Source organism: Sphingomonas sp. DMC6 (assembly GCF_056314225.1).
The window spans coordinates 1-57,106 of record NZ_JBQUYT010000008.1; the positions used below are offsets into that span (position 1 = coordinate 1).

General features: G+C 65.9%; 50 protein-coding genes, 4 tRNA genes and 1 pseudogene (1 of these 55 cut by a window edge). 18 read left to right on the forward strand and 37 right to left on the reverse strand.

The window, feature by feature from the left end:
* Positions 1-224: 224 nt before the first annotated feature.
* From ACT53M_RS16395 to ACT53M_RS16410, 4 genes are all read right to left on the reverse strand, one after another.
* The gene (locus ACT53M_RS16395) at positions 225-686 is read right to left on the reverse strand and encodes a GNAT family N-acetyltransferase (protein ID WP_476234726.1); all 462 of its coding nucleotides are present in this window, start codon (positions 684-686) and stop codon (positions 225-227) included.
* Between the two features lie 4 nt (positions 687-690).
* The gene (locus ACT53M_RS16400; RefSeq protein ID WP_476234728.1) at positions 691-1,197 is read right to left on the reverse strand and encodes a thioredoxin family protein; all 507 of its coding nucleotides are present in this window, start codon (positions 1,195-1,197) and stop codon (positions 691-693) included.
* On the reverse strand, positions 1,197-2,594 hold the full coding sequence (locus tag ACT53M_RS16405; protein WP_476234730.1) for a DEAD/DEAH box helicase: 1,398 nt from the start codon (positions 2,592-2,594) through the stop codon (positions 1,197-1,199). Before ACT53M_RS16405 ends, ACT53M_RS16400 begins: the two co-directional genes overlap by 1 nt.
* 80 nt (positions 2,595-2,674) lie before the next feature.
* Entirely contained in the window at positions 2,675-3,100 is a 426-nt protein-coding gene (locus ACT53M_RS16410; RefSeq protein ID WP_476234732.1) for a hypothetical protein, read from the reverse strand.
* 101 nt (positions 3,101-3,201) lie between these two features.
* Between ACT53M_RS16410 and ACT53M_RS16415 the strand changes: the two genes are divergently transcribed.
* Together ACT53M_RS16415 and ACT53M_RS16420 are read left to right on the forward strand one after the other, a co-directional pair.
* Positions 3,202-4,656 (forward strand): FAD-binding oxidoreductase, encoded by a 1,455-nt coding sequence (locus ACT53M_RS16415; protein ID WP_476234933.1) that lies wholly within the window; start codon positions 3,202-3,204, stop codon positions 4,654-4,656.
* A gap of 58 nt (positions 4,657-4,714) precedes the next feature.
* Positions 4,715-5,485, forward strand: coding sequence for a SapC family protein (locus ACT53M_RS16420; protein ID WP_476234734.1), 771 nt, complete (start codon positions 4,715-4,717; stop codon positions 5,483-5,485).
* A gap of 273 nt (positions 5,486-5,758) precedes the next feature.
* On the opposite strand, the gene ACT53M_RS16425 is transcribed toward ACT53M_RS16420, so the two are convergent.
* On the reverse strand, positions 5,759-6,604 hold the full coding sequence (locus tag ACT53M_RS16425; protein ID WP_476234736.1) for an N-formylglutamate amidohydrolase: 846 nt from the start codon (positions 6,602-6,604) through the stop codon (positions 5,759-5,761).
* Between the two features lie 113 nt (positions 6,605-6,717).
* Here ACT53M_RS16425 and cpdR point away from each other — a divergent pair, with 113 nt between their 5' ends.
* Together cpdR and ACT53M_RS16435 are read left to right on the forward strand one after the other, a co-directional pair.
* On the forward strand, positions 6,718-7,092 hold the full coding sequence (cpdR, locus tag ACT53M_RS16430; RefSeq protein ID WP_476226847.1) for a cell cycle two-component system response regulator CpdR: 375 nt from the start codon (positions 6,718-6,720) through the stop codon (positions 7,090-7,092).
* A 55-nt stretch (positions 7,093-7,147) separates the two neighbouring features.
* Positions 7,148-7,222, forward strand: a tRNA-Val gene (locus tag ACT53M_RS16435).
* Positions 7,223-7,284: 62 nt separating this feature from the next.
* On the opposite strand, the gene ACT53M_RS16440 is transcribed toward ACT53M_RS16435, so the two are convergent.
* From ACT53M_RS16440 to ACT53M_RS16465, 6 genes are all read right to left on the reverse strand, one after another.
* The gene (locus tag ACT53M_RS16440; protein WP_476234738.1) at positions 7,285-8,148 is read right to left on the reverse strand and encodes a PhzF family phenazine biosynthesis protein; all 864 of its coding nucleotides are present in this window, start codon (positions 8,146-8,148) and stop codon (positions 7,285-7,287) included.
* A gap of 63 nt (positions 8,149-8,211) precedes the next feature.
* Positions 8,212-9,690, reverse strand: coding sequence for a hypothetical protein (locus ACT53M_RS16445; RefSeq protein ID WP_476234740.1), 1,479 nt, complete (start codon positions 9,688-9,690; stop codon positions 8,212-8,214).
* 158 nt (positions 9,691-9,848) lie between these two features.
* Complete coding sequence (gene lpdA, locus ACT53M_RS16450; protein ID WP_476234741.1) at positions 9,849-11,246, reverse strand: dihydrolipoyl dehydrogenase; 1,398 nt, start codon at positions 11,244-11,246, stop codon at positions 9,849-9,851.
* 102 nt (positions 11,247-11,348) lie between these two features.
* On the reverse strand, positions 11,349-11,744 hold the full coding sequence (locus ACT53M_RS16455) for an acyl-CoA thioesterase (RefSeq protein ID WP_476234742.1): 396 nt from the start codon (positions 11,742-11,744) through the stop codon (positions 11,349-11,351).
* Positions 11,737-11,964 (reverse strand): hypothetical protein, encoded by a 228-nt coding sequence (locus tag ACT53M_RS16460; RefSeq protein WP_476234744.1) that lies wholly within the window; start codon positions 11,962-11,964, stop codon positions 11,737-11,739. The genes ACT53M_RS16455 and ACT53M_RS16460 overlap by 8 nt, the downstream gene beginning before the upstream one ends.
* Before the next feature lie 13 nt (positions 11,965-11,977).
* Complete coding sequence (locus ACT53M_RS16465; protein ID WP_476234745.1) at positions 11,978-13,267, reverse strand: pyruvate dehydrogenase complex dihydrolipoamide acetyltransferase; 1,290 nt, start codon at positions 13,265-13,267, stop codon at positions 11,978-11,980.
* 134 nt (positions 13,268-13,401) lie between these two features.
* On the opposite strand from ACT53M_RS16465, the gene ACT53M_RS16470 reads away from it, so the two are divergent.
* Positions 13,402-13,857, forward strand: a complete 456-nt coding sequence (locus tag ACT53M_RS16470) for a universal stress protein (RefSeq protein WP_476226855.1) — start codon at positions 13,402-13,404, stop codon at positions 13,855-13,857.
* A 35-nt stretch (positions 13,858-13,892) separates the two neighbouring features.
* Positions 13,893-15,185: a M28 family metallopeptidase gene (locus ACT53M_RS16475; RefSeq protein ID WP_476234747.1), complete on the forward strand. Its 1,293-nt coding sequence runs from the start codon at positions 13,893-13,895 to the stop codon at positions 15,183-15,185.
* 12 nt (positions 15,186-15,197) lie between these two features.
* On the opposite strand, the gene ACT53M_RS16480 is transcribed toward ACT53M_RS16475, so the two are convergent.
* From ACT53M_RS16480 to ACT53M_RS16505, 6 genes are all read right to left on the reverse strand, one after another.
* Positions 15,198-16,079: an RcnB family protein gene (locus ACT53M_RS16480; RefSeq protein WP_476234749.1), complete on the reverse strand. Its 882-nt coding sequence runs from the start codon at positions 16,077-16,079 to the stop codon at positions 15,198-15,200.
* A gap of 192 nt (positions 16,080-16,271) precedes the next feature.
* Positions 16,272-16,757: a GAF domain-containing protein gene (locus ACT53M_RS16485; protein WP_476234750.1), complete on the reverse strand. Its 486-nt coding sequence runs from the start codon at positions 16,755-16,757 to the stop codon at positions 16,272-16,274.
* 69 nt (positions 16,758-16,826) lie between these two features.
* Complete coding sequence (gene arfB, locus ACT53M_RS16490; protein ID WP_476234751.1) at positions 16,827-17,228, reverse strand: alternative ribosome rescue aminoacyl-tRNA hydrolase ArfB; 402 nt, start codon at positions 17,226-17,228, stop codon at positions 16,827-16,829.
* Positions 17,221-17,877, reverse strand: a complete 657-nt coding sequence (locus tag ACT53M_RS16495; RefSeq protein ID WP_476234753.1) for an RluA family pseudouridine synthase — start codon at positions 17,875-17,877, stop codon at positions 17,221-17,223. Before ACT53M_RS16495 ends, arfB begins: the two co-directional genes overlap by 8 nt.
* A gap of 124 nt (positions 17,878-18,001) precedes the next feature.
* A complete protein-coding gene (wrbA, locus tag ACT53M_RS16500; protein WP_476234755.1) occupies positions 18,002-18,604 on the reverse strand; it encodes an NAD(P)H:quinone oxidoreductase in 603 nt (200 codons plus the stop codon).
* A gap of 59 nt (positions 18,605-18,663) precedes the next feature.
* Positions 18,664-19,362 (reverse strand): pirin family protein, encoded by a 699-nt coding sequence (locus tag ACT53M_RS16505; protein WP_476234757.1) that lies wholly within the window; start codon positions 19,360-19,362, stop codon positions 18,664-18,666.
* 112 nt (positions 19,363-19,474) lie between these two features.
* Between ACT53M_RS16505 and ACT53M_RS16510 the strand changes: the two genes are divergently transcribed.
* Both ACT53M_RS16510 and ctrA read left to right on the forward strand, forming a co-directional pair.
* On the forward strand, positions 19,475-20,398 hold the full coding sequence (locus ACT53M_RS16510; protein ID WP_476234759.1) for a LysR family transcriptional regulator: 924 nt from the start codon (positions 19,475-19,477) through the stop codon (positions 20,396-20,398).
* 161 nt (positions 20,399-20,559) lie between these two features.
* Complete coding sequence (ctrA, locus tag ACT53M_RS16515) at positions 20,560-21,267, forward strand: response regulator transcription factor CtrA (RefSeq protein ID WP_476234762.1); 708 nt, start codon at positions 20,560-20,562, stop codon at positions 21,265-21,267.
* A gap of 550 nt (positions 21,268-21,817) precedes the next feature.
* Here ctrA and ACT53M_RS16520 read toward each other — a convergent pair.
* From ACT53M_RS16520 to ACT53M_RS16570, 11 genes and pseudogenes are all read right to left on the reverse strand, one after another.
* Positions 21,818-22,330: a hypothetical protein gene (locus ACT53M_RS16520; protein ID WP_476234764.1), complete on the reverse strand. Its 513-nt coding sequence runs from the start codon at positions 22,328-22,330 to the stop codon at positions 21,818-21,820.
* Positions 22,331-22,703: 373 nt separating this feature from the next.
* Positions 22,704-24,110, reverse strand: a complete 1,407-nt coding sequence (locus ACT53M_RS16525; protein WP_476234766.1) for an efflux transporter outer membrane subunit — start codon at positions 24,108-24,110, stop codon at positions 22,704-22,706.
* Complete coding sequence (locus ACT53M_RS16530) at positions 24,103-25,266, reverse strand: efflux RND transporter periplasmic adaptor subunit (RefSeq protein WP_476234768.1); 1,164 nt, start codon at positions 25,264-25,266, stop codon at positions 24,103-24,105. Before ACT53M_RS16530 ends, ACT53M_RS16525 begins: the two co-directional genes overlap by 8 nt.
* On the reverse strand, positions 25,256-28,474 hold the full coding sequence (locus tag ACT53M_RS16535) for an efflux RND transporter permease subunit (protein WP_476234770.1): 3,219 nt from the start codon (positions 28,472-28,474) through the stop codon (positions 25,256-25,258). Before ACT53M_RS16535 ends, ACT53M_RS16530 begins: the two co-directional genes overlap by 11 nt.
* Before the next feature lie 120 nt (positions 28,475-28,594).
* Positions 28,595-29,950 (reverse strand): sensor histidine kinase, encoded by a 1,356-nt coding sequence (locus ACT53M_RS16540; RefSeq protein WP_476234772.1) that lies wholly within the window; start codon positions 29,948-29,950, stop codon positions 28,595-28,597.
* Positions 29,940-30,614 carry a response regulator transcription factor gene (locus ACT53M_RS16545; RefSeq protein ID WP_476234773.1) on the reverse strand — a complete coding sequence of 225 codons (675 nt, stop codon included), beginning with the start codon at positions 30,612-30,614 and terminating at the stop codon, positions 29,940-29,942. The genes ACT53M_RS16540 and ACT53M_RS16545 overlap by 11 nt, the downstream gene beginning before the upstream one ends.
* Before the next feature lie 257 nt (positions 30,615-30,871).
* Positions 30,872-31,003 (reverse strand): annotated as a pseudogene (locus ACT53M_RS16550) (integrase core domain-containing protein); the annotation flags it as partial.
* 401 nt (positions 31,004-31,404) lie between these two features.
* Positions 31,405-31,481, reverse strand: a tRNA-Pro gene (locus ACT53M_RS16555).
* Between the two features lie 49 nt (positions 31,482-31,530).
* Positions 31,531-31,606 (reverse strand) — tRNA-Ile (locus tag ACT53M_RS16560).
* Positions 31,597-32,667 carry a polysaccharide deacetylase family protein gene (locus ACT53M_RS16565; protein ID WP_476234775.1) on the reverse strand — a complete coding sequence of 357 codons (1,071 nt, stop codon included), beginning with the start codon at positions 32,665-32,667 and terminating at the stop codon, positions 31,597-31,599. Before ACT53M_RS16565 ends, ACT53M_RS16560 begins: the two co-directional genes overlap by 10 nt.
* Position 32,668: 1 nt before the next feature.
* Positions 32,669-34,453 (reverse strand): sensor histidine kinase, encoded by a 1,785-nt coding sequence (locus ACT53M_RS16570; protein ID WP_476234777.1) that lies wholly within the window; start codon positions 34,451-34,453, stop codon positions 32,669-32,671.
* Between the two features lie 170 nt (positions 34,454-34,623).
* Between ACT53M_RS16570 and ACT53M_RS16575 the strand changes: the two genes are divergently transcribed.
* Positions 34,624-35,091 carry an Lrp/AsnC family transcriptional regulator gene (locus ACT53M_RS16575; protein WP_476226867.1) on the forward strand — a complete coding sequence of 156 codons (468 nt, stop codon included), beginning with the start codon at positions 34,624-34,626 and terminating at the stop codon, positions 35,089-35,091.
* Positions 35,092-35,144: 53 nt separating this feature from the next.
* Here the strand turns inward: ACT53M_RS16575 and ACT53M_RS16580 are convergent, their stop codons facing one another.
* Entirely contained in the window at positions 35,145-36,425 is a 1,281-nt protein-coding gene (locus tag ACT53M_RS16580; RefSeq protein ID WP_476234779.1) for a tetratricopeptide repeat protein, read from the reverse strand.
* A gap of 262 nt (positions 36,426-36,687) precedes the next feature.
* Here ACT53M_RS16580 and gyrA point away from each other — a divergent pair, with 262 nt between their 5' ends.
* The 4 genes from gyrA to ACT53M_RS16600 all read left to right on the forward strand — a co-directional run bounded on the left by gyrA (position 36,688) and on the right by ACT53M_RS16600 (position 40,285).
* Positions 36,688-39,432 carry a DNA gyrase subunit A gene (gene gyrA / locus ACT53M_RS16585; RefSeq protein ID WP_476234782.1) on the forward strand — a complete coding sequence of 915 codons (2,745 nt, stop codon included), beginning with the start codon at positions 36,688-36,690 and terminating at the stop codon, positions 39,430-39,432.
* 3 nt (positions 39,433-39,435) lie between these two features.
* Positions 39,436-39,792: a DUF952 domain-containing protein gene (locus ACT53M_RS16590; RefSeq protein WP_476234784.1), complete on the forward strand. Its 357-nt coding sequence runs from the start codon at positions 39,436-39,438 to the stop codon at positions 39,790-39,792.
* 75 nt (positions 39,793-39,867) lie between these two features.
* Positions 39,868-39,943, forward strand: a tRNA-Glu gene (locus ACT53M_RS16595).
* A 216-nt stretch (positions 39,944-40,159) separates the two neighbouring features.
* Positions 40,160-40,285: a hypothetical protein gene (locus ACT53M_RS16600; protein WP_476234786.1), complete on the forward strand. Its 126-nt coding sequence runs from the start codon at positions 40,160-40,162 to the stop codon at positions 40,283-40,285.
* A gap of 196 nt (positions 40,286-40,481) precedes the next feature.
* Here the strand turns inward: ACT53M_RS16600 and ACT53M_RS16605 are convergent, their stop codons facing one another.
* From ACT53M_RS16605 to ACT53M_RS16620, 4 genes are all read right to left on the reverse strand, one after another.
* The gene (locus ACT53M_RS16605; protein ID WP_476234788.1) at positions 40,482-42,557 is read right to left on the reverse strand and encodes a family 16 glycosylhydrolase; all 2,076 of its coding nucleotides are present in this window, start codon (positions 42,555-42,557) and stop codon (positions 40,482-40,484) included.
* Between the two features lie 60 nt (positions 42,558-42,617).
* Positions 42,618-43,457, reverse strand: coding sequence for a glycosyltransferase family 32 protein (locus ACT53M_RS16610; RefSeq protein WP_476234790.1), 840 nt, complete (start codon positions 43,455-43,457; stop codon positions 42,618-42,620).
* A 75-nt stretch (positions 43,458-43,532) separates the two neighbouring features.
* Entirely contained in the window at positions 43,533-44,177 is a 645-nt protein-coding gene (locus ACT53M_RS16615) for a hypothetical protein (RefSeq protein ID WP_476234791.1), read from the reverse strand.
* Positions 44,178-44,610: 433 nt separating this feature from the next.
* Entirely contained in the window at positions 44,611-44,877 is a 267-nt protein-coding gene (locus ACT53M_RS16620; RefSeq protein ID WP_476234793.1) for a DUF2332 family protein, read from the reverse strand.
* 186 nt (positions 44,878-45,063) lie between these two features.
* On the opposite strand from ACT53M_RS16620, the gene ACT53M_RS16625 reads away from it, so the two are divergent.
* Positions 45,064-47,511, forward strand: coding sequence for a TonB-dependent receptor domain-containing protein (locus tag ACT53M_RS16625; RefSeq protein ID WP_476234795.1), 2,448 nt, complete (start codon positions 45,064-45,066; stop codon positions 47,509-47,511).
* A gap of 194 nt (positions 47,512-47,705) precedes the next feature.
* Here ACT53M_RS16625 and ACT53M_RS16630 read toward each other — a convergent pair whose 3' ends face one another.
* Both ACT53M_RS16630 and ACT53M_RS16635 read right to left on the reverse strand, forming a co-directional pair.
* Positions 47,706-48,749 carry a DUF2332 domain-containing protein gene (locus tag ACT53M_RS16630; RefSeq protein WP_476234797.1) on the reverse strand — a complete coding sequence of 348 codons (1,044 nt, stop codon included), beginning with the start codon at positions 48,747-48,749 and terminating at the stop codon, positions 47,706-47,708.
* Positions 48,750-48,869: 120 nt separating this feature from the next.
* Complete coding sequence (locus ACT53M_RS16635; protein ID WP_476234800.1) at positions 48,870-50,723, reverse strand: HAMP domain-containing methyl-accepting chemotaxis protein; 1,854 nt, start codon at positions 50,721-50,723, stop codon at positions 48,870-48,872.
* Between ACT53M_RS16635 and ACT53M_RS16640 the strand changes: the two genes are divergently transcribed.
* Together ACT53M_RS16640 and ACT53M_RS16645 are read left to right on the forward strand one after the other, a co-directional pair.
* A complete protein-coding gene (locus ACT53M_RS16640) occupies positions 50,605-50,883 on the forward strand; it encodes a hypothetical protein (RefSeq protein ID WP_476234936.1) in 279 nt (92 codons plus the stop codon). The two genes, ACT53M_RS16635 and ACT53M_RS16640, sit on opposite strands and share 119 nt — an antisense overlap.
* Before the next feature lie 246 nt (positions 50,884-51,129).
* Complete coding sequence (locus ACT53M_RS16645; RefSeq protein ID WP_476234802.1) at positions 51,130-52,677, forward strand: GH39 family glycosyl hydrolase; 1,548 nt, start codon at positions 51,130-51,132, stop codon at positions 52,675-52,677.
* Between the two features lie 6 nt (positions 52,678-52,683).
* Here ACT53M_RS16645 and ACT53M_RS16650 read toward each other — a convergent pair whose 3' ends face one another.
* Entirely contained in the window at positions 52,684-54,342 is a 1,659-nt protein-coding gene (locus tag ACT53M_RS16650; protein WP_476234804.1) for an amidohydrolase, read from the reverse strand.
* A 58-nt stretch (positions 54,343-54,400) separates the two neighbouring features.
* Between ACT53M_RS16650 and ACT53M_RS16655 the strand changes: the two genes are divergently transcribed.
* Together ACT53M_RS16655 and ACT53M_RS16660 are read left to right on the forward strand one after the other, a co-directional pair.
* Positions 54,401-55,645, forward strand: coding sequence for a threonine ammonia-lyase (locus ACT53M_RS16655; RefSeq protein ID WP_476234806.1), 1,245 nt, complete (start codon positions 54,401-54,403; stop codon positions 55,643-55,645).
* Between the two features lie 250 nt (positions 55,646-55,895).
* A complete protein-coding gene (locus ACT53M_RS16660) occupies positions 55,896-56,681 on the forward strand; it encodes an arginyltransferase (RefSeq protein ID WP_476234808.1) in 786 nt (261 codons plus the stop codon).
* A gap of 10 nt (positions 56,682-56,691) precedes the next feature.
* Here ACT53M_RS16660 and ACT53M_RS16665 read toward each other — a convergent pair whose 3' ends face one another.
* Positions 56,692-57,106: the end of a D-cysteine desulfhydrase family protein gene (locus ACT53M_RS16665; protein ID WP_476234809.1), read on the reverse strand. Its footprint extends 626 nt past the window's final position; 415 of the gene's 1,041 nt are visible here — the last part of the coding sequence; its start codon lies beyond the right edge, outside the window; the stop codon is at positions 56,692-56,694.

Below are 57,106 nucleotides of genomic sequence, written 5' to 3' on the forward strand. Positions count from 1 at the left end.
TGAATAACCCCTCTTGCGCGATCATCAATAACGATCCGCCACGTTCGAGCGATGCGATTTATGGGTTCACGACCTAAACTTCGCCACCCGCATCCGACGCTATTGGGATGGTTCCACCGGCCTCAGCATGGTGCGGCGCTCGCCCGCTTTTCACCTTCGCCCGACGGCTCCCGAAAATTGCGTCCGGGCCTAAACTTCCTAAACTTCGCCATCCGCATCCGACGCTATTCGGATGGCTCCACCGGCCTCAGCATCGTACGACGCTCGGGCGTTTCGGCTTCCACGACAAAGCCCTCGCGGCGATAAAAGGCGATGGCCGGGTTGGTGGCCAGCACGCTCAGCCGGACCGGCAGGCCGTGGCTTGCGGCCTGCTCCACTTTCCGCGCCAGCACCGCCGCGCCGATCCCCTGTCGCTGGAACGGGGCATCGATATAGAGCCGGCCGATATAGAGATGGTCCGCCTGCCAGCGTTCGGCGACGCAACCCAGCGCCACGCCGTCCCGCTCGATCACCTCAATGCCCGCGGTGTCGAAGCGCTCGGCCGGTGCGCTGGGTCGCCAACTTCCCCACAGCGCTTCGGCATAGGCGCGCATGCACGTCTCTTCGAGGCGGAGGAGATAGGGGGTGTCGGCGTACCCGGCGGGGCGCAGGTCGAACGACAAAACGGGCGTGGGCGCCGCCGTCACGGTTTTACTGCCAGCGTGCCAGCCAATCGGCGGCAGCCTGCGGCCGGGTCGGAAGCTGGGCGAGTTCGGTTTCCTTGCCCACATTGCGCAGGCGGCCCGTGGCGGAATCGATCACCATCACCGTCGGCACCGCATGGACGATGCGGGCGCCGAAGCGTTTGCCGAGCGTGATATTATGGTCGAACTCGCCCACATCGACGTCGACCAGCTCGAAATGTTTCGGCACCCAGGCGCGCATCTCGGGAAGGGCGAATACCCCGGCCAGCAGGCGGCAATCGGCGCACCAGTTGGCGCCGAACACCAGCAGCAGCGGCTTATGGGCGGCCTTGGCGCGGGCCAGCGCTGCGGTGACGGCCGCCTCGGCGCCGTCCGGGTCGCGATAGGGGGCAGGCAGCGGGCGCGGCAGATCGAGCAGCGAGCGCGCTGCTACTTTCGGTGCCGGGTCGGGCGCAATCCCGCCCGCCAGCAACAGCGGGGCCAACAGGCCGACGAGCAGCGCTCGTCCGCCCATCAGCCGCCGATGACGTAGTTCAGGAAGTCCGGGATCGGGCCGTTCCAGCCTTCGTCCGGGCCGTCATCCTCGTTGCGGTTGCGGCGGCGGTCGTCGCGGGGGCGGTCGGCGGCGCGCGGCTCGTCGCGGCGGCTGCGTTCCTGCTTCGGGGTCTCACGCTTCGCTGCCTCGCGCTTGGCGCGTGGCGCGGGGGCCTCGGCGGCGGGCTCCGGCGCGGCGCTGCGCTTCCTGCTGCGCTCGCGCTTCGGCGGGGCGGCTTCGCCGGCCTCCGCCTCGACCGGGCTCGGCACCCGCTCGATCTTGTGGCCGGTCAGCTTTTCGATCTGCTGGATATTCTCCGCATCGTCGGGTGCGACCAGCGTATAGGCCGTGCCGGTGGCGCCGCCGCGGCCGGTGCGGCCGATGCGGTGGACATAATCGTCCGGGTGCCAGGGCGCATCGAAGTTGAAGACGTGGCTCACGCCCTTCACGTCGAGCCCGCGCGCGGCGACGTCGGAGGCGACAAGGATGTCGACATCGCCGGTCTTGAACCGGTCCAGCTCGGCAATGCGCGCCGGCTGGTCCATGTCGCCATGGATTTCGGCCGAACGGAAGCCGTGCTTCTTCAGGCTCTTGTTCAGGTCGCGGACGGTCGTCTTGCGGTTGCAGAAGATGATGGCCGTGGTCACGCCTTCCTGGCGCAACAGCCCGCGCAGCACGGCGCGCTTGGCAAAGCTGGCGGCGGGCACTTCAACGATGCGCTGGGTGATATTGGTGTTGGTGGTGGCCGGCCGCGCGACTTCGATGGTGCGGGGATCGGTCAGGAACCGGTCGGCCAGCTTCTTGATCGGGGGCGGCATGGTGGCCGAGAAGAGCAGGGTCTGACGGCTCTTCGGCAGCTTGGTGCAGATTTCCTCGATATCGGGGATGAACCCCATGTCGAGCATCCGGTCCGCCTCGTCGATCACCAGCAGGTCGCAGCCGGTGAGCAGGATCTTGCCGCGGCCGAACAGGTCCATCAGCCGGCCCGGCGTGGCGATCAGCACGTCCACGCCCTTTTCCAGCGCCTTGACCTGATCGCCCATCTGTACGCCGCCGATCAGCAGCGCCATCGAGAGCTTGTGGTTGAGGCCGTATTTCTCGAAATTCTCGGCGACCTGGGCGGCCAGCTCGCGGGTCGGCTCCAGGATCAGCGAGCGGGGCATCAGGGCGCGGGTGCGGCCCTCGCCCAGAATGTCGATCATCGGCAGCACGAAGGCGGCGGTCTTGCCGGTGCCCGTCTGGGCGATGCCGATCAGATCTTTGCCCATCAGTACCGACGGGATCGCCTGGCGCTGGATCGGCGTCGGCTCGGTATAGCCAGCGTCGGTTACCGCGCGGAGAAGGTCGTCAGAAAGGCCGAGATCGGCAAAGCTCATGCAATTTTCCGGAAAATGGGCGCGTTTGCCGCGCCTCAAGAGGCCCTTCCGCTTGCGTATTCGTCACCAAAAGTCAAGCGTCAGCGGGCGCGTTCCAGTGTCTTGAACTGCTGAATAGCGCAGGACCGGCCCGATCGAGACCGTAGCGAATCACGGCCGGCGCACAATTTGCGGTCCTTGGTCGGCCGGACATAGGCGCCATTATAGAAGCCGAGCGCCGGACATTCGGAGCCCAACTTGGCGCGGAGCAGCGATCCGTCTTCCAGCACCAGATCGACGCTGTCGGCGGCATTGACGGTAAAGCCCTGCAGGCGATCGACCGGAATGCAGTTCTTGGCCTTGCGCTCTACAATGGCAGGCGGCGGGGCGCTGCGAAGCACGAAAGTGGTGCTGGTCACGGTCATGCGCGGCACGTGAATGACGACATGCTGCTGCACCGCCGGCGGCTGGCCCTGCAACGGTTCCAGCATCGCCGGTGTTGCCGCAGGTGCGGCAAGCAACAGCATGAGTCCGGAAGCTGCGGGGAGAAGATGCGGCATGACAGGGTAGCAGTATATCACATCGGCTTGAACAGTGGATGAACTGCCCCAGTGCGTGCTATCGCGCAATGGTGATGACACCTGCACAATCCCGGATCGTCGCCTTTGCCCGCGACCATTTCGGCCCGAAGGCCGCGATCACCGATCCCCAGACGATTGAACCCTGGCTCACCGACTGGCGCGGCCGCTACACCGGCGCCGCCCCGGCGATCCTCGCGCCGGCCGAAACCCCGGAGGTGAGTGCGCTGGTGCGGCTGGCGAACGAACTGCGGGTGCCGCTGGTGCCGCAGGGGGGGAATAGCGGCATGGTCGGCGGCGCGGTGCCGCCGGTCGACGGATCGGCGCTGCTGCTGTCGACGCGGCGGATGAACCGGATCCGCTCGATGACGCCGGAGGCCAATCTGGCCGTGGCCGAGGCTGGCGTGATCCTGGCAACCTTCCGCGACGCCGCCGAGGCGGCGGGCCGCCGCTTCCCGCTGGACCTGGGCGCGCGGGGCAGCGCGACGATCGGCGGGCTGGTTTCCACCAATGCGGGCGGCGTGCAGGTGCTGCGCTTCGGCACGATGCGCGCGCTGGTGGCGGGCGTCGAGGCGGTGCTGCCCGACGGATCGGTGCATGAAGGGCTGGCAGCCCTCAAGAAGGACAATCGCGGCTATGACCTCAACCAGCTGCTGATCGGCGCCGAAGGGACTTTGGGCATCGTCACCGCCGCGACGCTGCGGCTGGTGCCGGCGGCCGCCGGCCGCGCGGTCGCCTGGGTCGGCGTGCCCGGGCCGGACCGGGCGCTGCAATTGCTGCGGCGTTTGCAGGCGGCGACGGAAATGATCGAAAGCTTCGAGATCATGCCCGACGACACCGTGGCGCTGGTGCTGGAGCATGTGCCCGGCACGCGTGCGCCGCTGGGCGGGCAGCATCGCTGGCATGTGCTGATCGAGGCAGTGACCGGCGACCCCGCCGCCGAGTCGCCTGCGCTCACGCTCGAGCGGCTGCTCGCCCCGGCCATCGAGCAGGGGCTTGTCGAAGACGCCGTGATCGCCGCGAGCGAGGCGCAGGCGGAAAGCTTCTGGCGCATCCGGCATTCGATTTCGGAGGCGGAGCGTGCCGCCGGGCCGGCGGTGCAGCATGACATTTCGGTGCCGGTCGACGACATGCCGCGCTTCATGGTCGAGGGGGGTGCGGAGGCAGAGGCCCGCTTCCCCGGCACCCACGCCATTGCCTATGGCCATCTGGGTGACGGCAATGTCCATTTCCACGTCCGTGCGCCCAAGGGGGCCGATCGTGCCCGCTGGTATGCTGAGGACGGGCCGCAGATCACCCGGCTGGTGCATGACATGGTGGTGGAAGCCGGCGGATCGATTTCCGCCGAACATGGCATAGGCCAGATGAAGCGCGACGAACTGGCGCGGCTCAGCCCGCCCGCCCGCATTGCCGCCCTGCGAGCGATCAAGGCGGCGCTCGATCCGAACCTCATTCTCAATCCCGGCAAGCTAGTGGCGCTTGCGCCCGAACCGGCGACGCCATAGACCCGCGCGCGCCACAAACATTCTTTACCAAGGCGTCAGACGCCCTCAGGAGACCAACATGGCCAGCGCGCCGCAATCGCTTCCGCTTTTCTACAACCAGATCGAACCGCTTTCGAGCCAGGTCCATGTCGATTTCAAGGCGCGCTCGGTGGACCATGCCGCGTTCCTGGCTACCCAGCATGCGGTGCCGGTCACGGTCGAGGAATTCCCGCTGGTGCAGCGTTTCATGCCGATCGTCTTCTCGGTTGGTGACGATCCCGTGCCGCTGGGCCTGATGGCGCTCAACGAAGGGCTGAACACCTTCTTCGACGCCGAAGGCAAGCTGGTCGAGCCGAACTTCTACGTGCCGGCCTATATTCGCCGCTATCCCTATCTGCTCGCCCGGCTGCGCCCGGATACCGACGAGCTGTCGCTGTGCTTTGACCCGACCTCCGAGATGGTCGGCGCGTTCGAGGACGGCCAGCCGCTGTTCGAAAATGGCGAACCGACCGAAATCACCAAGGGCATCCTGCAGTTCAACGAGCAGTTCGAACAGGCCGGCATGCGTACCAGCGCCTTCATGAACGACCTGAAGGAACTGGGCCTGCTGATCGACGGCGAAGTCTCGATCCAGCCCGAAGGCGCGGCACAGCCCTTCATCTATCGCGGCTTCATGATGGTCGACGAAGCCAAGCTGAACGAGCTGCGCGGCGATCAGCTGCGCAAGATCGTCCAGAACGGCATGCTGCCGCTGATCTATGCCCATCTCTTCTCGCTGGCCCAGATGCGCGAACTGTTTGCGCGTCAGGTGCGTGCGGGCTGGCAGCCGGAAGTGCAGCTGGTCGGCTGATCGGCCGGTTCAGGCAAAGGAAGGGGCGGCGGTTTCCAGGGGGCTCGCCGCCCTTTTTTGTCGCGACGGCCGGCCGCGACAAAAAATATCCGCATCGGGAATGGTTTGCGACGGGGCGTCTTGAACTCATTTTCCCGCTGCCTATATTCGTCCTGTACGGCTCGTGTCCCCCCTTTCGCGACGTCGTACGGCACGCCTCCGGGCGTGTCTCCTCCCTGAACCTTGGCCACCTCGTGGAGCTTCCACGAGGTGGTTTTTTATGTGGGGTGCAGGTTATTCGGCGGCGAGGGCGTCGGGCAGCGCTTCATCCGCCAGCGCGTCGATGATCCCGCGCAGTAATCTTCCCGTCGCGGGCGCGCCGGTGCCCAGCCCGTCGAGCATGGGGTCCAGATAGAGCGTGCGGTCGAATTCGAGCTGGATGGCATGTACGCCGCGCCGCGGATCGCCGTGCCGCTCCAATATGTGGCCGCCCGAATAGGGTGCGTTGGCAGCAATGGTGATGCCGTGATGGCGCGCCACCGCTTCCACCCGCGCGCTGAAGCGGGCGCTCGCCGTACGGCCGAACCGGTCGCCGATCACCAGACGCGGCGTGCCCGGCGTGGCGCCCAGCGTTGGCATCGAGTGGATGTCGAGCAGCAGGGCGATGCCGAACTGTGCGTGTGCGGCCGCCAGCGCCGCTGCCAACGCGGCATGATAGGGGCGGTGGTCGCCATAGATGCGGGCTGCGACTTCATCGGCGGCGAAGCGGCGCGACCAGAGCTGGCCGACGCTGCCCACCCGCCGCGGCACCAGCCCGAGCCCGCTGCGCACCTTTGTCGAAAGCGGCCGGCCGAGTTGCTGCGCGCCCTCGTCGATCTGGGGGTCACGGTCGTGCTCGGCGCGATTGAGGTCGATCCAGGCGCGTGCCCGAGTCGCAACGAACAGCGTCTCGTCGCGTCGTGCCGCCAGGGCGATCGAATCGACATGCCGGTCTTCCAGCGCCCGCAATGCTGCGACCGGCACCCGCAGCGCCTCCCACAGCGCCGGCGGATAATCGCGTCCGGCGTGCGGCACAGACAGCACCACCGGGCTCACCGGCGTTTCCGGGCCATGTCGCTCGAACGGAGAGGACGCGCTCACCCGCACAGCCTAGGCGCAACCCCGCCCCCCGGCAACGGCCGGGCGCATACGGCTGGAAAATGTTAATCGCTTGGCTCATAGAATATGCGCCCAACAGGTTGCATGGGGTTTCAATGATCCGGATTTTGCTGGCCGAAGATGATCGCGCGATGCGGGAATATCTGACCCGCGCGCTCGAACGCTCCGGCTATTCGGTCAGCGCCGTCGATCGCGGGACGGCCGCGCTGCCCTTGCTGGAAAGCGAGCGGTTCGACCTGCTGCTTACCGACATCGTCATGCCGGAAATGGACGGCATCGAACTCGCCCAGCGAGCGAGCGAAATGGCGCCGGAGATGCGGGTGATGTTCATCACCGGCTTCGCCGCCGTCACGCTGCGGGCCGGCAAGCAGGTGCCGCAGGCGCGGGTTCTGTCCAAGCCGTTCCACCTGCGCGATCTGGTGCTGGAGGTCGATCGGATGTTCGCTTCGGAGAATGTCGGGCAAAATTGAGTTTCGGCACTTGCGTAGGCGGCAAAGCCCCGCTAGAGCGCCGCTTCCCGGTTTCGGGCGCGTAGCTCAGTGGTAGAGCACTGTGTTGACATCGCAGGGGTCGCAAGTTCAATCCTTGCCGCGCCCACCATTTAAAAAGCCCGCCAGCGCATTGCGTCGGCGGGCTTTTTCATGGCTGGTTGCCGGGCCGGTTTAGCCGAGCGCATCGAGCCCCGGCAGCGTCCCTTCGGCGACGGTGAGGGTGCGACCGCCGATCCAGGCCTGCCCGTCTGCCGCGAAGTCGACGAAGATTCGCCCGCGCCGCCCGAGTGCAGTGCCTTGCGCGGCGACATAAGGGCCGGTCACGCGGCCGGTCTCATAGAGATATTGTGCGGCGGAGGCGTTGAAGCTGCCGGTCACCGGATCTTCGATGATCCCGTCAAAAGCATCGCTGAACAGCGTGCGGATCTCCCACGCAACCGGGCTGCCGGCCTTGTGGGGGCCTATCAGGCCGATCTCGATTCGACCCACATGGTGGCGGATGGGATCGACGGCCAGCACCGCTTCGGCCGATTCGAGCAGTATGGCGATCCAGCCGGGGCCGTTGTCCGCCCAGCGGCAATCGACGATCGCGGCGGGGTCGATGCGCAGCACCGCCGCGATTTCGGTCCGTGTATGGGCATCGACTGCGTCGCTGCGGATGCGGGGCGGGGCTGCAAAGGCAAGCCGGTCGGCATCGCGGCGGATCGACACTAGTCCGACGCCGCATTGCTGAACAATACGGTCGCCGGTGGTGGGAACACCCCCCGCCGCCAGCCAGGCATGGCAGGTGCCAAGCGTCGGATGGCCGGCGAAGGGCAATTCGCGCTCCAGCGTAAAGATGCGGGCGTGATAGTCGGCCCCCGGCACGCTTGGCGGCAGCATGAACACGGTTTCGCTGAGGTTGAACCAGCGCGCGATGGCCTGCATCGTCCCGGTGTCGAGATCGCCGCCGCCATGCACCACCGCCAGCGGGTTGCCGGTGAACGGACCGTCATGGAACACATCGACCAGCGAATAGCCCGTCGTCATTGTCATTGCTCCCGTGCCGCAAACCGGCACGGTGCGGGAATCGCCGATCCGCCGCCGGCCGGCAACCCCTCAGAGCCGCAGCGCGACAGGTGCCAGCGTCATGCGTGCTGCCAGGGCAACGCCTAGCACCACCAGCAGCAGGGCGACGCCGAGGCGGCGGCGCAGCCGCGGCACTGGCTCTCCCGCCACGAGCGCCATCGCCATGGCGGCGGCGAGCATCGCCCAGCCATGGTAGCGATAATCGGGAGCGATGCCGATCAGCAGGAACGTGCCTTCGCCGAGAATCGCCGACAGCGCCAGCGTGACGGCAAGGCTGGTGCGGCCGTCGCTTACCGGCCAGGCCCAGACCAGCGCCGTGAACGCCAGCGCCAGCCACAGCATCGGCGCGCCGACCGCGCTTTGCGCCAGCGTCGTGCAAAGTGCGAGGAAGCCCGCCACGCGCGTTGCCGGAGAGCGGAGGCCGAGCGTGTTCGGCTCTGACCCTGCCGGCGGCGCGGCGGACGGGAAGCCGGCCGGCACCCACCAGCGCATTTCGGCATTCCAATGCGCCAGGCGATGTCCGGCATAAGCAAGCGGATGGTGTGCAATCGCCCCCACCCATTCGCGCATCAGCGCGCTGCCGGGGGCGCGGTCGTGCAACTCGTCCATGATATAGCCGCATGCATCGGAGTCGCCGAGCGAATCCCACAGGATCGGGGTCAGGCAGCCATCCGCTTCCGCCTGTCGCCACTCGGCGGCGGGCACGATCGGCACCGCGCCCGGCCCATCGCGATGGACGATCCCGCCTAGATCGAACAGTGGCAGCGCGCGCTCGACGCCGCTGGGGCTGGCGACCAGAAGCCGCTGGTTGATCGTCGGCAGCAGTGCCAGGCACAAAGCGATACCCGCGAGGATCGCCGCACCTTGTAGCGGCGGGCGATGCCAGCGGCCGCTCCCCACCAGCCCGATGGCCAGCGGCACTGTTGCGAAAGCGGCATTGAAACGCACCAGCGTCGCATAGCCTAGCAGGATCAGCACAAGCGCGGCGGCGGGCCAGGGCAGGGGGCGGACCTGCAGACGCCAGAAGCCGGCGATCCCGGCGGCCGCAACCAGCGCAGCGATCATCTGGCCGTCCTTCAGTACCGGCACCTGCCAGCCGAGAAAGGGCGGCCATAGCCCCAGCACAACCACGGCCGCGCCGGCCAGCACGGCCCCGCGCCGCGCCAGTGCAGCGCCGAACAGGCCCAGCCCGGTCCAGTAAAGCAGCATCTGGAGCAGAAACAGCGGTGCCTGACCGTGCCACCCGGCGGCGTGGAACAACGACCATAGCCGCGCCATTACCGGCGGGTGCCAGTCGTCGTAGCGGCCGCTCACGACCTGCCGATACTGGACCACGCTGTCATAGGTGGCCACGCCGGGCCAGAAGAACAGGATGCTCCCGGTGCAGAGCAGCGCCGCAAGCGCCAGCAGCGACCATGCCTTGCGCTCCGGCGATACCGGCACGCGACGCAGCGGACGGACGGCGCCCGCGCCCGGCTCGTCGGCAGTGCGCAAAAAAGTGATCGTCATCGCATTGCGTCCATCGCGGCGGTCGCTGCCTCGATGGTGCGCCGCATCATGGCTACTCTAGCAAGCCTGTCGCGGTGCGGAAGCGTCGCCGCAACATTCTACCGGGCGCCCGGCGGCAATGGGCGCAGGGGAGAGGGAAAATCCCCTGCGCCGCCGGATCAGATGTGCAGCGCGCGGCCGTAGGCGCCGAGCACGGCCTCGTGCATCGTCTCGCTGATCGTCGGGTGCGGGAACACAGTTTCCATCAGTTCGGCCTCGGTCAGCTCGCCGGTCTTGCCGATCGTATAGCCCTGGATCATCTCGGTCACTTCCGCGCCGATCATGTGGGCGCCGAGCAGCTCGCCGGTCTTGGCGTCGAACACCGTCTTCACGAAACCTTCCGGCTCGCCGAGCGCGATCGCCTTGCCGTTGCCGATGAACGGGAAGTTGCCGACCTTGACCTCGTAACCCGCTTCCTTCGCCTTGGCTTCGGTCAGGCCGATGCTGGCGATCTGCGGGTGGCAATAGGTGCAGCCCGGGATGTTGCGCGGGTCCATCGCGTGCGGGTGGCCGCCGTTGATGGCTTCGGCAGCGATCACGCCCTCATGGCTGGCCTTGTGCGCGAGCCACGGCGGCGCGGTGACGTCGCCGATCGCCCACAGCCCCTCGACATTGGTGCGGCAGGCGCCGTCCGTCACGATATGGCCGCGCTCGGTCTTCACGCCCAGCGTCTCGAGGCCGATATTCTCGGTGTTCGGCACGATGCCGATCGCGACGATGACGTGGCTGAACTCCTCGACGGTGACCTTGCCATCCTGGCCCTTGATCGACGCCTTCACGCCGGTGGGCGTCACGTCGAGTTTCTCGACGCCGGTCTGGGTGAGGATGTTCATCCCCTGCTTCTTGAACGCCTTTTCCAGATGCGCGGAGATGTCCTTGTCCTCCACCGGCACGATCCGGTCGAGCATCTCGACGATCGTCACCTTGGCACCCATGTCGTTGTAGAAGCTGGCGAACTCCACGCCGATCGCGCCCGAGCCGATGACCAGCAGCCTGGTCGGCATCTCGGTCGGGGTCATCGCGTGGCGATAGGTCCAGATGCGCTTGCCATCGGCCTTGGCGAAGGGCAGGTCGCGGGCGCGGGCGCCGGTCGCGACGATGATGTTTTTCGCTTCCAGATCGGTCTTCTTGCCGTCTGCGGCAGTGACGGTCAGCTTGCCCTTCGCGGTCAGTACGCCGGTGCCCATGTGGACGGCGATCTTGTTCTTCTTCATCAGATGCGTGACGCCCTGATTCAGCTGCTTGGCAACGCCGCGCGAGCGCTTCACCACGGTTTCCAGATCGGCGCTGATCTGATTGGCGATCAGGCCGTAATCCTTGGCGTGCTGCATGTAGTGATAGATTTCCGCCGACCGCAGCAGCGCCTTGGTGGGAATGCAGCCCCAGTTGAGACAGATGCCGCCGAGCAGCTCGCGCTCGACAATAGCGGTCTTCAGGCCCAACTGGGCCGCCCGGATCGCCGCGACATAGCCGCCGGGGCCCGAGCCGAGCACGATAACGTCGTAGGTTTCAGCCAAGGTGTGTTTCCTTCTGCTTCCTCCCCGTTGGCAAGGGAGGGCTGGGGAGAAAATAGTGCGGAGCCGGCGCATTGCATGGAACGCCGTTGCTCCGCGCGGGGATCACGCAATCGCCTCCACTGGGCGCGGGCGCTTGTGTTCGTCGACAGCCACGAACACGAACTGCGCCTGGGTGACGAGGCAGCTTTCCTCGACATGCCGGCCGCGCCGCCAGGCCTGGACTTCGATGGTCATCGACGTGCGGCCGACCTTGATCAGCTCGGCGAATACCGAGACTTCGTCGCCTACCGACACAGGGGAGTGGAACTTCATCCCCTCCACCGCGATCGTCACCGCGCGACCCCGGGCATGGCGCGAGGCGACCAGGCCCGCCGCCATGTCCATCTGGCTCATCAGCCAGCCGCCGAAGATGTCGCCATAAGGATTGGTATCCGCCGGCATGGTGGTGACGCGGATCGCCGGCTGGCGGTCGGGCGGGCCGGCCTGTTCGTCAACCATCGTTCCGTCCTCTGTCATTCGTACGCAGCGCCGCGCGGTCGGCGGCATAGGCGCGGCGCAACGGGCCGATGCCCATCGCGACCACGGCAATCATCGCCCAATAGGCCACCAGCCAAATATCGGCGGTAGCGCGGCGATAGGACCAAGCGGCGAGCGAGGCGATCACCACCGCCGCGAGCAGGCCCGCGACGATGTGCAGCACTTCGATCAGGACGCGCACCGCCGGTCTCCGTTCAGGCGATCATGCCCATCGGGGCTTCGACCAGTTCCTTGAAGATCTTCATCATCTCGGCCCCGTCCGCACCATCGATGGCGCGGTGGTCGAAGCTGCCGGTGGCGCTCATCACCGTCGCCACTGCCAGCGCGTCGTCGACGATGTAGGGGCGCTTCTCGCCCGCGCCGATCGCCATGATCATGCCCTGGGGCGGGTTGATCACCGCTTCGAACTGCTTGATACCGTACATGCCCATGTTGGACAGGCTGGCGGTGCCGCCCTGATATTCGTGCGGCTGCAGCTTGCCGTCGCGGGCGCGGGCGGCGAGGTCCTTCATCTCGGTCGAGATAGCGGAGACGCTCTTGTTCGCCGCATCCTTGATGATCGGGGTGATCAGGCCGGTCGGGGTCGACACCGCCACCGACACGTCGGCGCGGTTGTACTTGATCAGCTTTTCGCCGGTGTAGGTCACGTTGCACTTCGGTGCGCGGGCCAAGGCAACGCCCAGCGCCTTGATCAGCAGGTCGTTGACCGACAGCTTCACGCCGCGCGCTTCGAGCGCCTTGTTGAGCTCGCCCCGCAGCTTGAGCAGCGCGTCGAGGCGGATGTCTACAGTCAGGTAGATGTGCGGGATGGTCTGCTTCGACTCGGTCAGGCGACGCGCGATCGTTTTGCGGATATTGGAGAGCTTCTCTTCCTCGTGCGGGATCGAGTCGTCGTACCAGACTGCCTTGGTCTCGGCAGCGGCAGCCGGTGCAGCGGCCGGCGTCGGCGCGGCAGCCGCACTGGGCTGTGCGGCGGGAGCGGCGCCAGGCTTGGCGCCCTCGACGTCCGCCTTGACGATGCGGCCGTTGGGGCCGGTGCCCGCAATTGCGACCAGATCGATGCCCTTGGTCGCGGCGATGCGGCGGGCGAGCGGGCTCGCCTTCACGCGGTCGCCGGACGCGGCGGGGGCCGGTGCAGGCGCAGCGGCCGCAACGGTCGGCGCAGGCGCCGCTGCCGGAGCAGCAGCAGGCGCCGGAGCAGCAGCAGGCGCAGGTGCTGCCGTGGCGGTAGAGACATCTTCGCCCTCACCGGCGATGATCGCGATCACGGTACCGACCTTCACATTGTCGGTGCCTTCGGCGACCAGGATCTTGCCGATAACGCCTTCGTCGACCGCTTCGAATTCCATCGTCGCCTTGTCGGTCTCGATTTCGGCGAGGAGGTCGCCGGACTTCACCGTATCGCCTTCCTTGACGAGCCACTTGGCAAGCGTGCCCTCCTCCATGGTGGGAGAAAGTGCCGGCATCTTGATTTCGATTCCCATGAAGGTTCCCGTCGTTGGTCCTGGGGTGCTTGGCGTTCTCCTTTGCCGCCGCGCTCCCTAGGGTCAAGCCCCGCTCTTGCGCTTCGTGCAATCGGGGTCCACCTAACAACGCGCGAGCGACAGGAAAGCAGCCCATGCGCACCTATCTGGTGGTGATCGATGATTCGCCCGAGGCCGAGATTGCGCTGCGCTTCGCCGCGCGGCGCGCGGTAAAGACCGGCGGCAATGTTGAAATTCTCGCGCTGCTGCCACCGCAGGAGTTCGTCCAGTGGGGCGGTGTGATGGCGACGATCGAGGAAGAAGCCCGCGAACGAGCCGAGGCACTGGTCGCCCGCGCGGCCGGCACGCTGTTCACCGAATCGGGGCTGACCCCCTCGATCACGGTACGCGAAGGCGACGGGCCGAAGGTGGTGCGTGAGATGCTGGCGGCCAATCATGACATCGCCGCGCTGGTGCTGGGCGCTGCACCCAGCGGCGCGCCGGGCAAGCTGGTGTCGCATTTCACCGGCGCCGATGCCGGCAAGCTGAGCGTGCCGGTGATGATCATCCCGGGCTCGCTCGACATGGACGCGATCGACCGGCTTAGCTGATTGACCGCCGCCGCCGGCCGCGCGAGCATGGGTTCATGCGCATGCCTGCTCTTGTCCCGCTCCTCCTGCTCGCCACCCCCGCCGCCGCGCAGGAACGACCAGACCCCGCCCGGCTGAAAGCCAGCGTCGAGAAGCTGGTCAGCTTCGGCACCCGTCATACCCTGTCCGATCCCGACAATCCGGTGCGCGGCATCGGCGCCGCGCGGCGCTGGTTCCGAGCGGAGATGGCGAAAATTGGCGCGGACTGCGGCGGCTGCATCGCCGTTTCGGAGGTAGCCCGCGATTTCCAGGGGCCGCGCGCGCCGGGTGGCGTCCGTATTGTCGATGTGCTCGGTATCCAGCGCGGCAGTGACCCGGAACGCGTCGTCATCGTCATGGGCCATGTCGACAGCCGCGTCACCGACGTGATGAATGCCACCGCCGACGCGCCCGGCGCAAACGACGACGCTTCGGGCGTGGCGCTGGTGCTGGAAGCGGCACGGATCCTGTCGAAGCACAAGTTCCGCGCGACCATCGTCTATGCGGCGATGTCGGGCGAGGAGCAGGGGCTGTATGGTGGCCAACTGCTCGCCGAAACCGCAAAGGAACGCGGCTGGACCGTGTCCGCCGTGCTCAATAACGATATTGTCGGAAACACGATCGGCCAGGACGGGCGGCGCGTGGCGGATCGGGTGCGCGTGTTCTCCGAAGGCATTCGCGATTCGGAGACGCTGCCCGAGCAGAAGGCGCGCCGTGCCGATGGCGGCGAGGACGATGGCCCCAGCCGCGCACTCGCCAAGGCGATTCGGGGCGTTGCGGCGAACATGCCGGGCGGGCTGAACGTGCTGATGGTGCGCCGCCCCGACCGGTTCGGGCGTGGCGGCGATCACAGCCCGTTCCTGGCGCTGGGCTATCCGGCGGTGCGCTTCTCGGTCGGGGTCGAGAATTATGACGCCCAGCATCAGGACCTGCGCACCGAAGGCGGCAAGACCTATGGCGACACGGTCGACCGGATGGACTTCCCCTATCTCGCCAAGGTCACGGCGCTCAACGTTGCGACGTTGCTTCGGCTGGCGAGCGCACCGGCTGCGCCGCCCAAGGTGACGATCGGCGGCGCGCTTGCCACCGATACGCCCGTACAATGGAGTGCCGTCCCGGGTGCCGCGAAATATCGCGTCTATTGGCGCGCGGCCGATGCTAGCACCTGGACCGCGCATGTCGACGTGCCGGGCAGCGAAACACGCACCGTGCTCAAGGGTGTGATCGTGGACGACACATTTGTGGGCGTTGCGGCGCTGTCGGCCGACGGCGCCGAGAGTCTTGTCACCTTTGGCGGGCGCGAACGCTAAGTCGCTTGCGGCTCAGCGGCAGCCGCACGCGCAGCACCGTACGCGAACGCGCGGGCGCGGAGCCGCATGGCGGACCACGCGCCGGGCGCGGGCAGCGCTGCGAACATAGGACGTCGTGACGGTTTCCTCGACCGTGGTCGTGACGATCGGCGGGCCCATGATCACCGTGGTCGTGGTGCCGCCGCCGGCATAATAGGTCGTCGTTCGCGCATCGCCGGAATAGCCCGCGCCATAGCGACCATCATAGCCGTAGCTCGAATAGCCATAGTTGCCGCAGGCCTGCACGCAGCCGGGCGTCGTATAGACCTGCACCGGCGGTACGCGGTCATAGCCGGGGGCGGGCGCAATCCGCACGTCACTGCCGGCGCGATAGTCGCCGCGATCATAATAGAGATCGGGATCGACCGGCTGGATGACGCCCCGCGGCGGCGGGGGCGGATAGGGCGCGCCGGCCCGGGCAGTGGCATAGCGCACGTCGCCGTCGGACGATGCGAAGGCAGTGGCGCCCCAGGCGATGCCGCCCAGCGAATCCCACACGCGACCACCATCGTCGATCAGCACGGCATCGTCATAATAGCGCACCCAGTGATAGCCGAGCGGCGGTTCGGCCAGGCCGAAGTTCAGATAGTCTGGAATCCGGAAACGCGGGTCGCGCCAGTAACGCGGCAGCTTCATGCCCCGATCGGGCCGGCGATAGGCATCCCAGCCGCCCGGTGCGCGTGTCGCGGCTTCCCAGCGTCCGTCGACTACGGGGCCCCAGCGACCAGCATCCATCGCCGCGCCCGCCGGCGCGGGATGCGGGAGCACCACCCATCGGCCATTCTGCCAGATCTGCTGTGCCGCTGCGGGGCTCGCCAGGCCGACCCCGGCCGCCACGGCTACCACCAACATCATGCCCCGCATTGCCAACTCCCTGTAATTCCGGACGCGCTGTCGCTTAACGCCAGAGTAACCTTCGGGGATGCGCAAGCAAAAGGGAGAGGATGCTTAATGGAATCCCGTTTCGGGGCAGGGTTTCGTATTTGCGCTGTTGTCACCCTCACCCTTCCCGCCGCCGAAGGCGGGAAGGGTGAGGGTGATGGGACGTTACCCGGCGATACGCGGCGCCAGGATGCGCATCAATGCCTCGCACCCCGCCGCGTCTCCGGCATCGAACCGCGCCGGCATCGGGCTGTCGAGATCGAGGACGCCCAGCAACTCGCCTTGGTGGATGATCGGCACCACCAGTTCCGATCGGCTGGCCGCGTCGCAGGCGATATGGCCCGGAAATGCGTGGACATCCTCGACCAGCTGCGTCTCGCGGGTGATCGCGGCCGCACCGCACACGCCCTTGCCGAACGGAATGCGGATGCACGCCGCCTTGCCCTGGAACGGCCCCAGCACCAGTTCGTCGCCGATATTGCGGTAAAAGCCGGACCAGTTGAGGTCGGGCAGATACTGGCCGATCAGTGCCGAGACATTGGCCATGTTGGCAATCGGATCGGGCTCGCCCGCGGTCAGCGAATCTAGCGCGGCGGCAAGGTCGCGATACAGGTCGGCCTTGCTGCCGGTGGTGATGTCGAAAGTGAACATGGCGGGCGATGTAGGGGATCGTAGCCCGCTAGGCGAGGGGGCAGGTCTGATCTCCTGTTCTCTCCCTCCTTAATCCACCGACACCTTGCCGCGCCCCGCCTTCACCGCCGAACGCCCTTTCTTGGCATCCACGCGGCGCGCCTTCGCGGCCTTGCTCGGCTTGGTCTTGATCCGTTTCGCCTGCCGCTCATGCGCCTTGTCGATCAGGTCGGAAAGGCGTTGGCGGGCGTCCGCGCGGTTGGCTTCCTGGGTGCGGAACTGGCGGGCGGTGATGACCAGCTCGCCGCCCGAGGTCATCCGGCTCCCGGCCAATTCCTTCAGCCGGCCATAGGCATAGGGCGTCAGCCCCAGCTTGAACACATCGACGCGCAATTGCACTGCGGTCGCCAACTTGTTGACATTCTGACCGCCGGGACCTGTGGCGGCGAGGAATTTTTCCTCGACGATCGCCGCCTCGGGAATCTCAGCCACGGGGCTGGCCGAAGCCTAGATGGTGGAAGCGGGGCGGCAACGGCGCCTCAGCCCGGACATCGGGCTTGCCGGCGCGCGGCAGGTTTAGCGACTGGGCGTGGAGCATCAGTGCGGGACCGCCCTGGCCATAGACCGGATCGCCGACGATCGGGATACCCAGACCCTCGGCGGCATGCACGCGGATCTGGTGCGTGCGCCCGGTCTCCGGATAAAATGCCAGCATCGCCCGGTCGCCCAGCACTTCGATGCGTTTCCAGCGGGTGCGGGCGGCCTTGCCTTTCGGGTCGCCGGTCATCCGCCAGCCTTTTTCCGCCGAGGATATCTTGACGAGCGGCAGGTCGATCTCACCGGAATCCTGCGTCGGTATCCCATCGACAATCGCGAAATAGCGCTTGGTCACCTGGCCTGCCTCGAACGCCTGGCCGAAGCGCTTCATCGCCTTGGGATTGCGGGCGAGCAACAGGCAGCCGCTGGTGTCGCGATCGAGCCGGTGGACGGGCGTGGGAAGGCGCTGGAAGCCGAACGTCAGCTGGTCGAGCAGACCCTCCAGGCTTTCGGAGCCGTCGCGCGGGCGATCGACCGGCAAACCCGCAGGCTTGTCCAGAACGATCGCTTCGCCGTCAATGAAAAGTACCCGATCCTGCAGCATGGCGGGGGATATAGCGTGCCGCACGAAATGCGCGAGCCCGGATAGGTCGGGAAGTCCTCCTCTGGGAGGGGCGCATTTGGACTATCACTCCCCTCCCTTTTCAAGGAGGGGAGCTCTTTCCATCTCAGCCCTTCAGCTTTGCGGCCGTATCGGCAACGCGGCGGCCGAGGTAGCGGGCGCCTTCCAGCTCGACTTCGCTCGGCTGGCGGCTGCCGTCGCCATCGGCGATGGTGGTGGCGCCATAGGGCGCGCCGCCCTTCACTTCATTGACACCGCCCTGGCCCTGGAAGCCATAGTCCAGGCCGACGATCGTCATACCGAAGTGCAGCAGGTTGGTCAGGATCGAGAACAAGGTGGTCTCCTGCCCGCCATGCTGCGAGGCAGTCGAAGTAAAGGCCGCGCCGACCTTGCCGTTCAGCTTGCCCTGGAACCACACGCCGCCGGCCTTGTCCCAGAATGCCGCCATCTGGCTGGCGATGCGGCCGAAGCGGGTGGGAGAGCCGACGATGATGCCGTCATAGCTGGCCAGCTCGTTCACATCGTCGAGCACGGCATGGCTTTCGTCGACACGGAAGCCGGCCGCCTGCGCCACTTCGAACGGCGCGGTTTCGGCGACACGGCGGACATCGACGGTAGCGCCGGTGCTGCGCGCGCCTTCGGCGACGGCTTCGGCCATTTTCGCCAGATGGCCATAGGAGGAATAATAAAGCACGAGGATCTTGGTCATGGTCGCAGTCCTTTGCTGAAAGGAAGGGGCGGACCGGCCGGTCCGCCCGGGGGGAGGAATTATTCGGAGTCGACGACGACGATTTCCGCGTCTTCGATCGCGGTGATCGTAACGGTCTGGCCGCCGGACAAGGCTGCACCATCGCGGGCATCGACGCGATCACCATTGAGGGTGACTGCACCAACCGCTGGTACAAGATAGGCGTGGCGACCCTCACCTACCGTATGGGTTACGCTCTCGCCCGCCTTCAACGTCGCGCCCAGCACGCGGGCATCGGCGCGGATCGGCAGCGCGTCCTTGTCCTCGGCAAATCCCGAGGCGAGCGTGACGAAGCGGCCCGACCGGTCTGCCTTGGGGAAGGGCTTGGCGCCCCAGCTCGGCTGGCCGCCGCGTTCGCGGGGCATGATCCAGATCTGGAAGATGCGGGTCGTCTCCGGCTCCAGATTATATTCGGCATGGCGCACGCCGGTGCCGGCACTCATCACCTGCACGTCACCCGCTTCGGTGCGGCCCTTGTTGCCCATCGAATCCTGATGGGTGATCGCGCCAGAGCGGACATAGGTGATGATTTCCATGTCCTGGTGCGGGTGCGGCGGGAAGCCCGAGTTGGAGGCGATCTCGTCGTCATTCCAGACGCGCAGCGCGCCCCAGCCCATCCGGGCGGGGTCATAATAGTTGGCGAAGCTGAAATGGTGCTTGGCCTTCAGCCAACCATGGTCCGCACCGCCCAGACTTTCGAAACTGCGTTTGTCGATCATTGCTGATCTCCTTTCCGTTGCCGCCAAGATAGGGAGGTGGATCGGCGCGTAAACGGAAACCTTGGAAACTGATCGTTTCGTGTTATGACGGGCCATCATCGGAGCGATCGCCATGAAACTACCCGATTTCGAAGCCTGGGCCGTGTTCGCCAGCGTGGTCGAGAACCGGTCTTTCAGCGGTGCGGCGGTGGCACTCAACTTGTCCAAGGCCACGGTATCCAAGGCGATCACCCGGCTGGAGGAGCGGCTGGGCACGACGCTGTTCCACCGCACTTCGCGCCGACTGACGCTCACCGACAGCGGCCGCACCCTGGCCGATCATGCCCAGCGCATTCTGGTCGAGGGGCAAGCGGCCGAAGAGGCGGCGTTCGAATCCGCCCGGTCGCCCTCGGGTGTGGTGCGGGTATCGGCGCCGCTCACTTTCGGCGTGCGGCATCTGGCGCCGGTGCTGGCCGATTTCATGGCCGCCCATCCCGCGATCCGGGTGGAGCTGACGCTTTCCGACGCCTTTATCGACATTGTCGGCGAAGGGGTGGACGTCGCGCTGCGCATTGCGGAACTGCCTGACAGCTCGTTGCGCGCGCGCCGGCTGGGGCCGGTGGGTGTGCATGTCGTCGGCGCACCCTCCTATTTCGATCGCGCGGGCAGGCCCGGCCATCCTGCCGATCTCGCCCGCCACGCCTGCTTCGTCTACACCAACACCGCCAGCCCCGGCCTGTGGCGGTTCCGCCGCGCGGGCGGTGAGGAAGCGGCGGTGCGGGTCGACGGTCCGCTGCGCACCGACAATGGTGAAACGATGTTGCCGGCGTTGTGCGCCGGGTTGGGCGTCGCCCGTCTGCCGGGCTTTCTGGTGGACGAGGAAATCGCCGCTGGTCGGCTAGAGCGCGTGCTGGAGGACTGGCAGGCGGGCGCAGCGGCACTGCATCTGCTGACGCCGCCGGGCACGCTGCGGCCGGTTCGGGTGGAGGCGCTGATCGACTTTCTGACTGACCGGCTGCGCACGCTTTGCCAGCGCGAAGCGGGCGTGGCGCTGTAACCCGCCGAGACGTTCGCGACCTCCGTATTTTTCCGCGACTCGTGGATTGCCGCGCCTTAGCGAGAAATTAACCTTTTGCCTTCAGACAGCCTTAGGTTAATGAATCGTCCAGCGCGTCGGGCAAAGGGGCCTATTCGCGTGGTGTGGACAGGGGACCGGCGATGCGCGTGCTGCTGATTGAAGACGAGCCTAGCACTGCCAAGGCTATTGAACTCATGCTCTCGACAGAGGGGTTCAACGTCTACACGACCGATCTGGGCGAAGAGGGCTTGGACCTCGCGAAGCTCTATGATTACGATATCATCCTGCTCGATCTGAACCTGCCGGACATGCACGGCTATGACGTGCTGAAAAAGGTCCGCGTCGCCCGGGTGCAGACCCCGGTGCTGATCCTGTCGGGCATCAACGAAATGGATTCGAAGGTGCGTTCGTTCGGCTTCGGCGCCGACGATTACGTCACCAAGCCGTTCCACCGCGAAGAGCTGATCGCGCGTATCCACGCCGTGGTGCGTCGCTCGAAGGGCCATTCGCAGTCGGTGATCCGTACCGGCAAGCTGGCGGTGAACCTGGACGCCAAGACGGTCGAGGTCGATGGCGCCCGCGTGCACCTGACCGGCAAGGAATATGCGATGCTGGAGCTGTTGTCGCTCCGCAAGGGCACCACGCTCACCAAGGAAATGTTCCTCAACCATCTCTATGGCGGGATGGACGAGCCGGAACTCAAGATCATCGACGTGTTCATCTGCAAGCTGCGCAAGAAGCTGAGCATGGCATGCGATGGCGACAATTATATCGAGACCGTCTGGGGCCGCGGCTATGTGCTGCGCGAGCCCGATGAGGCGGGACAGGAAGATACGCAGGTCGCCTGACAGGGCGACGATAGCGGGGGCAGGCAAGGGCCGCGGTTCGTGGGGGACCGTGGCCCTTCGCTTTTATGGGCACCGCAACCGGAAGGTCGCGTTCCGCGTCATATTGTCGAAAATGGTCGGGGAGACAGGATTCTAGACCAGAGCAGCTGCCGCCCAACCCACGAAAATCCGCGGTTCTTGCGGGATCGCCCAAGCCTTGTGGAGGGGCGTTTGTGTACCTGTCCAGTGGCAGATCCGCACCCATGGCCAAGCACCTGTGGATTACCGACGAGCGACTCTCGATGTAGGATTGATCGAGAACCCCGACCACGCAACGGACCTGCTCTGGTGCCATGGCCGATCCACGTGACCCACAGTAACATGGGAAGGGAGCGGTCTGCCCGCTAGCGAACCAAGCCTCGACGGCTTCGCTACTGCTTGAAACAATGCTCCCGATGCCATCGGACAAACTGCGGATGGGGACGGTCGCTGGCACACGGCGGCAGGAGCACCCGCCCGCTCGGGTTGATGATAGAGCAAATGCTCTCGGGGGCGTTGGCCTGCCGGGAGATCAGGATTTGCATGTCGTCGTCCAAGCCGAGGCCGCGGTCGAACATCCAGTGCGCCGTGCCGGACAGCGCGAGGCCGTTTCTGCGAAGCCGATGCGGGGCAATAGCGGGTCCGACTCGGCCAGTCCGGCCTCGACAATGCGATTGAAGTTGGATGGCGATAGGCCGCGAACGGCAGCTTGCGCACGGCCGGAGATGCGGCCGGCCCCGTTGAGAACGCCCCGCTCAATTACCGCTCCGTCGGCATCAGCGAACGGGGCCGGGTTGGCAAAATCGAGATAGCTGCCGGGCTCGATCAGGGCGAGATACATGCCCGGCGCGCTGGGATCGGGAACAATGCCTTCCACCCGAGCTACCGCGAAGTACCCGCGCGTGTTCGGTACTTTGCGCGGTTCAAGGGTGCGGTCGTGGCGTGGGCGATCCATGCCATGGGAGGCGACGCGGACGATTGGATCATCGCGCCACACGTCCATCTCGTCGTAACGGCCAGATATTGGCGGCGCGGCGAACGACACGGGAAGCGCCATCCGGGGTGGCTGCCGTCATGGCAGGCACACCGGAGACTCGAGCTGAGCTGGCGGAGGCACTGCGCGCTCGCGGTTGACGCCATGAAAGTGGGCCGGCGGCTGGATTAGGCGTCCGTCCGCCGGCAGGGCGAAGGCGCCGAGCAGACGAGTTCTGGATACGCGCCTTTGCCTGGCTCCAGGCGGCAGCAGCCGTTTTCGACCAAAGCTGGTCGTTGGAATCTGGCACTGCAAATGTCCGCTCCTGACGGAAGCTGCCGAACTCTAACTTCGAAGCGGATAGGGCGGAAGGCCAACGTACGCGTCAAGCTTGCAATAGCTAGCAGGGCTTCGTCGAATGCCAGATCCAGCGATGAGGTTGAGATTAAGGATCGCGCCAACCCCCGCCCGCTGCCCCGATAAGGCGAATGCACGCGTCAAGCCTTCGGGTCTGCAGTTCGAGCGCCTTTCGCCGGGACTGCAACGCCTGGGCTTGCGCGGTCGCGACGTCGAGATAGGTGACCACGCCCTTCTCGTATCGATTGAGCGCCAGCTGCTCGGCTTCCCCGGCCAGGCGCACGGCCTCCGCCTGCGCCGTCGCTTCGTCGCCGAAGTGATGCAGTTGGGCCAACCCGTCTTCCACCTGCTGGAATGCGGTGAGCACCCGCGCGCGATAGTCCGCAGTGGCCTCATCCCAATGCGCGCGCGCGGCGGCGAGGGCAGCGCGACGTTTGCCGCCGTCGAAGATCGAGAGGATTGCGCTAGGCCCAATCGACCAGAAGCTGTTGGGCGCCGCGACCAGTCCGGAGAGCGCCGTATTCTGCACGCCGCCGGTGCCGCCCAGCACGATAGAGGGAAAGAAGGCCGCTTTGGCGGCGCCGATCCCGGCATTGGCGGCGAACATCCGCCGTTCCGCGGCGGCGATGTCGGGGCGGCGCTGGAGCAGTGTCGAGGGCAGCACCGCCGGGATCGCCGGGATCGCCGGCTGCCCCTCCGCGGCGGGGAGCGAGAAGCTGCTCGCCGGCGCGCCGGCCAGGCTGGCGATGGCATGTTCGACCAGCGCGCGTGCTGCCGCGATGTCGGCAAGCTGGGCGCGGGCATCGGCGAGCAATGCCCCCGAGCGCGCGACGTCGATGCCCGAGGCGATGCCGCCCGCAAAGCGCCTGCGGATCAATGCATCGGCCTGGGCATAGGCATCCACTGTGGCGCCGAGCATATGCGCCTGCGCGTCGAGACCGCGCAGCTCGACATAATGCTGCGCCAGCTCGGTTTCGAGCGCTAGGCGGATGGCGGCTAGATCGTCGGCGCTCGCCTGCGCTGCGGCGCGGCTGGCGGCAAGCCTGGCGTGCAGCCCGCCCCACAGATCGGGTTCCCATCCGATGCCGGCGGAAAGCGTGTCGGCGGCATATTCGTCGGGCTGGTTGCCGCCGCGGAGCGGGCGGTGGTCCGACTGGCGGTTCTGGGTCAGGTCGCCGCGCGCGCCAAGGCTGGGCAGCAGGTCTGCCCGCGTCGCACCGATATAGGCGCGGGCCGCTTCATAGCGCGCCAGCGCCGCCTCCAGCGTCGGGTTGTCCTGCGCCACCCGCGCTTCGAGGCCGTCTAGCACCGGATCGGCGAACAGCGTCCACCAGCGGCCATCGGCGGGGAGCGCCGGCGCGGCCCGGGTCCAGGGACCGGCTTCCTTGAATTGCGGCGGCGCGGGTACGACCGGCGGGTGATAGGCGGGCGTGGTCCCGCAACCCGCCAGCGCCGTGGCCAGCGCAAGGCCGGCGAGCGTCAGCCGCTTACGCATGGCTCTGCTGCACCCGCACCAGTTCGCCCTCGGTGACCGAATCGGGCGGATTGTCGACTACGCGGTCACCTGGCTTCAGGCCGCCCAGAACCTCTATCGAGGGGCCGAGATCGCGGCCGATGGTGATCGCCTGGAGATGGATGCGGTCACCCGGCCCGACCAGCGCCACGCGCGCACCCTCCGCCCGGAACACCAGCGCGCTCGACGGTATCTGCACCGTGCTCGCCTGACCGGCGACGTTGAACGCCACCTTGGCATAGCCGCCGGGCTTCAGCACCGCGCCCGGATTGTCGGTAACGAGCTGCACCTGGAAGGCCCCGCTCTGCTGGCTGATCGCGCCCGACTGGCCGATCACCTGCGCGGTGAAGTTGCGGCCGGGATAGTCGGGCACACTCAGCGTCGCGGCGAGACCGGCATGGATCGCGGCCGAATAGACCTGCGGCACGCTGACATAGATGCGAATCTTGCGGACATCGGCGACCGAGAAGAGCGGCTGCGCATTCCCGCTGCTCGGCCCCACCAGATCGCCGATATCGGCGGCGCGCTGCGTCACCACCCCCGCAAACGGCGCGCGGACCGTGGCGAAGCCCTTCATCGCCAGCAACCGCCCGAGATTGGCGCGCGCGGCATTTACCGCCGCATTGCGTACGGCGAGCTCGCCGTTCTTTTCGTCGGCTTCCTGCTGCGACACCGAACGGGTGGTGAGCAGGTCGTTCCAGCGCGCGGCCGTGCTCCTGGCGAGGGCGGCATTGGCGAGCGCGCTGGAGAGGTCGGCGCGCGCCTGGCCGATCTGCTGGTCGAGCTCGGGCGTGTCGATCTGGGCGAGCGGCGTACCGGCCGCGACGGGAGCGCCGATGTCCTTGTCCCAGGCGCGGACATAGCCGGCTACCCGGGCATAGAGCTTGGCGGCGTCCCACGCCTCCATCGTGCCCGGCAGGGTCAGGGTGCCGCTGGCGGCGGCGGCCTGTACCGGCACGAGGTGGACGACGGGGATCGAGCGCGCATCGGACCAGTGCTGGGCCTCGCCGGCGTCATGGGCGCGGCTCATCGTGCCGAGCGCGATTACGGCACCGGCGATCACGACGGCGGCGATGCCGGCGGTCTTCAGGCCGCGCGGGGCGTGGGTCTGGGGGGACAGGGGGGCTTCACTCTGCATAAACAAGATCCTCGGCTGCGAGGTCGGAGGGTTGACGAAGCTTGTCGCGGCGGTGCGCGATGCTGAACACGACAGGGACGAAGATCAGCGTGGCGAGCGTCGCGCAGATCAGGCCGCCGATCACTGCGCGGCCGAGCGGGGCGTTCTGCTCGCCGCCTTCGCCCAGGCCGAGCGCCATCGGCGCCATGCCGATGATCATCGCCAGCGCGGTCATCAGCACCGGGCGGAAGCGGGTTGCACCCGCCTCCATCGCGGCCTTCAGCGCGTCGCCGGTTTCGGCGAGCCGCTCGCGGGCGAAGCTGACGACCAGCACCGAGTTGGCGGTGGCGACGCCCATGCACATGATCGCGCCGGTGAGCGCCGGCACCGACAGCGGCGTGTGGGTGGCGAACAGCATCCAGATGATGCCCGCCAGCGCTGCCGGCAGTGCCGAGACGATCACCGCCGGATCGATCCACGACTGGAAGTTGACGACGATCAGCAGGTAGATCAGCACCACCGCGCCGGCGAGGCCGAACAGCAGGCCGGAGAAGGCCGTGTTCATCGTTTCGACCTGACCGCGCAGCGCGACGGTGGCACCCTTGGGGGCCTGAGCGGCGGTGTCCTTGATGATCTTCTGGATACCGCCGGCGACGGCACCGAGATCGCGGCCCTGCGTGGTTGCATAGACGTCGAACACCGGCTGCACCGCGTAATGCGAGACCACCGCCGCGCTCGGTTCGCGGTGGAGCGTGCCGAGGCCGCCGAGCAACTGGGCGCTGCCCTGCGCGCCGGTCACCGGCATGGTCTGCAGATCCGACATCGTATCGACGCGATACTGCGGTGCCTGAACGACGATCGGATAGGATACGCCGTTCTTCGGGTTGAGCCAGAAGGCCGGGGCGATCTGGAAGCTGCCGGCGAGGTTGACCGACAGGCTCCTGGTCACGTCGTTCTCGGTGATGCCGACGCGATTGGCCTGCGCCCGGTCGACGTCGAAGCCGAGTTCGGGATAGTCGTTCGCCTGCTGGACGCGGACATCGGCGATCCCGGCGATATGGCCCATCTTCTCCGCAAGCAGGTGCGCATAGGCTTCGTTGGCCTTCTGGTCCGGCCCGGCGACCTGCACGTCGATCGGGGCCGGCGCGCCGAAGTTCAGGATCTGGCTGATGATGTCTGCCGGCAGGAACGAGAAGGTCGAGCCCGGGAAGGCTTCGGGCAGCGCCTTGCGCAGCGCCTTCACATAGTCGGCGGTCGGCTTGTGCTCCTTGGAGAGCGTGATCAGGATGTCGCCGTCCTGCGGGCCGATGCCGCCGGTGTTGGAATAGGCGCGGTTGATGCCGCTGACCGGCAGGCCGATATTGTCGACGATCGAGACGAGCTGGTCGGGCGGAACGACGCCACGGATGCGGTCCTCGATCCGGTCGAACAGCGCCGCCGTCTCCTCGATGCGGGTGCCGACCGGCGCGCGGACGTGCAGGTTGATCTGCCCGGCGTCGACCGAGGGGAAGAAGGTCTGCCCCAGCATCGGGACCAGCGCGAAGGAGGCGAGCACGACCAGCAGGAAGCCGGGGACGAACGCCTTGCGCCGGGCGAGTGCGAAACCGAGCAGCGACAGGTAATAGCGGCGGATCGCCTCGAACCGCTGCTCGAACCCGTGCTGGAAACGGCGGAACGGATTGCGGCTCTTGGGGCTGCCCGCCATCGAGTCGTGGCTGACCATGTGCTCGACGGTGTGGATGCCTGCGTGCTGGCGGAGCAGGAAATTGCCCATGGTCGGCACCAGCGTGCGACTGAGCACGAAGCTGGCGATCATAGCGAACACCACCGCTTCCGCCATTGGCGCGAACAGGAAGCCCGCGACGCCCGGCAGGAAGAACATCGGCAGGAAGGCGATGCAGATGCAGAGCAGCGAGACGAACGCCGGCTGCACGATCTGACGCGCACCATCGAGGATCGCGTCGCGCACCGTCTTGCCCTGTTCGAGGTGCCAGTTGATGTTCTCGATGGTCACGGTCGCGTCGTCGACGAGGATGCCGACCGCTAGCGCGAGGCCGCCCAGCGTCATGATGTTGAGCGTCTGCCCCGCCGCCGCCAGCCCGGCGACCGCCGCCAGCACCGCGAGCGGGATCGAGGCGGCGATGATCACGGTCGAGCGCCACGAGCCGAGGAACAAGAGGATCATCAGGCTGGTCAGCGCCGCCGCGATCGCGCCTTCGCGTACCACGCCGGACACGGCCGCCTTCACGAACAGCGACTGGTCGGATAGCGGCAGCACCTTCAGGTCGGGCGGCAGCGTCTGGGCGAGCTTGGGCAGCAGTGCCTTCACCTGATCGACAATGGCGATGGTCGACGCCGCGCCGCTCTTCAGGATCGTCATCAGCACCGCGCGGTGGCCGTCGACGCGAACCATGTTGCGCTGGGGTGGCGAACCGTCATGGACATGGGCGACATCGCGCATCAGCACGGTGGCGCCGTCGACGGTCTTGATCGGCAGGTCGTTGAGCTGGTCGACCACCTCGGGGGAGTTGTTCAGGCGGATGTTATATTCATAGCTGCCGATCTTGGTGGTGCCGGCCGGCACGATCTGGTTCTGCTGGGCCAGCGCATTGCCGACATCGGTAGCGGACAGATGATGCGCCTGCAGCGCGGCGGGATCGAGATCGATCTGGATCTGGCGTTCCTTGCCGCCATAGGGCGACGGCACGGCCGCACCACCCACCGACGCGAGCGAGGGACGGATGGCATTCTGCCCCAGGTCGAAGATCTTCGCTTCCGACAGCGTCTTGGACGAAAGCGCGAGCTGCACGATCGGCACCGTCGAGGCGTTGTAGTTCAGGATCAGCGGCGGTGTGATACCCGGCGGCATCTGCTTGAGCACGGTCTGGCTGACGCTCGTCACCTGTGCGGTGGCGGTGCGAATGTCGACATTCGGCCGGAAGAAGATCTTGACGATACCGATGCCCGACAGACTCTGGCTCTCGATATGGTCGATGTCGTTCACCGTCGAGGTAAGCGTGCGCTCGTAATAATAGATGACACGGCCGGACATCTCCTCGGGCGGCAGCCCGCGATAGGTCCAGACGACGGCGATCACTGGAATCTTGATGTCAGGAAAGATGTCGGTCGGAGTCTCCAGCGCCGCCACACCGCCGCCCAGCACGATCAGGATCGCGAGGACAACGAAGGTATAGGGCTTGCTGAGCGCGATCCGGATGAGGTGAAGCATGGGCAGCCTGCGCAACGGGAACGAGGTGCCGGCCCCGGGGCGCTAGGGGATGGGGAACGCTCCAGCGCCGGCGCGAGGGCATTTGCTCCCGCGCTGCAGAAATGGCGAATTAAATGAATTTCACCTTGGCTGCTGCGGTATCGCGATGCGGGCGATCAGGCCCGGGCGGGCATCGTCGAATACCAGCGTGAAGCCATGCAAATGGAGGATCGCGCTGACCACCGTCAGTCCCAGCCCGGTGCCTTCCACCCCGGCGGCACCGCTTGCGCGGTGGAATCGGCGCAGTACTGCCTCATGCTCGTCATGTGGGATACCGGGGCCGTCGTCGATCACTTCGATCAGCGCCGCCTCGCCCTCGCGGCGCAACTGAACCAGCACCGTGCTGCGGGTGAACTTGATGGCATTGTCGATCAGGTTGCCGAGTGCCTCCGCCAGCAACTCATGGTCTGCGCGAATGATCGGCTGGTCCGCAATGCGGACGACCAGCGCAACACCCCGTTCTTCCGCCAGCGGGTCGTACAGTTCGGCCAGCGCACGTACCAGCGGCGCCAGCGCGAGCGCGCCCATGCCTGCGCGCCGGCCGCTGGCCTCCAGTTCGGCAATCCGGAGCAGCGCGGCGAACCGGTCGACCACCGCATCTAGGTTTTCGACCGCGCTTTGGATGATGGCGTGGGCGGCGGGCGGCAGATCCCCCGCCTGGAGCATCCGCGACAGCGCGGTCCGCACGCGCGTGAGCGGGGTCCGCAGGTCGTGCGCGATCGCGTCGGTGGCGTTCTTCACCTGCGCGACGACATGCGCCACTTCTTCGAGCATCAGATTCACCGTCGCGGCGAACTGGTCCAGCTCGTCATGGCGGCCGGCGATGGGCATGCGGTGCGCGAGGCCACCTGCGGCGATCACCCGGCTTGCGCGTTCAAGATCGCGAACCCGGCGAAGTGGCCCCATGCTGAGCAGAATCGCCGCCGTCAGCACCATCGCGGTCCCCGCCAGGCCGCTCACCAGCAAAATCTGGAGCAGTCGCAGCCGCAAGTCCTGCACCGGCGAGATATCGCGTGCCTGCACGATGGTTTCGCCATTCGGCGTACGCACCGCCAGCACCCGCAGCATGCCATGCACCCCGTCACGCGCCGCCAGGCTATAGGGCGTGCCCAGGTGCTGCGGCTCGGGCAGCCGGATATTGCCCATCACTTGCTCGCCATCGCGCCCGAGCAGCGCGAAATAGTTGAGGCCGGGCGTGGTATTGGCAATCTCGGCACGCATGCGGGCGGGCAGCGCGGCGGGCGGCGCTCCCAGCAGGGTACGGGCCCGGGTGTAGAGAATCTGGTCGCTGCGCACGGTCAGTTCGTGCGCCGTGAAAATGTAGCTGATCGCCAGCGTGGCCCACAGCCCGGCGAGGAAAACCGCGCCCAGCATCACCGTCAGCCGGAACGGCGTGGTCCTGCGCACATCGCGCCAGCGGAGCCGGTCAGACGGCATCGAGCCGATAGCCTTCGCCTTTCACCGTGGTGATCGCCGAGGGGGCGCCGGGCACATCGAGCTTGCGGCGCAACCGGGCGATATGGACGTTGATCAGGTTGGCGCCGGGGTCGAAATGATAGTTCCAGACCTGCTCGAACAGCATCCGGCGGCTCACGGTGGCGCCGGCATGGCGCATGAGGAACTCGAGCAGCTTGAACTCCATGTGGAGCAGCCGCACAGGCGCGCCCGCCACCTCCACTTCACGGCGAATGCGATCGAGCCGGACGCGGCCCAGCTGCAGTACCGCCTCGGCCTCGGGTCGGCTCCGCCGCAGCAGCACTTCGATCCGAACCGCCAGTTCGCTCGGGGCAAATGGCTTGATCAGATAGTCGTCTCCGCCGGCCCGCAGCCCGGCGATGCGCTGGTCGACATCGCCGAGTGCACTGACCATCAATACCGGCGCCTGGATACCGGCGCTCCGAAGTTCGGCTAGCAAGCTCAGGCCTTCGGTGTCCGGCAGCAGCCGATCCAGCGTCAGCACATCCGGCGAGGTGGCTTGCGCGAGTGCCAGCGCCGCGCTGCCCGTGGCTGCAACGTCCACGGAATGCCCATGCGCGCCCAGCTCAATCGCGATGGCCTCCGCCGTCGCCTGATCGTCTTCCACTACCAGCACATGTGCCATGGCGTCAGCATAGATTCACATGCGCAATCAGCAAGATTGCCGAGTGCCGTAGGTGCTTCCGCGCAGAACGGACGAGCTGCTGTCGACGGATGGCTACAGCGCGAGATTGAGGTCCGCAGCCAACCCACAAGGAAGGCCGAACTGTCTTACATTCTGGTGGCTGATTGTTACCACTCAGGAGTAGAGTCCGGCTCCTTCATGATAGTTGGTTGAGGGGCTGGCAACGTGTCCGGGGGCATGCCCCCGGACACGTTGCCAGCGATCTCGGCGGGGGTCATCCCGCCCAGTTTCGAGTGCGGCCTGACGTGGTTGTAGTCGTGCCGCCAAGCATTGAGCGCGAAGCGAGCGTACGCCAGCGACGTGAACAGCGTCTCGTTGAGGCATTCATCGCATGGCCTTGGAGTTCCTTCTCCAGCACATGCCTGAACAAGGCCTCGATCTGCTCGCTTGTAAGGGGCGGGCCACTTTCCAACATCCGCTAGACCTTCGCCTTCGCCGCCAGGAAGCGCACCGACAGCAAGGCGGCACGCGTGCGGGCAACCGACGGGTCGGCAGTCCGCAGCGCGACGCTAAGCGGCTTGGGGATAATCTTCCGGAAATGGAGCCTGCGCCGATAGACGTATCGGCCCGGGATGCGGCGGACGTGGGGGGATGGAACGCATGACGGCATCGCCTTTCCGGCGCGGACCGAGGCACCCTTTTGTGTACCGCATGTGTGTACCTGCGATGTGCACAAACCAGAATATCGGACCGCGCAAAGTGACGAATTTCCGTCGTTTTCACGATAAAGTGGTCGGGGAGACAGGATTCGAACCTGCGACCCTCTGGTCCCAAACCAGATGCGCTACCAGACTGCGCTACTCCCCGACGTATCGGCCCGCCTAGGCGTTCGCGGCGCCCGGTACAAGCCTGTAGCTGGTGGGCCCGGCAGGACTCGAACCCGCAACCTAGCCGTTATGAGCGGCCAGCTCTAACCATTGAGCTACAGGCCCCCAGCCTTGCTGCCCCTAGCGGAGCTTTGGGCCTGGCTGCAAGCCGCGTCGATGTCGACAAGCGATGCGGGTGCCACGTTCAGCCGGCGCAACAGCGCAAATACCGCATCCCACCAGCGATGAAATGCCGCCAGATCGGCCGCATCGCGGACATAAGGGGTGTGCCCCGGCTCGACCGACGGCGAATGGAAACTGAAGTTGAGCAGCCGAACACCATCGCCCACAGCGATGCGGATCGCCTCCAGCGCTTCGCCCAGCGGCATGTCTTCGGGGGTGAGCGCCACCCGCGACAACAGCCCGAGCCGCGACGCCACCCCGCGTCCGCGCGGTACGCTGCCCAGCCAGCGATGGAGCGATGTGCCACCCCGGCGGGCGAGGCCGGTGAAGACCGTCGTCAACGGCAGCGCGATCAGGCTGCGGCCGCCGTCCTGGTCGATCCGGAAGGCGTGGTTGTCGATATCGCTGAAATCGGGGCCGCCTTCGCTCGCATAGCTATAGCCGCTGCGCATCGAGCTATCGATGCGATAGCCGAGTTCCGATAGCAGCGCATGGCTGTTGGGGCCGATGCCGTAGCGCCCGGCGCGATAGACAAAGGGGCGGATGCCGAATGCCGCTTCGATCCGGTCGGTCAGCGCCGCCAGTTTCGCGCGTTCCAGCGCAGCGGGCAGGTTGCCGGCAAAGCTGTTCGGCCCATCCAGCACTTCGTCGAACGGCGGGTTGACCCAGGGATGCAGCTGCGTGCCCACCGCCGATTGCCCATCTTCCAGCAGCCGCTGCAACGTCTCTACGGCGCGGGGCGAATCGACGATCGGATAATCGACCAGGAAGGTCAGCCGCACGCCGTGATCGGCGAAGCGGGCATGCGCCGCCGGCATTGCCGCAATCGCGCTGGTGCCATGCCCGTCGCGCCGAAAGGGTGCGCCCCATTCGAATTCTTCTTCGGTATCGACGAACAGCGTAAAGCGCGTGCCGAAGCTGTCGGGCCAGGCAAGACGAGCCGAGGCGGGGGGCGCAGGGACGCGATAGCCGCAGTCCCGGCCGTGCAGATGCTGCTGCACCATGTCAGTTCAGATGTGCCTGTCCCACCTGTCCGCTTACGGCGGCCGGCAACCGCAAAGTCAAGCTTTCGGGCGCAATGACCAGGCTGCCGCCCAGCTCCCGCGCAAGGTTGCGGCCCAGCCGCAGGGCAAAGCCCGTGCCGAGCAGCGTTGTGTCCTCATCCTCATCGTCGATGCCGAGCACCGAATCGCCGGGATAATCCGCTAGTGCGCGCGGGCGATCGATCGTGATCGCAACCATCCGCTCGCCTTCCAGTGCCAGCTGGACGCGGATATGCTCGCCCGCAGCGGTCGCCGATACTAAGGTGGCCAGCAGCCGGGCCAGCAGCCTCTCGACGGCGCGGTGATCGCCATGGACCGCCAGATCCTCGACCGGCAGGTCGATCATCGACCCGCGCAGTTCGCACAGCTGGGCGAGGTCATTGGCAATGCCCGTCACCAGCGGCCGCAGCGCGACCCGACCCGGCATCAGCGACAGCGCGGCGGTTTCGATGCGCGCGGCCAGATCGAGATCGTCGATCGCCCCCATCAGTTCGCGTGCCTGGGCGCGGACGATCGCTGCGCGCTCGCGATACGCCTCTGCAACCGGACCGAGCATCTGCGTCTCGATCATTTCCGCGAAGCCGGCAATGGCATTGGTCGGCGTGCGCAGCTCGTGAACGAGCTGGCGGAGCGAATCCGCCTCGGCGCGACGTTCGGGGCGAATGGGCTCGGCGCGTTCGTCCACGCGCGGCCGGCGGCCCGTGCCGCGATAGCCGCTGAAGCGGCCATTTACCGGATCGAATACGGGAATGGCGGAAATCAGCCAGTCCCCGGAGGCATCGGACTCGCCTTCGATCGTCATTCGCGCGCTGGTGAACCCTGCGCGTCGGCGGAAAGCGCCGCTCGCCACGCCGTCGACGCGACTGCCATCGGGCATGCCCTGCAGGTCGAGCGACAGGCCGATCATCGGTGCGCGGCTGACGCCCTCCACCCAGCGGACGACGCCGGCGGAATCGGTTTCGAAGCGCAGTTCGCGCGCACGGGGCGGCGCCTTTGGCAGACGCGCGCCATTTTCCTCGCGCTGACGCCAGAAGGCGTCGATACGCGCGACGACTTCGGCAATCTCGAACGGACCATCGCCATCGGCAATGCCGTCGCTGGCCGCCGGTGTCTCCGCTGGCGGAGGCGGCACGTGCGCCGTGGGCGGTATGTCCGACAGGAATGGTGCGATCTCGGGCGCAATCGGACGCAGCGGTGGCCGCGGCGCTTCCATTTCCGGTTGCGCTGCCGGCTCCGGTTGCGGCGTGGCTTCGGTCGCAGGTGCTTCGACTTCCTGTGCTTCGGCAAGCTGCTCCCCGGCCGGGCGCTGGTCGGCCAGCACGAAATCCACCGGTCCGAAGCTTTCCAGTGCCCGGCGCACGGCGGGGCTCAGGTCGCGGCGGTTGCGCAGCACATTGCGCGCCGCCGGCGGCAATTCGGGCAGCAGCTCGATCCATTCGGGCGAGGTCATGCGGGCGCTGCGCAGCACCGGCATGGCAACGGCCAGCGTATCGGCGGCGAGCAGCCGGACGAGCGGGGCAGGGGGATTGGCGAATTCCAGCGCGCGCGCACTTGCCCGGCGTACCGGCTCGGGCACCGAATCGCGGATCGTACGCAGCGCCGAAAGCGCGCGCGGATCGGCATCGATCCGCCGGCGGCCGACCAGGTCGACAAGCTGCCGCCATGCCGATTGCACGCCCACCGGCGTGCTCAGATCGGCTGCAAGCACCGTCTCCAGGGTATCATCGAACCGCAACGTCTGACCCATCGTCAGCGCACCCCCCGCGGGTGCGACTGAGGTTGCTTAACTTCTTGGGAGGCCATGCGGAACAGCTCATTTCGGTACGTCGCAATGTGGGACAATTGCGTTGCAGTGTAATTTTATTATGCTAGCGGCGATCTGAAAGACAGAATTTCACCACAGGAGCGCTTCTACCCATGCGATTCGACGAGATTGACGTCCGTATCCTCGCCCTGCTGCAGGACAATGGCCGGATGACCAATGTCGAGCTTGCCGAACGTGTCGGGCTGACTGCCCCGCCGTGCCTGCGCCGCGTTCGCGCGCTGGAGCAGGAAGGCGCGATCACCGGCTATCATGCCGCGCTCGATCCCTCTGCCTTGGGCTACAACCTCACCGTGTTCGCACTGGTGAGCCTGAAGAGCCAGGCTGAAAGCGACCTGCGCGCGTTCGAGCAACTGGTATCCGACATTCCCGAAGTGCGCGAATGCCATATGCTGAACGGGGAGATCGACTTCATCCTGAAGATCGTCGCGCCCGACCTGCAAAGCTTCCAGACGATCCTTACGACGCGTCTGACCACCGCCCCGAATGTCGAACATGTAAAGACATCGCTGACGATCCGCACGTCCAAGGCGCTGCCGGGTGTGCCGGTTCCTGAGCTCTGACGAAAAAGGGCGGCCCCAGGGCCGCCCTTTTCCTTTAGCCGAAGCGCCGTGCCTCAGGCCGCGGTGAGCGGCGGCAGGTCCAGCGCGACGGTCCACAGCAGGGCAATGTCCCGCGCCGGTGCCCCCTTCACCTGCGCGAAGGCGGTGCGGGCGTCGTCCTTGCGGCCGAGATTATAGAGCGCAACGCCGCGATGCAGGTTGATCGTGTCCGCGTCGACGCCGCCCTTCTGCAGCGCTGCGGCATAGAGCGCCTCTGCCTTGGCGAATTCGCCACCGGCGAACAGCGCATCGGCGCTGGCTGCGGCGGCCTTGCCGGTCGCTGCCGATTCGCCCTGCTTGGCGATCACGGCGAGCGAAGCGTCTGCCTTCGCATTGGCTTCGGCCGCCGTGTAGAGATGGTTGAAATCGGCGTCGCCGGCCGGGATCTTGCCTGCCGCCCGGCCTTCGCCGATCACCGCCACGGTTTCGCGCGGCATGCCGAGCTGGTTCACCGAGCTGGCATATTCATAATAGTCGTTGGCGTCCGCCAGCACCTTGGTGGCGCGCATCAGGCGGTACAGGTCGACGCGCTGCGCATTGGTCAGCTTGGCGCCGCCGGTATCGCCGCTGCCGCGGATCACCAGAATTGCCCAATGCCAGTTCTTGGTGGTCGGGTAATCCTGCAGCATCTTGCCGACCCACTGTGCGATCGCCGCGCGGTCGCCCAGCGCATAGACCTTCGGAATCGCGAACTGGTACCAGGTGACCGGCGGCTTCTGGCCGCTGGCCTTAACGGCCTGGATCGCGCGATCGACTTCGGCGACGGATTCTGCCTGCTTGCCGGTCGCCGAATAGGCATTGGCGAGCGACAGCGCCAGGTCGAAATCGGTGTTGCCGGCAGCGCGCGACTTCAGCAGCAGGTCGATGCCTTCGGCGTACTTCTTGTCCTTCAGCGCGGCGTCGCCGGCCAGGGCATAATATTGGCGCTGATAGACCGGCAGATCGGCCGGCGGCGTACGCGTGCTCGCGATCAGCACTTCCAGATCCTTCATCAGCCCGGCGACATTGTTGCGCTGCGCATCGACGCGCGAGCGCAGATAGGCGGCATAATATTTCTCGTCGTCGGTCTTGGCGATGGCGTCCATCGCGGTGAGCTGCGCGTCGGCGGTTGCCCAGTCCTTCGCCTCGATCGCAGCGCGGGCCGCTTCGGCCGGCTTGCGGAACTCGTTGCTTACCTTCAGGCCGCCATTGTCCTTGCCGTTTTCCTTCTTCTGGGCAGCGGCGGGGGTGGCGACCAGCGCCGTGCCGCCGAGCGTCAGGGCCATCGCCATTGCAACCTTGGAAACAACCTTCATATGAACTCTCCTCGTCGGCCAGCCGGCATCCGCGCTCCTCTATCGGCGCTCCGTGGGGCATTCAAGCGGGCATGGCGGATGTCGCAACGCCGCTGAACATCGATTGAACGAAACCGGCGCCCCGCCGAACGCACGAAAACAGCGCTGGCTCCTGAACATCCCCACGCGCGCGTGTACGCGTACGCGCGGGCGCGGGGTTGGCAGGATGCCTCCGTCCCGCTAGAGCCATAAACACGTAACAAAAACCCGAAAGAATGATCCTTTGACCGACGAGACGCAGCTCGCCGACCCTTCCGACATCACTCCGATCTCGATCGTCGACGAGATGAAGACCTCGTACCTCGATTACGCGATGAGCGTGATCGTGGCGCGCGCCCTGCCCGATGTGCGTGACGGCCTGAAGCCCGTCCACCGCCGCATCCTCTATGCCGCCCAGGAAGGCGGCTATGTCGCCGGACGGCCCTATCGCAAGTCTGCCCGCCTGGTCGGTGACGTGATGGGTAAATACCATCCGCACGGCGACAGCTCGATCTACGACGCGATGGCCCGCATGGCGCAGGACTGGGCGATGCGCGTGCCGCTGATCGACGGCCAGGGCAATTTCGGCTCGATGGACCCCGATCCGCCCGCCGCGATGCGTTACACCGAAGCGCGCCTCGCCCGCGTGGCGACGGCGCTGCTCGACGATATCGAGAAGGGTACGGTCGATTTCGTGCCGAACTATGACGGTTCGGAAAGCGAGCCGTCTGTTCTGCCTGCGCGCTTCCCGAATCTGCTGGTCAACGGCGCGGGCGGCATCGCCGTCGGTATGGCGACCAACATTCCGCCGCACAATCTCGGCGAAGTGATCAACGCCTGCCTCGCCTATATCGATAACGGCGCGGTCACTGCCGAAGAGCTGATGGAAATCGTCCCCGGCCCGGACTTTCCGACCGGCGCGGTGATCCTCGGCCGCTCGGGTTGCCGCTCGGCTTATCAGACCGGCCGCGGCTCGATCCTGGTGCGCTCGCGCCACGAATTCGAGCAGCGCGGCGAGCGCCGTTCGATCGTGCTCACCGAAATTCCCTATCAGCAGGGCAAGAACGCACTCGTTGAGAAGATTGCCGAAGCCGCCAAGGAAAAGCGGATCGAGGGCGTCTCCGACATTCGCGACGAAAGCTCGCGCGAGGGCGTGCGCATCGTCATCGACCTACGCCGCGACGCGACGCCCGAGGTGGTGCTCAACCAGATCTGGCGGAACACCCCCGCGCAATCGAGCTTCCCGGCCAACATGCTCGCGATCCGCGGCGGCCGCCCGGAACTGCTCAACCTGCGCGACATCATCGAGGCCTTCGTCAAGTTCCGTGAGGAGGTCATCACCCGCCGCTCGAAGTTCGAGCTGGCCAAGGCCCGCGACCGCGCGCACATCTTGCTCGGCCTCGTCATTGCCGTCACCAATCTCGACGAAGTCGTCCGCATCATCCGCGGCTCGTCGAGCCCGGCGGCGGCGCGTGAGGCGCTGCTCGCCCGCGAATGGCCGATCGCCGAAATCGCGCCGTACATCCGGCTGGTCGAGGCGGTCGAAGTGGAAGTCACGGGCGACAGCTACCGCCTGTCCGACACCCAGGTCCGCGCGATCCTCGACCTGCGCTTGCACCGCCTGACGGCACTGGGCCGCGACGAGATTGGCGACGAGCTCAAGCAACTGGCGGATTCGATCGCCGAACTGCTCGAGATCCTCGGTAACCGTGCCAAGCTCTACGAAGTGCTGCGCGGCGAGCTGGTGCTGATCCGCGACACCTATGCCACCCCGCGCAAGACCGAGATCGCCGCTGCTGCCGACGGCATCGACGACGAGGACCTGATCGAGCGCGAGGACATGGTCGTCACCGTCACGGTCCAGGGCTATATCAAGCGCACTCCGCTCGACGCCTTCCGCGCCCAGGCGCGCGGCGGCAAGGGCCGTGCCGGTATGGCAACCAAGGACGAGGACGCGATCACCGAGCTGTTCGTCACCTCGACGCACACGCCGGTGCTGTTCTTCTCCACGCTCGGCCGCGTCTATCGCATGAAGGTGTGGCGTCTGCCCGAAGGCGGCCCCGCCACCCGCGGCCGGCCGATGGTGAACCTGCTGCCGCTCGCCAATGGCGAGACCATCTCCACTGTGCTCCCGCTACCCGAGGACGAGGCGGAATGGGGCAAGCTCCACGTCATGTTCGCCACCGCCAAGGGCAATGTACGCCGGAACAGCATGGACCTGTTCACCAACGTGCCCTCGAACGGCAAGATCGCCATGAAGTTCGAAGGCGAGGACGAGGATGACCGCCTGATCGGCGTCGCGCTGCTCAACGAGGGCGACGACGTGCTGCTCGCCACCCGCGCGGGCAAGGCGATCCGCTTCCCGGGCGAGGATGTTCGCGAGTTCCAGAGCCGCGCCTCCACCGGCGTGCGCGGCATGCGCCTGGCCGAGGGCGATCAGGTGATGTCGCTGTCGATCCTGCATCGCTCGGGCGCCAGCCAGGAAGAGCGCGATTCGTATCTCCGCTTCGCCCCGTGGAAGGGCGAGCGCGAGGGCGAATGCGACCTGCCGGCCGAGCGCTACGAAGAGATGAAGGCGCGCGAGCAGTTCATCCTCACCGTCTGTGCCAATGGTTATGGCAAGCTCAGCTCGGCCTATGAATATCGCCGCACCGGCCGCGGTGGTCAGGGTATCACCAACATCGACAATATCGCCCGCAACGGGCCGGTGGTGGCGAGCTTCCCGGCGACCAAGGGGCATCAGCTGATGCTGGTGACGGATCAGGCCAAGATGATCCGCATGTCGCTGGGCGATCTGCGCGTCATCGGCCGCAACTCGGCGGGCGTGCGGCTGTTCAATGTCGCGGCCGACGAACATGTCGTCTCCGCCGCGCGCATCGAAGAGAGCGAGGACGAAGCCGAGGCCAATCTGGGCGACGGCGCCGTTGCCGGCGCGCCCACGCCGGATGCGGTTCCCGGCGAGGATCTGGCCGATGGCGGCGAAAGCTGAGCCATGGCCGGGGATCAGCCACTCATCGCCTACAAGATCCTGACCGCAGAACAGATGGACACGCTCGAGCACGAGCGTGTCTTTCTCGGTGCACCGATCGACCTGCAGGACGGCTATATCCACCTCTCCACTGCCGAACAGGTGCAGGAGACGCTGGAGAAGCATTTCGCCGGGCAGACGGGCCTGTGGATCGCCGCCGTCGACCTGGCGGTGCTGGGCGAGGCAGTGCGCTGGGAGCCGTCGCGCGGCGGCCAGCGCTTCCCCCATATCTACGCCCCGCTGCCGCTCGACGCGGTGACGGCGTATAGCGAGGTCCATTACGAAGCTGACGGCACGCTCCGCCTGCCGGTCGCGGGATAAAAGGCGGGGCGCCTCGCCCATCCGCCTTGACGGCAGGGGCCACTGTCCCTAAGTGGCCGCCTTCCGCCAAGCACTGGCCCCTTCGTCTAGCGGTCTAGGACGTCGCCCTCTCACGGCGAAAACACGGGTTCGAGTCCCGTAGGGGTCACCAGCCTTTTCAAAGGCTTAGTTGCTGAATGGCTGCGCCAATGTGCAACTTACTGCAAATTTACTGCAAAACCGTAGCTGGAAATCGACGGACTTTCACGGATTGTTCTAGGGCCCCACGGCGTCGATATCTGCAGCTGGCAGGACTCTGACGCGTGTCTGATTCGCACCCCAGACTCAGCCTTTCCACCTTCCTCCGGGATATCCGCCGGCCACCATCATGGGCGAATCGCTCCCGGCACGTGGCGACCAGCATGCGCCTTTCGCCGGCCGGGCCTCCAGCGGCAGCTTCTGCCGGAAGCTGCCGCTCGGTCGGCGTGAACCGTTCGGCAGCAATGCGCCCTAGTTGCGGTCATTCCCACACTGACGCTGCCCGCCATAAGCGGACGGTCCGCTTAGCGACCGCACTGCGCGACTAATGGTCGAAATCGGGTGGTTACCGGGCAGTAATCGGATTGAAGCTTCTCACTCGCCAGATGTGTGATGCCTTACATCGTCGAACGGGCGTCGGAACGCGGAGCGGCAGAGGCCGCAGTCGAAGGTCACGTTCTGATCGAGACATTTCTGAAGTGAGCCTCAGTCGGCAAGCCAGCGTCGTCGATTCGGCCGGCCAGCTCTTCGGAACGCGGCGCCCATAAGTTGGCGTGCAATCGCATCGGGAGATGGGGAATCGGAGTAGGATCCCAGCTAGCCCGGTCGTGGGCGATCCGCCGATCTACAGACCATATGATTGCGCCGGGCCGCCAATCAATCGTGTAGAGGTGGTAGTCTTCGCTCGCGTCGAAATTCAGATCGACGCGGTAGGGTGAGCCCCTGTAGCCGAAGCCCATGGCAGCCCCTTCGTCGCCAGGGTTGAAGTACACATTCACCAGCATTTGCCGAGGATTGTCGCCGGGTAGCTCGATATCGATTTCCTGCCGGGGGCACTCTCGATGAAGGAAGAAGCCGGTGATGAGCCCCGATCCTCGCGCTGCCTTGATCTCCGCTTCGAAGTGACCGTGCCCATATGAGCGGGCGGTGGCGAACGCGCCCGAGCGATAGGGCCTTAAGCCGTCGCTGGCTTGGGACAGCGTGAGTACCGCGCCCTGCGGATCGTACCGAAGACCGTCCTTCTCGAACGAGGCGAGATTGCCTGGAAATGTCTCCACAAGGGGTTTGATTAGAGGGTCGGGACTGTCCAACCGGGCGGAGAGGACGCTCCGGCCACAGGGGGAAATTTCACGATGCGATGGCGCTCGCGGCGTCCACGCGATGTTGTCGGGCAGCACCCATGGCGAATCGTCGAGCGGCGATTGCTCGATGGCAGTCGTGGTGATCAACTGGTGCGCATCGCCGCGTCTGTCATCCCGGAACATTCTCGAGCGGCGTGGAGTGCCTTCGGGATAGGGTTGAACCGGCTCGGTGAGGCCGACAAGCGCGCAAAGCTTTGTCCAATTTCTCCCTTCCCCTGGCTCATCGAGAGTGACGACCCGTTGAGGCTGCGCCTCGAGCAGGGAAGTTAGGACGCGGCAAGCGGCGTCCGGCTCCATGATGAATCTGGTATCGTCCTGCTTTAGCGCCGTCGATAACGCGTCATCGGTCAGTGGGGCATCGACTAGCGCATCGAAAACTTCCGTAAGCCTTTTCAGCCCAGCGGCATCGATTTCGGCCTCGTCATCATCGAATGCTCGGACGCGCAGTCCCAGCATCGACAGGGCCATTGCCAGCTTCTCCGGCTCTCCCTTCGCGGTCCAGGCAAGCACCCGTCCGACAGGGGGGCGATCAGGTCTCATCGGGCCGGATCCCGAATCGACGATCCCCGCTCGCGCGAGGTAGGGTAGTACCGAATAGGCATTATCAGATGGCCCATCTTCCCGCTGGAGAATCGCAGGCGAAGCAAGTGCGAGGGCGCCAAGCTCGGTGAACCGATAGTTGATCCACAGATCGGCTGGTCCCGTGACCGGCATCGCGCGCAACAGGGACATCGCGCCTTCGCGCGACAGCACGTAGCCGGACAAGAACCAAAGGCCCCTCAGCGGTTGGAACAGTGCATCGCAGATATCGACACGCTCGGCAGTGCCGCCGGCGTCTCGGTAGGACAGATAGAGCAGGTTTGGGGTTCCTTTGCCGCCGAGGCGCTGGTGCGCTGCACGCCAGCCACGATCGATCATGGAAGCGGCCCCCCTGCAAAACCAGATGTCGTCCTCGAGCACCAGAACATGGCTATCGGGACCATTCGCGACGGCTTTCCAGGCTTCGATGTGAGACCTCGCGACCGCGATTTCCTGCCGCGTCATCCTGATTGGCTCGTCGGGTCCGAAACATTCCGCCAGCCTCGCATCAGGTTGGACGAAGAGCTGATCGCTCATGCGATATGTCGTATCGACATCCGCAGTCGCGGCCACTGCGCGGCCGTCGCGCGCATCTATCGCCGGTAGCCGGCGGGTGATCGTCACAAGGGAAGCACTGTCATGCGTCCTGAAGCGGTTGAGTTCCCGAAGTACGCGCTTCCACCGGTTTGGCTGCCGGTCGAGGTTGATCACGAGGATTGACTCGATCCGATCAGCACCAGGACCGAATGCAGATATCTTGCCGCCGGGAAGCGCGCTTATCGCAGCGCGCGAGATGCGGAACGCCATCGCGCGCAAGGAGGTCGAAGCATCTCGAAGGTTCATTCAGTTAAATCCCGCCACGGAAGCTCAGTCGGCACCCATATTCCGCCAATTGCGAGCATCGTTTCGATAAGATAGTTCCCACCGCGTTTTTGCGATGGCGTCCCAGTCGGGGATCAATTCGAAGTCCAGGTCGGCACCGGCGGCCAGCAGCTCGCGTGCATGTGCCGCCAGGCTGGCGGACAGATTACCGGGACCGGTGGTCGATTGGATTTCCGGGCGTGGCTTCCCGTCAAGCAGCTTGTCGGTTGCACGATAAAGCGCTCGCCGCACGAGCGGGTGGCGGGGCGGAGCAGCGATAGGATTATTGTTCACGTAGAATATGCGATCGGCCGTGGACAAATCTCGCTGCCAAGTTTGCGCCGCCGTAATCATGTCACCAGTCGGAATGTCATAGCAAAGCGGTTGCAGCTTCAATGTACTGCTCTGGAATAACTGCTTCCAGCCATCGCCGTTCAATACGTCGTCGGCGTCAACGTACAGGCCGCCTTCAGCAAGGATGAAACACATGCGAAAATAGTCGCTACGCATCGCCGGATGGCGACAGCGCGCAAACGCTGCGAGCGCGCGCGGGCTGAATTTCGCACTGATATAGCTTGCGGCTGAAGTATCGCAAAAGGTGTGAAGCTTGAAACCGAGCGCCCCCAATGGCGTCCAGCTATCCATGCAGGCTTGCACGTCGTCGGGAAGGTCATCCGGATCATGCCAATATCGGACCAGTGTGCGGGGGATCTCCGCAGAGCCCATCGATATGCCAGCGTGTTCGGCTAAGCCGCTATCCAGCTGTCGCAGGGTCAAGGTTCGGATGAACGCTGATCGTAGCTGGTCATCCTGTTCAAAACCGGGAGGGTAGGCATCGAGGTTCAATCGGGCACCTCGCTGGGGGGTGGAATATCGAATTTCAGGATCGCAGATTCGTTCATCGGCAAGGCAAAGGGCGGCCTAGTCTTCTCCGCCTTTCCACCGTGCGTACCGGGTCTCCGCATTGGGGATATCGGCGAGGCGCGGCCGCGTCTTTAATCCGCCAATCTTGTTAACCAGCTTCGCCAGTTCATCCGCGGCGCCTGGCTTCCAGCCATTGCGGATTGCCCAGTTGCGGATCTTCTCGGCAATGAGCGCATGACCCTTTGCGCGCAGGATCCGAAGCACTTGATCGACCCACTGCTTGTCGCGCGTCTGGAGCAGCGAGTAGGAAAGATTGATCACGCGCGACACCGAGCGCAACGCGGTCTCGACAACGGGGTCATCGACGATTGCGGCCGGCGCCTGTTTCTCCTCGCCATGGACGATCGGGTTCCAGCGTTCGCGCCACTGATCACCCTCGTCGGCTATCCAGGGCACTGCCACAGCACCTTTGATGCCGGACATTCCGTCGACGAAGTCAAGAAGCTCCTCATTGGCATAATAAGCGATAACGACCGGTTGCCCCGCGTCGCAGCGCAAGGTGGCGAGCGTGCCGTGACGCAGCGTTGCGCCGGATGACAGCGACACGGCGCGACCCGCATCGAGGGCCTTGGCGGCGGCTGCACCGAGGTCGGTCGAGAGGCCCGAATGGCGCAGCTGCCCCTTGGTATGGGTGATGAGCAAGATGTCCTGCGTGCCTTGCTTTTTCGCGATTTCCTGCGCGTAGGCGGTCGCGATGCTAAAGGTATCAGGGTCTTGGCTGTCGCCAGGGACCGTTTGAGAATTCGACCGGGTCGGTCTGCCGGGTCTTTTCCACCGCCCAATTCTCAGACGGTCTCTAAGCTCGACACCATCGACACGCATCCAGATCGGCGGAGAGGCGAGGATCGGCCGCCCGTCCCTGGTCAGGCGATACAGCAGCTTCCCGCCGTCGTCTAACAGGGGCGCCTGAACCGGTTTGGCCGAGGACGGATCGGGAAGCTGCCTTCCGAGGGAGTTACGCGGGACAAGTGTTCGCTAGCCCGGCATCGTCGTTCTCCAAATGCCAGTCCGGTGTATCGTACATGACGCAGGCCCGAAGGTTTCCGAACAGTTCGCCAAGCTCGCGCCGGGCTTTCTAGCCGCGCCAGTCGATCCAATTGCCGTAAGGGTGGCATTTCGCCTGCACCCGCGTATCGCCCCCCGGGAATGGAGTCAGCGATAATTGCACCTCGCGCCGATCCGGAGTCCGTTCGAAGCCGACCCGGGCGAGCGGGCGTTCGGGCGTGGCATATTGCCCGGCATCCTCGATCATCGCCACGATCGCCGCACGATCACATGCCGGCAGATATTGGAGGACCATCGAGTGCATTACTACCCGGCAGACGCCCTCGCGCCGCCGCACGCCCGCTAACGGAGCGCGCGCCTATAATATCATTACAGGATAATCACCTAGGAGTACTTCAATTAGTGAGAGAGAGAAATGGATTAGCACCCGCCCCGGACATTATTTTCGGGAATCAAAACTATGCGAGTTCGGGCTTCGGGGTTACTCCAGACTGTATCGGCTGCAGCGATGGCTGCGGCTTTCATGCCCATGGTTGCGCATGCCCAACAGCATGACGGCGCCCCGGCGGTTACCGCCTGGGAGGCGAGCCGCACGGTGGACGACAACGCCTCGATCTCCACTGGTGTCGCCAAGGCGCGCGATCCGCTGAACAGCGCCACGTCGACCAGCGCGCTGAAGGAACGCGACATTTCCGCGCTGGCGCCGATCTCGCTTGCCGATCTGCTGCGCAATGTGCCCGGCATCCGCGCCGAAGCCGGCACCGGCATCGCCAACAACAGCTATACGGTGCGCGGTCTGCCGCTGGTGAATGCCGGCGCCAAATATTTGCAGTTGCAGGAAGACGGGCTGCCCGTGCTCGAATTTGGCGACTTTTTCGTCGCGCCGTCGGACATATTTCTGCGCGCCGACCTGAATGTCGCGCAGATTGAATCGATCCGCGGCGGTTCGTCTTCCACCTTCGCTTCCAACGCCCCCGGGGGCGTCGTCAATCTCGTCTCGAAGACGGGGGAAGTCGAGGGCGGCTCGGTGCAGGCATCCACCGGCGTCGACTATAACACCCAGCGCCTCGACGCGGATTATGGGGGGCAACTCGGTGGCGGCTGGCGTTTCCATATCGGCGGCTTCTACCGCCAAGGCGAAGGGCCGCGCGCAACTGGATATGATGCGTTGCAGGGCGGACAGGTGAAGCTCAACGTCACCCGGCAGTTTTCGAACGGCTATATCCGGTTCAACGCCAAGCTGCTCGACGATCGCTTCCCCTATTACTACACCTATCCGGTGGCGGTGAGCGGCACGAACGACCATCCCAGTTTCCGTAACGTCGCCAATTTCGACATCAATTCGGACACTGCCCAGTCGCGCTACATCTCCACCCGCATCGCGCCCAGCTATAACGGCGCGATTGCGACCACCAACATGCAGGATGACATGCGCGCCAAGACGAAGGCGCTGGGATTCGAGGCGCAGTTTACCCTGGGCGGGTGGACACTCGCCGAGCGCTTCCGCTACGCCGACAACAGCGGTGTGCTGAACCAGGTGGTGCCGCTGGCGGTATCCCCCGCTGCTGATATGGCGGCGCAGTTCACCGGCCAGCCGGGCAATGTGCTGACCTATGCCACCGGCCCCGCCAAGGGCAGCCAGATCAACCCGGCGACCGTGAACGGCAACGGCCTGCTGATGGCTACCGGCTTCTATCGCGCCGGCATCAACAGCATGCGCAACGTAACCAACGATTTTCGCGCCAGCCGCGCCTGGAACCTCCAGGGCAGCACGCTGACGACTACTTTCGGCGTGTACAAGGCGCTGCAGGACCTGAACACTTCGGAGGGCATGACCTCGGTGTTTCAGGACGTGGTGGGCGGCGGCACGTCGGCGCTGGTGGACGTGCGGCGCGCGGACGGCACGCTGATCACCCAGAACGGGGTGGTCGATTACGGATTTCTCGGCCAGCCGGGCATCGCGCGCAACGTTGATGTCCGCTACGACATCACCGCGCCCTACGCTTCATTCAACCTGCAAAAGGGTCGCTTCGCGCTGGGCGGCTCGCTCCGGTACGACATGGGCCGGGTGCGCGGCAGCGCCTTCGCCGATCAGGCTACCCATCCGCAGGACATGAACGGCGACGGGCGGATCGATATGAACGGGCCGGAAGCGGCGGTGCCGGTGATCGATCCGAGCACGCGCTGGCCGGTGCACTATAACTACCAGTATGTTTCCTATTCGGCCGGCCTTAACTATCGGGTGGCCAAAGCCCTGTCGGTGTTCGCGCGCTACAGCCGCGGGGCGCGGGCGGGGGCAGACAGCGTGCTGTTCTCCCCGGCGCTCGACCACGCGACCGGCGGCCTCGCCGATCGCAGCGCCGCTTATGATCCGGTCCGTCAGGTCGAAGGCGGGTTCAAATACCGGAACGGCGGCGTGATCGTAAACGTCACGGCCTTTCATGCGCTCACCCGCGAAACCAATTCGCAGATCTACAACGACGCCAATGGCAATCAGGTGTTCGGCGTGGTCCAGCGTTCCTATCGCACGTATGGCGCGGAGCTGGAATCGCGGGTACGCAAGGGGCCGTTCAGCGTGACCGGCAACCTGACGCTTTCCGGCGGCAAGATCACCGCCGCGAACGATCCCGCAGTGGTGGGCAAGAAGCCGCGCCACCAGGCCGCGGCGATCTACAGCCTCACCCCGCAGTTCGAGAACAAACTCGTCACGCTCGGCGTCAACGTAGCCGGCCAGACCTCCAGCTATTCGCAGGATGTGAACCAGCTGAAGATGCCCGGTTTTACCACCGTCGGCGCCTTCGTGCAGCTACGGCCGATCGAACGGTTGTCGCTGTCGCTCAATGCCAGCAATCTGTTCAACACCATGGCGTTCGTCGACATCGGCGATGCGACCATCCCGAGCTATGGCGTGGTGTTGGCCCGCACCCTGCCGGGCCGGATGCTCACCGCCTCGGCGCGCGTGTTCTTCTGATCCAGGCGTGCCCCGCAGCGTGGCTGCGGGGCATTCTCCCCGAATGTCATCTTTACCGCTGCGTTGGCTTCCATTCGCGCGCGGTCACAGCGCAAGAACGCACCTCACGGCTATCGACTGCACCCGTGATTCCGCCGCTTCGCCCGAATGGGATGCGGAGTACACGCTGCGTCCACTTCATAAGTTGCGCGCGTCTAGCCCTGCCAGTCCACCGCGTTGCCATAAGGGTGGCATACCGCCAGCACGCGGCGTGTCTCGCCGCCGGGGAACCAGCTGAGCGACAGCCGCACCTCGCTGCGCGTTTCGGTCCATTCGAAGCCGACCCAGGCGAGCGGGCGTTCGGGCGTGGCATATTGCCCGGCATCCTCGATCATCGCCACGATTGCCGCACGATCACGTGCCGGCAGATATTGGAGCACCATCGAGTGCATCACTACCCGGCAGACGCCCTCGGGCTGCCGCGCGGCAAGCTGGCGCGCCAGCCATGCGGCTGCATCGCCCTGCGCGACTTGCGGCGGATAGCGCCGGGCGATGCCTAGCGCTTCTTCCAACCGGTGCAGCCGCAGCGGCTGATCGGCGAAGATATAGGCTGCCAGTCGTTCGCAGGTCGCGGGATCGTTCGCGTCCAGCGGGTGCAGGTCCACCCCTTGCGCGCGCACCACTTCCAGCGGGGCAGGGAGTGGCGGCGGCCCGTTCCAATCGGGTGCCACCTGCACGGGGGAGTGGCGGTCGCCGGCGAGCACGCCGCCCAGATCATAGCCGTAGCGCCCCAGATTGAGGTTGAGCCCACAGCTCGAACCGAGCTCGAGCAGTTCGAACGGCAGGCCGAAGCGCCGTCGCACCTGCATCAGCGCCGCGACGATCGCGCCGGCGCGACCGACCTCGTTGGTTTGCGGCGTGCGACGCAGAAAACCGGCGATGAAATCATCCTCGGCTGACAATGCTTCGCCAATGGCACTGTCGAAATCGGCATGGTCGCCGCGGTAGAGCGCGGCCAACGTCGCCGGCCGGCCGCGACGGGCGAGGAAGTGCAGCGCCGCGTTAAGCCGCATCGCCAGCGCCGCCGCGGCTGCATCCCCCTGCCAGCCGCAGATTGTCGCCTCGCTGCGCGGGCCGCGATGGAGCTGGCGCCGCGCCGCATCCAGCACATCCGCGACGAACGGAGAGCCAAGTTTGCGGGTGACACGCGCCATCCGCCCGAGTTCCCCCAAGCCCATCCGGGGCACGACCATGGTCATCAACATTCCCCCGACGACCTGGCGGGACCAGCCCGGCCGTCCCGCACTGCGGCCGTCGTCGATCGATCCGTTGCCGGAACCATCGGCGAGGGTACGCAGTGCATCTAAAGTGTCTTCGGCTTAGAAGGTCTGCCAGTCGTCATCGGCGGCGCCGCTGCTGCGGACCAGTGCCGGGACGGCGGCCTTGGGGAGCGGCTTCACTTCGCCCATGAACCGCGCCGCGGTGCTGCGCGGGCTGGCCATTGGCGCGCCATTGTCGACCTTGAAGCGGCTGGCCTTTTCGGAAAGCACGCTGACTTCGCTCGCCAGGTTGCGGGCGGCGGCGGAAGTTTCTTCCACCATCGCGGCATTCTGCTGGGTCGATTGGTCCATCGCCCCCAAGGCAGCGCTGATCTCGGTCACCGCGCTCGACTGGGCCTGATTATCCGAGGCCATGTTGCCCAGCAGCTGATGCACTTCGCCCACCCCGTTGGAAATATCGGCCAGCGCGCCGTCGACGCGCTGCACCGCTTCCACTGCGGTGACGATGTCGCTCTGCGTCGCGGTCAGCTGGTCACGGGCGCGGCCGGCTTCTTCCTCGGCCCGCATCGCCAGGGCAGAGACGAGATCGGCCACCACCGCGAAGCCGCGGCCCGCCTCCCCGGCACGACCGGCTTCGACGGCGGCATTCATGGCGAGAACGCGCGTCTGGAACGCGATCTTGTCGAGGCCTTCGATCACGCTGTCGATGCCCTTTGCGCTGTCGGACACGCGCGTCATCGCCTGCACTGCCTCGTCGGCGGTCGAGCGGCCATTGTCGACGGTCGACATCGTGCCGTCGGCGCGCTCCACGGTGCGGCCCGCCGCTGCGGCGGTCGCCTTGAGCCGCTGGTCCATCTGAGTGACTGCTGCGGCAGTCTGTTCCAGGCTGGCGGCATTGGCTTCGGTACGGCGGGCGAGGTCTTCGCTGGCCTGGGCGATCTCGTTCGAGCCGGTGTGGATCGAGCTGGTTGCCTCCATCAGCGAGGCGATCAGGTCGCGCAGGCTCTGGATCGCGTCGTTGAAGTTGGTCTTCACCACGCCATAGTGCGCGGGGAATTCGGTGGTGATCACTGCGGTCAGATTGCCCTGCGCCAGTTCGCCGAGATGCGTCGAAACGGTATCGACCACGAGCTTCTGCTCAGCTTCGGCCTTGGCAGCGGCGGCATCCATCGCTTCCTTGGCGACGGCAGCATCGCGGAACACCAGCACCGCGCGCGCCATGTCACCCAGCTCGTCGCCGCGTGCCGTTGCGGGCACCTCGATATGGTTCCGGCCGGCAGCTAGATCGGCCATGGTGCGGGTAAGCTGGCTGATCGGCCGAGCGATGATGCGGCTGAGCGTGGCAGCCAGGCCGATCGCGATGCCGATCAGCGCAATCGCGCCGATAATCAGCACCGTCGTCGCGGTGGTGATCGCAGTTTCCTGTCGCGCCGAATTCTTCTCGATCAGTTTGGCCTGTGCATCCTTGATTGCGCGCAGCGGCAGCACCGCGGCGGAAATCAGCACTGCCTTGCCGGCATTGCGCACTTCGGCCTGGGCCGCATCGCGGCGCCCGGCCTTTACTTCCGCGATCAGGCGATCGCCCCATTTCTCGCGCCAGGCCAGCGTTTCGCTGCGCGACTTGCGCAGGGCGTCGAGCAGCGCCGGATCGGTCAGGAGCTTTTCGAGGTCGGCCGAAGTCTCGTCATATTCCTTTCGGCCCTCGTCATAGGATTTGAGATAGGTCGGATCGGCCGTAACCAGGAAACCCCGCAGTTGGCTGTTCTGGCGCAGCAGCGCCGTTTCCAGCGTCAGCGTCTTGGCATGCACTTGCTGGCTGAGATTGTTCTGATCGGTGACGGACCCGATCATCGAGATGTTCATGAAAAACACGATCATCACGACCGCAGCCGACGCGCAGATCAACAGGAATGACAGCGCGAGCTTCCTCGGGATTTTCATCGATGCAATCATTACTGTTCTTTCCGACTCATCTTTGTGCGACCGGAAGCACGACACCCTTCAGCGACGCCCGCACCCGGCCAAAATTCAGAAGAGGAGGGGAAAGGCCGCGTCATGGCTTTGCCTGTGCGGCACCGTGGATCCGCGTGGCACGCGTCGCAGCCGAACATGAGCCTGCCATGTTCCACCTCGCTTTCGTGACACGCGTCACCAATAAACACATACGCGGATCCGTTACCTTCGGCTTCCTTGTAGTTCACCGCATTATAGAGCGATCTTTGTGCTGTCGGCGCTGTGGGGACTTAAGGATGTCTACGGAATGCCCATAGGGTCGTCAGTAACGGATCAGAGTCGTGCGCGTTGACGTACGCGGCTGGGCGGCCGACACTTGCCGGATCAAAACACAGGAGCGGATCGCATGACGGCAGGTTTTTTCCGCATGGCATTTCGATTGGGGCTGGCAGCCGGGCTGGGGGCGCTCGCCTCATTGCCGGCGCACGCGCGCGGTCCTGCGCCGGATGCGGACATCGTGACCGTGCCAGTGAACGCTGCCGCGCATCCCTTCCCGCATTTCTGGGAGACGATGTTCGGTTCGGGCCGGGCATCGTTGTCGCTGCGCGCGCAATATCGTGAGGATCTGCGGGCGATGAAGCAGGCGACGGACCTGCGCTATGTCCGCTTCCACGCCCTGCTCCATGACGAGAACGGCGTCTATGACGAGGATGAACACGGCAACCCCGTGTATAATTTCAGCTATGTCGACCAGATCTATGACGGGTTGCTGGCCGAAGGCGTGCGGCCGGTGGTCGAGATCAGCTTCATGCCCAAAAAGCTCGCCGCGTGGCAGGCGGGGCATCCCTTCTGGTACCGCCCGATCGTCGCGCCGCCCAAGGATTATGGCCGCTGGGATGCGCTGATCGCGGCGCTGGGCAAGCACCTGGTCGAGCGCTACGGCATCGACGAAGTAGCGAACTGGTATTTCGAGGTCTGGAACGAACCGAATATCGACTTCTGGGCCGGCGAGCCGAAGCAGGAAACCTATTTCACCCTGTACGAGCACACTGCCCGCGCGCTGAAATCGGTGGATGCCCGGCTGCGGGTCGGCGGTCCGTCCTCATCCTCGGCGCATTGGGTGCCCGAATTCATCAGCCACATGCACCAGGCGGGGGTGCCGGTCGATTTCGTATCCACCCATGGCTATGCCGACGACACGGTCGAGGATCTGTTCGGCACGCACGAGGCCATCCCGATGGAGCAGCGGCTGTGCCGCGCGGTGAAGAAGGTCCACGACCAGATCGCCGCATCGCCGCAGCCGAAGCTGCCGCTCCTGTGGACCGAATGGAATGTGCCTTCCTATGGCGAGCGCGATGCGCGCGACACCAGCTATCTGGGCGCCGCGCTCGCCGACGACATCGCCCAGTGCGACGGTCTGAGCGAGGCGATGTCGTTCTGGACCTTCAGCGCGGTGTTCGAGGAGAATGGCCCCGACACCTCGCCCTTCCATGGCCAGTTCGGCCTGATCGGCCCCGGCGGCATCCGCAAGCCCGGCTATACGGCCTTTGCGCTGCTCCACCGTCTGGGCGAGCAGCGCATGGCGGCGGCGGGCAATCAGGTGCTGGCCACCCGCCGCGCCGACGGCACGCTGGCGGTCGCGCTGTGGAATCTGGTCCCGCCCGACCGGCAGGGCAGCGATCGCCATGTGACGCTCAACCTGCCGGGCGCCCGCCCCGGCACGGTGGCCAGCGTGACGATCATCGATTCGCAGCGTGGCAACTCGCGCGTTGCCTATCGTGCCGCGGGCAGCCCGCGCTACCCGACGCGCCAGCAGATCGCGACGTTCAATGCCGCCGCCGCCGTGCCCGCCGCGACGCCCACGCCGCTCGACGCCCGAAGTGCGCTGTCGGTCACGCTGGAGCCTAATGCGCTGGCGCTGGTGGAGGTGCCGGCCGGCAGGGCGAAGCCGTAACCGCGCTCAGCCCTTTTTCGGCACCCAGGCGCGCTGGCCGCCGACCCAGGTTTCGAGCACGCGGGTGCCTCGCAGCTCGGCGGGGGAGGCGGCCAGCGGGTCGCGGTCGACGATGATGAAATCGGCCCACAGGCCCGGCGCCAGCCGCCCGATCTTGTCCTCGGCAAAGCCGGCATAGGCGCCGCCCAGCGTGAAGGCCGCCCAGCCTTCCTCGCGCGTCAGCTTCTCTTCGGGGCGCCAGCCGCCTTCGGGCTGGCCGCTCGCATCGGCGCGGGTGAAGCTGGCCGCCCAGCCGGCCCAGGGATCGGGGCTTTCGACTGGATAGTCGGAGCCGAAGGCCAGCCGGCCGCCCGCTTTCAGCATCGAGCGCCAGGCATAGGCACCCGCGAGTCTGCCTGCGCCCAGCCGCACCTCGGCCATATGCATGTCGCTGGTCTGGTGCACCGGCTGCATCGACGCGATCGTCCCGTGCAGGCCGAAGCGCGGCAGGTCTTTGGGATCGACGATCTGGGCATGTTCGATCCGCCAGCGGCGGTCGCCGCTATAGGTCTCCGACAGGACATCGATCGCGTCGAGAATCTGCTGGTTGGCGCGGTCGCCGATCGCATGCACCGCGATCTGGAACCCGTCCATCGACCCGCGCGCCATCAGGTTCAGCAACTGGTCGTCGCTCAAAAAGGCGAGCCCTTTCTGCCCCGGCGCATCGGCATAGTCTTCCTTCAGCCACGCACCGCGCGAGCCAAGCGCGCCGTCGGCATACAGCTTGATGCCGCCCATCCGCAGCCGGTCGCCATAGAGCCAGGGGGTGGGGCCGGTGCCTGCCACCTGCAGCGCGGTCTCTACGCCATGGGCATAGCTGAGGATGCGTACGCGCAGCAGGTTGGAATCGCCCATGCCGCGATAGGTCAGCCAGTCGTCGACGGTCGTCCCCATGTCGGCGGTGGCGGTGATGCCCAGCGACAGCAACCGGTCCTGCGCGGCAAGGAAGGCGGCATTGCGCTCGCGCGGCGTGGGCTGGGGAATGATCTTCGCGACCAGTGCGGTGGCGCCGTCGACCAGCACGCCGGTGGGGTTGCCTGCCGCGTCGCGCTCGATCCGCCCGCCCGCCGGGTCTTTGGTCGCCGCAGTAATGCCGGCCAGCGCCAGCGCGCGGCTGTTGGCCCAGCCGGCATGGCCATCGACGCGCTCCAGCCAGACCGGCCGGTCGCTCACCGCGCGGTCGAGTTCGGCAGCGGTCGGGAAGCGGCCGAGTTTCCACGCCTCCTGGTTCCAGCCGCGGCCCAGAATCCATTTGGCGCGGCTGGTGGCGGCATTGTCGCGAATGCGGGTCAGCGCTTCGTCAAGGCTGGTGGTGGCGCTGAGGTCGAGCTGGAGCTGCTGAAAGCCCAGCCCCATGAAATGGCCATGGGCGTCGATCATGCCCGGCAGCATCGTCGCGCCTTTCATGTCGACGCGCCAGACCAGCTTTTTCGGCCGCTTCTGCCCCTTGGCGATCAGCGCGACGATCTTGCCCCAGGGGTCGATCTGCAGCGCCTCGAACCGCACCACCGCACCCTTTGCGTCGAGCGTGATGCCGTTGACATTGTCAACAATTCCATCTGCTTGTGCGGCGGGTGCGAGCAGCAGGGCGGCGGCGGCGACAAGTCGCTTGAGGCGCGTGAACATGGGCGCAGGCATAGGGCCAGTTCCCCCGGCGCGCCAGATAGTCTAGGCGATCGGAATCATGGCTACCAAAGCAGCATCCGCATCCGCCGCCCTTCCCGTATCGATCGACGATGTCCGCGCGGCGGGGGAGCGGATTTCGGGCGCAATCGTGCGCACGCCGACGCTGCTGAGCAAGACGCTGTCGAAGCTGACCGGCGCGACCGTCTATCTGAAGTTCGAAAATCTCCAGTTCACGGCCGCGTACAAGGAACGCGGTGCGCTCAACACGTTGTTGCAACTCGATGAGGCGGCGCGGTCCAAGGGCGTGATCGCGGCATCGGCCGGCAACCATGCGCAGGGCCTGGCCTATCACGCGACGCGGCTGGGCATCCCCAGCACGATCGTGATGCCGAAGAACACGCCGATCGTGAAGGTGACGCAGACCGAAGGGCACGGCGCCACCGTGGTCCTGCACGGCGAGACGTTCGACGCCGCCTATGCGCACAGCCGCGAGCTGGAAGCCGAGCACGGCTATACCTTCGTGCATCCGTTCGACGACCCGCGCGTGATCGCGGGGCAGGGTACGGCCACGCTCGAAATGCTCGAGGACGTGCCGGCGATCGACACGCTGGTGGTGCCGATCGGCGGCGGCGGGCTGATCTCCGGCGCGTCGGTGGTGGCGCGCGCGCAGCCCCATCCGGTCGAGGTGGTGGGGGTGCAGGCGGAACTCTATCCGTCAATGTACAACCGCATCCACCATACCGAAATGCCCTGTGCCGGCGACACGCTGGCCGAGGGCATTGCCGTCAAATATCCCGGCGAACTGACCGCGAAGATCGTCGAGGCGCTGGTCGACGACATCGTGCTGGTCGGCGAACGGCGGCTGGAAGAGGCAGTGAGCCTGTTGCTCCAGATCGAAAAGACGGTGGTGGAAGGGGCAGGGGCTGCCGGCCTGGCTGCGCTGCTCGCCGAGCCCGAGCGCTTCAAGGGCAAGACCGTCGGCACCATCCTGTGCGGCGGCAATATCGACACGCGGCTGCTGGCGAACGTGCTGCTGCGCGATCTGGCGCGTTCGGGCCGGCTGGCGCGGCTGCGCATCCGGCTGCAGGACCGGCCCGGCGCGCTGTTCCATGTCGCGCGCATCTTCCACGAACAGGGCGTCAACATCATCGAGGTGTATCACCAGCGGGTGTTCACCACGCTGCCCGCCAAGGGCCTGATCACCGACATCGAGTGCGAGACGCGCGACCGCAACCATCTCGACCGGCTGATGACCGCCCTGCGCCGCGCGCAATATGAAGTGACGATGGTCGAGCTCAACTGAGACGAACCGAATCGGGCGCGCGACGATTCGAGTCGCGCGCCGATTCCCTCGCGGATTCCGCGATTCTATAGTGGCGCTGCGCCCTGTCGCCGGTGCGCGCGAATGTTAACCTTCGCAAACGCATATCCCGAAGATCGCGTTAACGCTCTTTCATGGTAAAGCGGCTTTTCATCATCCGTCTGTGCCTGCATAACTGCGCCAGAAGGACCGGTTAGGGACCGGGCCACAGGAACAGAGGGGCGACACGGCGGTGACTGCACTTTCCCGTTTTCCGCGTTTCTTCGTGACCAGTCCGTCGCCCTGTCCCTATCTTCCGGGCCGCCAGGAGCGGAAGATCTTCACCGAACTTTCCGGCGCCCATGCGAGTGAACTGAACGATGCGCTGGGCCGCATCGGGTTCCGCCGCAGCCAGTCGGTCGCGTACCGCCCGAGCTGCGCGGGCTGCACCGCCTGCGTATCGGTGCGCGTGGTGGCGGACGGTTTTCGCCCCAACGCCACCCAGCGCAAGCTGCTGAAGCGCATGGGCGATCTGGAAGTCACGGCGTGCAAGCCCTGGGCGACGCAGGAACAATTCGCGTTGCTGCAGCGCTATCTGGGCGCGCGGCACCCGGGCGGCGGCATGGCGGCGATGGACGAGAACGACTATGCCGACATGGTCGAGCAGTCGCCCGTCACTTCCTATGTCATCGAATATCGCGAACCCTCGCCCGAGGGTGGCCGCGGGCGGCTGGTGGGGGCTTGCATCACCGACCAGCAGGCCGACGGCCTGTCGATGATCTACAGCTTCTTCGACGCCGAGGATGAAAGCCGGCCCGGCATGGGCAATTTCATCATCATGGACCACATCCTGCGCGCGCGTGCGGCGGGCCTGCCCTATGTCTATCTCGGCTATTGGGTGAAGGGCAGCGCGCGCATGGCGTACAAGACCCGCTATCGCCCGATCGAAGTGCTCGGCCCCAATGGCTGGGCGTTGCTGGAAGAGGCGGGCGAGGGCGTTGCCATGCCCGATCCGGTAGCGGCGCGCGAATTCGCCTGAACCGCCGGGCTCAGCCCGCCGCCGCCTCGAATACGCTGCGATAGGCGAACAGACCCGGCACGCCGCCGGTCATCACATAGAGGACTGCGGAGTCCGGGGCGAAGGCACCGGCGCGCACCGCCGCGATCAGCCCGGCAAAGGCCTTGCCGCTATAAACCGGGTCGAGCAGCAGCCCCTCGGTGCGGGCGAGCAGTTCGACTGCTTCGCACATCGCCGGCGTGGGGATGCCATAGCCGGGGCCGCGCTGGCTGCCGTCGATGCGGATGGCGTCGGCGGCGATGCTGCCGGGCAGGGCATTGTGCGCCAGTGTCGCCTGCGCAAGCGCCAGCGTTTCGGCATGGGCGCGCTCCGGGGTGGCCAGTACGGCGAAGGACTGGACCCGCGCCACCGGCTCGCCGGCTGCCGCCATGCCTGCCGCCAGCCCG

Coding starts and splice junctions, on each gene's coding strand:
- ACT53M_RS16400 (WP_476234728.1), bottom strand. CDS start 1,197: ATGGGCGGACGAGCGCTGCTCGTCGGCCTGTTGGCCCCGCTGTTGCTG.
- ACT53M_RS16405 (WP_476234730.1), bottom strand. CDS start 2,594: ATGAGCTTTGCCGATCTCGGCCTTTCTGACGACCTTCTCCGCGCGGTA.
- ACT53M_RS16410 (WP_476234732.1), bottom strand. CDS start 3,100: ATGCTGTTGCTTGCCGCACCTGCGGCAACACCGGCGATGCTGGAACCG.
- ACT53M_RS16415 (WP_476234933.1), top strand. CDS start 3,202: ATGGTGATGACACCTGCACAATCCCGGATCGTCGCCTTTGCCCGCGAC.
- ACT53M_RS16420 (WP_476234734.1), top strand. CDS start 4,715: ATGGCCAGCGCGCCGCAATCGCTTCCGCTTTTCTACAACCAGATCGAA.
- cpdR (WP_476226847.1), top strand. CDS start 6,718: ATGATCCGGATTTTGCTGGCCGAAGATGATCGCGCGATGCGGGAATAT.
- ACT53M_RS16440 (WP_476234738.1), bottom strand. CDS start 8,148: ATGACAATGACGACGGGCTATTCGCTGGTCGATGTGTTCCATGACGGT.
- ACT53M_RS16445 (WP_476234740.1), bottom strand. CDS start 9,690: ATGACGATCACTTTTTTGCGCACTGCCGACGAGCCGGGCGCGGGCGCC.
- ACT53M_RS16455 (WP_476234742.1), bottom strand. CDS start 11,744: ATGGTTGACGAACAGGCCGGCCCGCCCGACCGCCAGCCGGCGATCCGC.
- ACT53M_RS16465 (WP_476234745.1), bottom strand. CDS start 13,267: ATGGGAATCGAAATCAAGATGCCGGCACTTTCTCCCACCATGGAGGAG.
- ACT53M_RS16470 (WP_476226855.1), top strand. CDS start 13,402: ATGCGCACCTATCTGGTGGTGATCGATGATTCGCCCGAGGCCGAGATT.
- ACT53M_RS16475 (WP_476234747.1), top strand. CDS start 13,893: ATGCGCATGCCTGCTCTTGTCCCGCTCCTCCTGCTCGCCACCCCCGCC.
- ACT53M_RS16480 (WP_476234749.1), bottom strand. CDS start 16,079: ATGATGTTGGTGGTAGCCGTGGCGGCCGGGGTCGGCCTGGCGAGCCCC.
- ACT53M_RS16485 (WP_476234750.1), bottom strand. CDS start 16,757: ATGTTCACTTTCGACATCACCACCGGCAGCAAGGCCGACCTGTATCGC.
- ACT53M_RS16495 (WP_476234753.1), bottom strand. CDS start 17,877: ATGCTGCAGGATCGGGTACTTTTCATTGACGGCGAAGCGATCGTTCTG.
- wrbA (WP_476234755.1), bottom strand. CDS start 18,604: ATGACCAAGATCCTCGTGCTTTATTATTCCTCCTATGGCCATCTGGCG.
- ACT53M_RS16505 (WP_476234757.1), bottom strand. CDS start 19,362: ATGATCGACAAACGCAGTTTCGAAAGTCTGGGCGGTGCGGACCATGGT.
- ACT53M_RS16510 (WP_476234759.1), top strand. CDS start 19,475: ATGAAACTACCCGATTTCGAAGCCTGGGCCGTGTTCGCCAGCGTGGTC.
- ctrA (WP_476234762.1), top strand. CDS start 20,560: ATGCGCGTGCTGCTGATTGAAGACGAGCCTAGCACTGCCAAGGCTATT.
- ACT53M_RS16525 (WP_476234766.1), bottom strand. CDS start 24,110: ATGCGTAAGCGGCTGACGCTCGCCGGCCTTGCGCTGGCCACGGCGCTG.
- ACT53M_RS16530 (WP_476234768.1), bottom strand. CDS start 25,266: ATGCAGAGTGAAGCCCCCCTGTCCCCCCAGACCCACGCCCCGCGCGGC.
- ACT53M_RS16535 (WP_476234770.1), bottom strand. CDS start 28,474: ATGCTTCACCTCATCCGGATCGCGCTCAGCAAGCCCTATACCTTCGTT.
- ACT53M_RS16540 (WP_476234772.1), bottom strand. CDS start 29,950: ATGCCGTCTGACCGGCTCCGCTGGCGCGATGTGCGCAGGACCACGCCG.
- ACT53M_RS16545 (WP_476234773.1), bottom strand. CDS start 30,614: ATGGCACATGTGCTGGTAGTGGAAGACGATCAGGCGACGGCGGAGGCC.
- ACT53M_RS16565 (WP_476234775.1), bottom strand. CDS start 32,667: ATGGTGCAGCAGCATCTGCACGGCCGGGACTGCGGCTATCGCGTCCCT.
- ACT53M_RS16570 (WP_476234777.1), bottom strand. CDS start 34,453: ATGGGTCAGACGTTGCGGTTCGATGATACCCTGGAGACGGTGCTTGCA.
- ACT53M_RS16575 (WP_476226867.1), top strand. CDS start 34,624: ATGCGATTCGACGAGATTGACGTCCGTATCCTCGCCCTGCTGCAGGAC.
- ACT53M_RS16580 (WP_476234779.1), bottom strand. CDS start 36,425: ATGAAGGTTGTTTCCAAGGTTGCAATGGCGATGGCCCTGACGCTCGGC.
- ACT53M_RS16590 (WP_476234784.1), top strand. CDS start 39,436: ATGGCCGGGGATCAGCCACTCATCGCCTACAAGATCCTGACCGCAGAA.
- ACT53M_RS16600 (WP_476234786.1), top strand. CDS start 40,160: ATGGGCGAATCGCTCCCGGCACGTGGCGACCAGCATGCGCCTTTCGCC.
- ACT53M_RS16605 (WP_476234788.1), bottom strand. CDS start 42,557: ATGGCGTTCCGCATCTCGCGCGCTGCGATAAGCGCGCTTCCCGGCGGC.
- ACT53M_RS16625 (WP_476234795.1), top strand. CDS start 45,064: ATGCCCATGGTTGCGCATGCCCAACAGCATGACGGCGCCCCGGCGGTT.
- ACT53M_RS16630 (WP_476234797.1), bottom strand. CDS start 48,749: ATGACCATGGTCGTGCCCCGGATGGGCTTGGGGGAACTCGGGCGGATG.
- ACT53M_RS16635 (WP_476234800.1), bottom strand. CDS start 50,723: ATGATTGCATCGATGAAAATCCCGAGGAAGCTCGCGCTGTCATTCCTG.
- ACT53M_RS16645 (WP_476234802.1), top strand. CDS start 51,130: ATGACGGCAGGTTTTTTCCGCATGGCATTTCGATTGGGGCTGGCAGCC.
- ACT53M_RS16650 (WP_476234804.1), bottom strand. CDS start 54,342: ATGTTCACGCGCCTCAAGCGACTTGTCGCCGCCGCCGCCCTGCTGCTC.
- ACT53M_RS16655 (WP_476234806.1), top strand. CDS start 54,401: ATGGCTACCAAAGCAGCATCCGCATCCGCCGCCCTTCCCGTATCGATC.